We start from the raw sequence: 53,448 nt of genomic DNA on the forward strand, positions 1-53,448 counted from the left end.
CGTCTACCGCTCGCTCCACAGGCAATTGTTCTGGCCGCAGGGCAACCTGCACCTCTCCTTTCGCAACAGCCTCGAACGCAATTTGATTGCCGTTAACCGGTCGCTGTCTTGTTCCTGTCTAATATTGTCTCCATGCTTTGATGAAAGCACGCAGACGGGAATGGACCATGAGCGAAATGTGGCGGTTCGGGCGCCAGTATGATTTTCACGAGATTGTCGCCGATGGCATCGTCCATGGCGTCGGCATCGTGTTCGCGCTGGTCGGCGCCACGGCGCTGATTTTTTACGCGACCGTCTGGGGGACGCTGAGCGCGATTGCCGCGGCGTGGATCTACGGTCTCGGCCTCGTCGCCTGTCTCTCCGTGTCCTTCACCTATAATATCTGGCCGCATTCCAGGGTGAAATGGTTCCTGCGCCGGCTGGATCATTCGGCGATCTTCATCCTCATCGCCGCCACCTATACGCCCTTCCTGATGCGCGGTATCCACGATCCGCTGATCGCCGTCATGCTGGGGCTGATCTGGCTTGCGGCGCTCTGCGGCATTCTGCTCAAATGCCTGTTTCCCGGCCGTTACGACCGGGTCGCCATCGGCCTTTATCTTGCCATGGGCTGGAGCGGCGTCATGGTGGTCGGGCCGCTGTCGACGCATCTCGCACCCGTCACGCTCTGGCTCATCATCGCCGGCGGCGTCATCTATTCGCTCGGCGTCATCTTCCATGTCTGGGAAAAGCTGCGGTTCCAGAACGCCATCTGGCACGGTTTCGTGGTCGCCGCCGCCGCCGTTCATTATTTCGCCGTGGTCACCTCCTTCAGCCTTATGCCGCTGGCATCCTAAAGAATGTGCCCCGATGCCGCATCGGGACTGGACAGCCATTCGCATCATCGCCTAATCCTCGTTTGGATAGCGGCCGCAAATGCCGCCGCTGCAGGCAGGAAAAGGGTGAACGAGAATGAGCGTGGAACTGCGCGACGCGACCGTGGACGATCTCTCCGGCATCATGGAGATTTACAACGACGCGGTGGTGAACACGACGGCGATCTGGAACGAGGTGCTGGTCGATCTGGAGAACCGCAAGGAATGGTTCGCCGCCCGCAAATCACGCGGTTTTCCCGTCATCGTCGCAATCCTCGACGGCAGGGTCGCAGGCTATGCTTCCTATGGCGACTGGCGCGCTTTCGACGGTTATCGCCACACCCGCGAACATTCGGTCTATGTGCATAAGGACGCGCGCGGCCACGGCATCGGCAAAAAGCTGATGCAGGCGTTGATCGATCATGCCTCCGGCAACGACGTACATGTGCTGATCGCCGCCATCGAGGCGGAAAACACCGCCTCCATCCGCCTGCATGAGAGCCTCGGCTTCAGGGTCGTCGGCCGGTTTTCGGAAGTCGGCACCAAGTTCGGCCGCTGGCTGGACCTGACCTGCATGGAGCTGAAACTGGGCTAGCAGGCTTACCGGTTTCCCTTCAGGCCGGACGCCGAGCGAAGGCGAGCATGACGCCGAAGGCCATCATCATCGAGCCGCTGATCCGGTTGACGCGCTTCAAGGCTCGCGCATTGCGCATGAGACCGGACAATCGTGAGCCGACAAAGGCGTAAACGGCAATCGCCACCACTTCGAGCAGCAGGAAAATCGCTCCAAGCGTGGCGAAACTCTGCCAATAGGCGTCCTGCTGGATGAATTGCGGGAAAAAGGCCGTGAAGATCAGGATAGCCTTGGGATTGCCGGAGGCGACAAAAAACTCCTGCCGCAGATAGGTCTTGAGAATATTGCCGTCGCCCGAGGATACATCAGGGGCGGCGACCTCGGCCTTCGAGCGGATGAGCTTGAAGCCGATCCACAGCAGATAAGCAACACCGATCCATTTGATCAGCGAGAACATCATCTCGGACGCCATCAAAAGCGCCCCGAGCCCGAGTGCTGCAATCGCGATCATGCCCGCGAAAGCGACCAGCCTGCCGCTTGCCGCCATAACCGCCGTCGCCATGCCGTAACGCGCGCCCACCGTCATCGACAGAAGATTGTTCGGCCCGAAGGCCATGTTCAGGGCAAAGCAGGCGGGAATGAAAATGAGGATGGTTTCGAGCGTCATGGCGATGATCCGGAAGGAGTGGGACGGCGATGATCTCACTCTCCGGTCCGGCTGTCGAGACAGCCTTTTCAGCGATGAAGGCCGGCAAGCGCCGCCGGCCGTCCACCCTGAACTTTATCAGACCGGCTCGAACACCATCGAATGGCCGTTGATGCAATAACGCAGGCCGGTCGGCTTCGGGCCGTCCGGGAAGACGTGGCCGAGATGGCCGCCGCAATTGGCGCAGCGGATTTCCGTGCGCACCATACCGTGGCTGGCGTCGCGATGTTCCGTTACCGCGCCCGGTTTTACCGGCTCGAAATAGCTTGGCCAGCCGCAGCCGGCGTCGAATTTCGTATCGGAGAGGAACAGCGGTTCGTCACAGGCCGCACAGCGGTAGAGGCCTTTCTGGAATGTATCCCAATAGGGTCCGGTAAAGGCGCGCTCGGTGCCGTGTTCGCGCAGGATGCGATATTGCTCCGGCGTCAGCTGTTCACGCCACTCGGCATCGCTCTTTTTGACTTTGGGGGATGTCAGATCGCTCATGGAATGATCCTTTCTGTTCCCGTCTCAAATAGTCATCGCCGCCGCCGATTGAAAGGGGCGGGCGCCTCATAACGCGTTCGTTATGAGCCGCGAGTGTCGATTTGGGTTGAGATGGCTCTGTCTATGCCTTAACTGGAAAAATCGATTTGAAAGAACGCCATTTATTGGCGCGCAGGGGTGGGGGACACCCTGGGAGATGTGAATGACATCCGATGTCACGCCGCTGACATTCCTGTCGCTGTTTCTGCCGTTTCTGGCAGCGCTTGCCGCACCGGCCCTTGTGAAAAGGTTCGGCCATAATGCTGCGTGGATTCTGGCCATCGCGCCGGCTCTCGCCTTTGTGCATTTTGCGCTGATGCTGCCGGAGATCGCGGCAGGCGGCGTGGTGACGGGCGGTTATGCCTGGGTGCCGAGCTTCAATCTCAGCTTCTCCTGGTTCATCGACGGACTGTCGCTCACCTTTGCGCTGCTGATCACCGGCATCGGCCTGCTGATCGTGCTTTATGCCGGCGGTTATATGAAAGGCCACCCGCAGCAGGGCCGGTTCCTGTCCTTCCTGCTTCTGTTCATGGGGGCGATGCTGGGCGTTGTCGTTTCCGACAGCCTGCTGATGCTGTTCGTCTTCTGGGAACTCACCTCCATCACCTCCTTCCTGCTGATCGGCTTCGACCATGAGCGCGCCGCTTCGCGCCGCGCCGCATTGCAGGCGCTGGTGGTGACGGGCGGCGGCGGTCTCCTGCTGCTCGCCGGGCTGATCTTCATCTGGGATATTACCGGCATGACGCAGCTGTCGATGCTGGTGCGCGGCGGCGACATATTGCGCGACAGCCCGTTTTATCTGGCCGCCCTGCTTCTGGTTCTCGGCGGCGCCTTCACCAAATCGGCGCAGTTTCCCTTCCATTTCTGGCTGCCCAACGCCATGGAAGCGCCGACACCGGTATCCGCCTATCTGCATTCGGCAACCATGGTGAAGGCCGGCGTCTATCTTCTGATGCGGCTCAATCCCGTGCTTGGCGACACCGCCGCCTGGCAGATCCTGCTGCCCTTCTTCGGCGGCTTGACCATGCTGACCGGGGCGCTGCTGGCCGTGCGCCAGACCGATCTCAAGCTGATGCTCGCCTATACCACGGTGTCGTCGCTCGGCCTGCTGGTCATGCTGACCGGTTTCGGCTCCGACCGCGCCATCGAGGCGGCGGTGCTTTATTTGGTGGCGCATTCGCTGTTCAAGGGCGCGCTGTTCATGGTCGCCGGCATCATCGACCATGAGACCGGCACCCGCGACGTGACGAAGCTCGGCGGCCTGCGCAAGGCCATGCCGATCACCTTCGCGGCGGCGCTGGCGGCTGCGATTTCCATGGCCGGTCTGCCGCCCTTCTTCGGTTTTCTCGCCAAGGAGGAGATTTATTACGCGCTGGCGCACGGCAATCCGCGCGCCGTGCTGTTCACCGGCATCGCCATTCTCGGCAACGGGCTGATGTTCGCCATCGCCTTTGCCGTGGCGCTGAAACCCTTTCTCGGCAAGCCGGTGAAGACCCCGAAACATGCGCATGAAGGGCCGCTGCTGCTCTGGCTCGGCCCGGCGCTTCTGGCGCTGAAGGGGCTAACGATCGCTCTCTTCTCGGGCATGGCGCATTTCTACATCTCCACCCCGATGGCAAGCGCCATCGCCGGTGAGGCGCGCCCGGTGGAAATCTCGCTCATACCCCATATCGGCGTGCCGCTCGGCCTGTCGCTGCTGACGATTGCGCTCGGTATCGTCCTTTATACGCAGCTTTCCGCCGTTCGCGGACTGATTGAACGCACCTTCAAGGCGCTCGGAGCCGGACCGGACCGGGGCTTCGACGTCTTCATCGAAATGCTGGTGAGGATTTCGTTCCACGTCACCCGGCTCATCCAGCCCGGCCGGCTGGAATTTTATGTCACCGCCACCTTTGCGGTCATCGCCGCCGTGCTGCTCGTGCCGCTGTTCCTCTATGGCGAACTGCCGTCCATACCGGCATGGCCGGAGGATGTTCAGATCCATGAGCTGACCTTCGTCGCCATAGCCGTGGCGGGCCTTGTCGCGGTGCTGACGGCGTCAAGCCGGCTCACCGCCATCATCGCGCTCGGCATCCAGGGCTTTGCGGTGGCGGTCATCTTCCTGCTGTTCGGCGCGCCTGATCTCTCCTTTACGCAATTCATGGTCGAGACGCTTTCGGTGGTCATTCTGACGCTGGTGATGACGCGGCTTCGCCTGTCACCGTCAGACCATCGCGGCCTTGGCCAGAAGCTGCTGGACAGCACCATCGCCATTGCCTGCGGAACCGGCTTCGCTTTGTTCCTGATGCGCGCGACGCAGGCGAGCTTCGACAACCGCCTGACGGACTTCTACAACACCTATTCCAAGGTCATCGCCCACGGCGCCAATGTGGTCAACGTCATCATCGTCGACTTCCGCGGCACGGATACGCTCGGTGAAATCGCCGTCGTGATGATAACGGGCCTCGCCATTCTCGCGCTGATCCGCATCCGCCCGGAGGCCGCCGTCAAGGGGCCGGCCAAAACTGCGAAGAAGAAAGGAGCGCGGGCATGAACACGCTCATTCTGCGCACCGTCGCCCCTGTCGTCACCAGCCTCATGGTGCTGTTTTCCATCTTCGTGCTGCTGCGCGGCCATAACGAGCCGGGCGGCGGTTTCATCGGCGGCCTGATCGCGGTCTCGGCGCTGGCGATATATGGCATCGCTTATGGCGTCACGGCGGTGCGGCGCGCCATCCTGTTTCACCCGCTGTCGATTGCCGGTGCGGGTCTGCTGATGGCGATGCTCTCCGGCCTCGTTTCCATCGCCGCCGGCGTGCCCTTCATGACCGGCCTGTGGATCTATCCGAGCCTGTTCGGTGTCGAAATACCGCTCTCCACCGTCATGTCCTTCGATATCGGGGTCTATCTCGTCGTAGTCGGCGCCATCACCTCCATAGCGCTGGCGCTGGAAGAAAGGGAAAGCGACTGATGGAAGCGATCTTCTCCATTCTCGTCGGCATCTTCTTTTCGGTGGCGATCTATCTCATGCTGTCGCGCCACAGCGTCCGTGTGCTGCTCGGCATCGCCATTCTCGGCAATGCCGTCAATCTTCTGCTATTTACCGCAGGCAGGCTGACACGGGAAGTTCCGCCGATCATTCCGCCCGGTATGGACACATTGCCCGCCGGCGCCGCCAATCCGCTGCCGCAGGCGCTGATCCTCACCGCAATCGTCATTTCCTTTTCGTTCTTCTGTTTCCTTCTGGTGCTGACCTGGCGCGCCTTTCAGGAATTGCAGACCGACGATACGGATGAAATGCGCACCGCAGAACCCGCCGGCGAGCCGATGCCGCCGCTCGGTTATTGAGCGGGGCGAGGCATAGACAGACATGGCTTCATCCACCACATCAGTAGTTACCGATCTTTCCGCAGCGCTCGTCATGGCCCCCGTGCCTTTGTCCGAATGGCTGATCATCCTTCCCGTCGCGCTCTGCATCGGCGTCGGCGCGGTGCTGATGATGCTGCGCTACAACGTTCGTCTGCACGCCCGCATCGCCATAACCGCGCTCGGCGTGCTGGTGTTTCTCGATTTGGCCCTTCTGCGGAAGGTCATGACGGACGGGCCGTTCACCATGGTCATGGGCCGCTGGCTGCCGCCGTTCGGCATCGCGTTTACGGCGGACCTGACCGGGGCGTTGCTGTCGCTCGCGGCCGCCGTCGTGGCGCTGGCCGGCGCCATCCATGCCAGGGCCGATATCGACGCCAGCGGCAGGCGATACGGTTTTTACCCCTTCCTGATGCTCTTGATGGCCGGCGTCAACGGTGCTTTCCTGACCGGCGATCTCTTCAACCTCTATGTCTGGTTCGAGGTGCTGCTGATCTCGTCCTTCGGCCTGATCGTGCTCGGATCGACGCGCGAGCAGATCGATGGCGCGCTGAAATACGCCATTCTGAACCTTATCGGCACGACGCTGTTTTTGATCACGGTCGGTTATCTCTACGCCATCTTCGGCACGCTCAACATGGCCGATATCGCCCGGAAGGCGACAGCCCTGCGGGAGACCGCGCCGCTGATGACGCTTGCGAGCCTCTTTACGCTCGCCTTCGCCATGAAGGCCGCGGCCTTCCCGGTGAATTTCTGGCTGCCCGCCTCCTATCATACGCCGCGCATCGTCGTTTCCGCGCTGTTCGGCGGCCTGCTCACCAAGGTCGGCATCTATTCGCTGCTGCGCGTCATGGTCATGCTGTTCCCGGTTGAGCGGGAGGAGCTCAGCATCGTCATCGCCGTCTCCGCGGCGCTCACCATGGTGCTCGGGGCCATGGGCGCGCTTGCCCAGAACGATATCCGCCGCATGCTCGGCTACATCGTCATATCGGGCATCGGCTACATGATGGCCGGCATCGCCATCGGCACGCCCTCCGGTGTGTCAGGCGCGATTTTCTATGCCCTGCATTCCATGGTGCTGATGACGGCGCTTTATCTCGCTGCCGGCCACGCCGCCCGTCTCGGCGGCAGCTTCTGCATCACGGGTCTCAGCGGCCTTTACCGGCAGGCCCCGTGGTTTTCGGCGCTGGCGCTGGCGCTGTTCTTCGCCGGCTCCGGCCTGCCGCCCTTTTCCGGTTTCTGGCCGAAGGCGGTGCTGGTCAAGTCGGCGATCGATATCGGCGCCTGGTGGCTTGCCGGCGCGATCCTCGCTTCGGGCTTCATCGCCACCATCGCCTTCGGGCGGATATTCCTGCTGTGTTTCTGGCGTCCCGCGCCGGCATCCGCCGGCCAGCCCGCCTCGCAGCCCGCGGCGTCCATGGCGGCTCCATCCTTTGCGCCGCTGGTGGGGCTGACGCTGCTGGTGGTGTTTTTCGGCCTGTTTCCGGAGAGCCTGCTCAATCTCAGCCAGCAGGCCGCCGCAGGCCTCGGCAATCCCCAGGCCTATATCCAGTCGGTCTTTTCCGAAGGGGGTAAACCATGAGCCTCTATGTCGTGCAACTGCTCTTCGTCGCCGTATGGCTGGCCGTAACGGGTAGCATCACGCTGGCGAACGTCATCTTCGCCCTGATCGTTTCGACGCTGGCGCTCGGCCTTATCCGCCACCAGCTTCCGGGCGGGCGCAATCACTGGCTCAGGCTTGCCCGCGTGCTCTCGCTGGTGCTGCTGTTCTTCAAGGAGCTGGCGCTCTCCGCCTGGAAGGTGGCGGTGCTGGTGACGCGGCCGAAGCTCGACGTGCAGCCCGGCATCTTCGCCTATCCGCTGACGGTGACGACGGATTTCGAGATCACGCTGCTCGCCAATCTCATCACCCTCACTCCCGGCACGCTCTCGGTCGACGTTTCCGCGGACAGGAAGACGCTCTACGTGCACGCCATCGACTGCAGCGATATCGAAGCCACGAAAAACGACATCCGCAACGGCTTCGAAAGAAAGATCATGGAGGCGTTCCAGATATGACGCCAGAACAGACAGTTTCATTTGCAACTATACTTGCGTCGGTTGTTCTCTCCGCCGCCTTTTTGCTGACGGTCTATCGTGTCGTCGTCGGTCCCACCTTGCCGGACCGCATCGTCGCGCTCGACATGCTGGTGGGCATCGCCATCGGCTTCATCGCTGTCATCGCCATCCGCACCGGCTTCAATCTTTACGTCGATATCGCCATTGCGCTCGGTCTGGTCGGTTTTCTCGCAACGGTGGCCTTTGCCCGCTTCGTGCTGTCGCGCGGCCCGGACGGACGGCGCAGGCCGGCGGCGGTTCTAGACGGTGAGAGGGAATCTGAACTAATTGAAAAACCTGCACAAAAAGGTGCAGGCGGCGGAAAGGGAAAGGGCAGGCGATGATGGGCTGGATCGTGGCAATCCTCGTTGCGGCGCTGACGATTTCGGGCGCCATCTTCTCGCTGGTCGCGGCAATCGGGCTCAATCGGCTGCCGGATGTCTATACCCGCATGCATGCGGCTTCCAAGGCGGGAACGGTCGGGTCCGGTCTGCTGCTGCTGGCGGTGGGCATCCATTCCATGGAAATATCGACGCTGGCGCGGGCGCTGGCCGGCTTTTTCTTCTTTGTCCTGACCGCGCCGGTCTCGGCGCATCTTCTTGCCATGGCGGCGCATAAGGCAGGTTATCCGCTGGCCGTAAAATCGGTAGTTGATGACATCAAGAAAATTTGAAGTTGAAAATCCCCCCAATAATTGGGGGTATTCATTTTCAATTACTACTTGGCATAGTATTTTATTACCCGTAATTTTTTGTATTCAAATTAGACTGTTTTGAACTGAAAAATCCACAATAGGAATTTGACTTTTGCTGTTTTGCTGTTATCCAAATTAAGTGTAAAGTTGCTAATCGCGATTTGCATCTAGCCTCTTCATAGTCGGCATAGGCATTTTATTAATGTCTAATCTATGGCCTATCGGACCATTGCTGCCCATGTCGCGGGCCATAAGTTGAATCTCGGACCAATTCGTTTCCGGTTTTCGCTCGAAATCTAGGGGTAGGTTTCACGTTGGTTTCAACAAGGCGAAGGTGGGGCACCGGGTAACTTCACATCGCTCGATGCGGCATTTGCCCGCTTCAGGGGATTAATAAACAGGAGATACTTAAATGACGGAAACTGCATACGGTAACGCCCAGGATCTGCTGGTCGAACTGACTGCGGATATTGTGGCTGCCTATGTTAGCAACCACGTCGTTCCGGTAACTGAGCTTCCCGGCCTTATTTCGGATGTTCACACGGCACTCAGCGGAACATCGGCACCGGCGTCGGTGGCGGTCAATGTCGAAAAGCAGAAGCCTGCCGTCTCTGTCCGCAAGTCGGTTCAGGATGACCACATCGTCTGTTTGGAATGCGGCGGCTCGTTCAAGTCGCTGAAGCGGCATCTCACGACGCATCACAGCATGACGCCGGAAGAATACCGCGAAAAATGGGACCTGCCGGTCGACTATCCGATGGTTGCGCCCGCCTATGCCGAAGCCCGCTCGCGGCTCGCCAAGGAAATGGGTCTCGGCCAGCGCCGCAAGGCCAGCCGCTGATTTTAACGACGGTCCGGCTGTTGTCTTGGCAGCGACAGCCGGAAGTGACAGCGCAATACGGCCGGTCCTTTGACCGGCCGATTTTGTTTCCGGGATCCGCAAGCCTCCCTTTCGTCATATCGGATCCAGCTATGGTGCGTCTGCGCCGTGAGAAGACTCTCTCGCGCCGAAGAAGCTGAACGCGCCGGGTCGCAGATCGGGTCCGGGCGACGCAGTGCAGATTTCGTCTTCAGCAAATCCAACCTTCTGGGAACATCGTCATCGCTTCAGGCCGGTCCCTCGACTGGCTTTTATGCCGTGCGGAATTCCGATTGAGGAAAAAAATCCTTTATCGTGCCTGTGCTTTCTGTAAATATAGAGCAATATCAATCGTATATTTCTCTCAGTCAAATTTGCGCTTCCCCGTGACTGCTCTCAGGTGTATGAATTAATTCCTATTCGTAGAGGAGTTGCATATGCCGTCGGATACTGTGTTTCTGCCTACCGCCGCGCGGCCCCGCGTGCAGGTCGGCGATCGTCCCTTTCGCCATTGGCCGTCCGCGACCGGGCGGGAGGAGATTTCCCGTCTTTGCCGTCTGGTGCGACAGCTCACCGGCGAGATGGTGTTATTGACCGGTGACCGAACGCTGGTGCGCCGCGACGTCAGGCGCATGGAATGCCATATCCGCCAGATCGCCATGTATGTGTGTCATGTGCAGCTCGGCATCCCCATGTCGGATATCGGCCCCTGTTTCGGCCGGGACAGGACGACGGTGGGCCATGCCTGCCAGGTGGTGGAGGACCGCCGCGACGAACCGGCATTCGATGAGTTCGTCGCCGCGCTTGAGCGGCTTACCGGTAGTATCTTCAACGCGATGAAGGGCGCCCGGGATGAGTGAGGTGAAACGCGCCCCGGCTGCCTCCTCAAATCCTCACCTGCTGCGGTTGTTGCGTTGCATCGCCGCGGGCGCGGCCGAGTTTGCGCAGGTGGGCGGCGACATCGTCCTGCGCCGGGCGCGGGCAGGGCATAACGCGCTGCGGTTTCCGGCCGATACGGTGCGGTTTGCCGTTTCTTCCGGGCTGGTCGAGCAGCGGGAAAACACCCTTTCCGCCGCGCCGCCGCTCGCCTCTTATCTGAAACGGGTAATGGCAAAAGATCGCGACGAGGTTTTTCAGGAGCAGCATCGGGATATGCGGAATGTTGTCGTTGTTGTCGACGACACCAAGCACCCGGCTCGGCGCAATCTCAACACCTCGCCCCTGACCAGTCTGGCAAGGCTGAAGGAACGGGACGGTGCGGCGTTTTTCCCGGCGGATGCTCTCGAAGCAGGCGAGCGCCTCGCCGCCGATTTTCACCGCGGCCATCTCAACCCGAAGGTAACGGCGACATGGGAGCCGAGAGCAGCCAGCCGCACGAAAGGGGCGGCGGGGGGCGCACTCGATCTTACCGAGGCGGCGATGGCCGCGAGGGCGCGGTTTTCCCGCGCGGCGGATGCGATGGGCCCGGAACTATCAGGCGTCGCCATCGATATCTGCTGCTTCGAAAAGGGGCTGGAGACGGTGGAGCGGGAAAGGCAATGGCCGGCGCGCTCTGCAAAACTGCTGCTGCGCGCCGCATTGCTGGCGCTTGCCCGCCATTATGCGCCGCCTGCGGCCCGCACCGGCAGGACGGAACATCATTGGGGCGATGCAGATTATCGCCCGTCGATGACGCGATGAGGGCTCAGGCGGCCAGCAGCCGGGCTTCCTCGCGGATACGCCTGATCATCGAGCGCAGGCCATTGGCGCGCTGTGACGACAGATGTTCCACCAGTCCGATCCTGTCGAATACCTCGATGGCATCCAGATCGGCAATCTCGGAGGCTTTCTTGCCGGAATAAACGGCGAGAACGATGGCGACGAGGCCGCGCACGATATGCGCATCCGAATCGCCTTCGAAGGTCAGGAGCGGGTCTTCCGCACCGTCGCTATGGCTGACGAGCCAGACCTGGCTGGCGCAGCCCTGCACCTTGTTCTCCGCCGTGCGTTTGTCTTCCGGCAGATCGGGCAGCGCCTTGCCGAGTTCGATGACATAACGATAACGATCCTCCCAGTCGTCGAGGAAGGCGAAGTCGTCAAGGATCGTTTCGAGAGAGGCCATTTGCGCGCCGTATCATCCGTTATTGCAGGTCTTTGTTAGGATATAGGGGAAGTGCGGCCGGTTTTGAACCATGGGCCACGAAAAAGCCCACGGAAAACAGGTTTCCGTGGGCAAGTTTGGCAGGCAGTCGGCGGGCGGAAATCTCCGCTCGCAAAAAAGTGCGGCGCATTGGCCGGCAGGATCAGGGGGCAGGGCGCTTCTGCGGCAGGGGAATGACGGTGCCGGTCTTCAGCATGTCGGTATTGCCGGGAAATTCGACGCTGACGACGGGAGCTGCGGTGAGCTTTTCGGTCTCGGCCGCGACATCGGCAGGCTTTTCACCGGAGGCAAGCTGCTTGTCCAGCAGTTCATAGGCGACCTTCGCGCCTTCCTTTGCCCGCTCGCCGAGCGCATGGAAGGTTTCGGCGCCCTTGACGCAGACATCGGGTTTTTCGATGCAGATGGCGCTGACATAACGATAGGCCTCACCGGCGGCCGAAACGGCGCTGGGAAGATCGAATGCCGAAGGTTCCTTGGCCGGATCGTTGCTGCTGCCGAAATAGGACAGCGCCACCAGTACCAGCGAAAACCAGAATGTTCCTTTGATCAGAAACCACATTGTCAGACACCATGCCAGATGATCTTTGTTTTCTAAAGCCCCGCCCGGTTTCGGGTCATCGGCCTTTGTCCCGTTTTTCGGGCTTGGGAAGAAGCTACAGGCGACCGGCGAACAGCCGATTGCAAAAAGCGAGGCAATTTAATTCAAATTGTATCTATTCTCCCCGTATCGAGACGCGCGCCATCAATTCCTTCGCATTTTAACAGTCCATGTTAAGCATAATTGCGACAGAGGCCGCGCGTTCCGGGCGAAAGCTGCGGCCCGCCTTGCCACAAAAGTTAACATGATGGCAAAAATGAAGCGAAATCCGTCGCTTACCCGTCATTAACCATGATTGGCAAAGCTTCGAATAAATGCCTCGTAATGGGACTGCGACGCATTTGACGGGCCTTTGGCGCCATTCTTTTTATCCATTCCTTAAGCCGCCGCCTTCTATTGTCGGAGCCGTTAGAACCGCCTCAGGGATTCGGTGTTGGTATTGCGTAATATGAGAGAAAAAGCGGTCGCATTGGTCGACCATGCCGCAGGCAGATGGCTTGCGCGCATGGAAGAGGACGCCGAAAGGCGCGCCGGAACCGTTGCGCGCCTGCGCCGGCTGATCGCTTTCAGCGCCGTCGGTCTTCTGGTCGTACCAGCCCTCTTCAGCCTTGTTTTCAGCCCCGCCATCGCGCTGCCCATCGGCGCGGCGCTGGTGCTGGCGCTGTTTCTGGCCTCCGCCGCGCTGCTGATTGCCTTCTCTCGCCCCGCGCGCGGTCTCTCTTCCTTTTCCGTGACCACGGGCGATGACGACATGATTGCCGCCACGCAGGTGCCGGGTCTCGTTCTCACCATCAATGAAGGCGGCGTCGTCGAACGCGTCTCCGGTCGCGACCGCGACAGTTTCCCGGTCGATCTCCAGGCGAGCAGTGGCCACGTCCTTGTCGAATATGTCTATGTCTCCGACCGTATCGAACTGATGCAGGCCTTCGACCTGTTGCGTCAGGGCGAGGACAGGGCGACAGCCGAGCTTCGCTTCGAAACGGGCGCGAAATCGCGCCAGGCGCAGTTCATGCACGCCCGTATCGAAATGACGGCGATCCGCAGTTCCGCCGGCCGCCTGCGCCGCATCGTCGCCCAGCTGTCCGATATCACGGAGATGGAGCGACTGCGCCGCGATGTCGCCCGCAAGGCGGCCGAGGCGGAATCGGCCAATGATGCGAAATCGCGTTTCCTTGCCGCCGTCAGCCACGAGCTTCGTACGCCGCTCAACGCGGTCCTCGGTTTTTCCGATATTCTCGCCGGCGAATATTTCGGCCGGCTGGAGAATGACCGCCAGCGGGAATATGTCGGCCTCATCCGCCAGTCCGGCGCCCATCTTCTCTCTGTCGTCAACACCATGCTCGATATGAGCAAGCTGGAAGCCGGTCGTTACGAGCTGATGATGGAAAGCTTCCCGATTGCCGAGACCATTGCGTCCTGCGAGGCCATGCTTGGCCTGCAGGCGAAGGAAAAAGGCCTGACTCTGACCAGCCGCATCCAGCGCGGCATCGGCGAAATCTCGGCCGATCAGCGCGCCATCCGGCAGGTTCTGATCAATCTTGCCGGCAACGCCATAAAATTCACCGATGCCGGTGGTGTTGTGTCGATCGACGCCGCGCGCGAGGGCGCGATGCTGAAGCTGACGGTGAGCGATACCGGCATCGGCATCGCTTCCGACAAGATCGAGCTCCTGGGCCAGCCCTTCATGCAGGTTCAGAATGAATATACCCGTCGCTATGAGGGCACGGGTCTGGGATTGTCCCTGGTCAAGGGGCTTGTGGCACTGCATGGCGGCGCTTTCGCCATCGCCAGCAAGCCCGGCGAGGGAACAGTCGTAACGATCACCCTGCCTGCCGACGGTTCCGGCATGGCGGGTGGCGGCGAAAGCGCCGAAGCCGAAAGCATGGTGGAATTTCCGCCGCGCATCCGGCAGCTTGGCGATATGGCCGCAATGATGAAAAAGGATGGTGACGATGGCCCCGCGAAAGCGAAAATCGCCTAAGAAAACAACGGCCCAGATTGGCGCCGGGCTTGTTTCCTTGGTGGTTTCGGCCATCGGGCGCGAAATCCTGCGCCGTCCGAAACTGGTCGGCGGCTCAGGCGCCTTTGCGGTCGTCTTCGGTTTTGTCGCCGCCAATGCGCTCTGGTATCAGCCTGGCGTTCACCCGTCTCCCTTCCTGCGCACGCGCGATGCGGAAAACCCGAACGGCATTGCCGGTTATCGCCCGGCCGAAACGCTTGGCACACAGGGCAACGTCACCACCTTCCGCATAGAGCGCCCCGCGGAAACGGAGACGGCGCAGCAGCCGCCGGCTGAAACGCCGACGCAACCCGTTGCCGAAAGCCAGAAGCCGCAGCAGATCGTTGCCGATATTCAGGCCGAACTGAAGAAACGCGGGCTTTACGAAGGCGACGCGGATGGCCGCATGGGCCCACGCACCGCAGCCGCCATCATGTTCTTCGAAGAAACGCTTGGCATGGAACAGACCGGCGAGCCGACGACCCGCGTGCTGGCGGCGCTCAGGATCGACGGCGCGACGGTTGCCGCAATCCCCAGGGATCGGCCTGCCGATACCAGCGGCGGCGTCGAGATCGACCCCGTGGCTGCCGCTATCCGCAAGGCGGAAGCGCCGCGCCCGAAGGCCGAACCGGCCTCGCTCAACAGCGCGGCCAAACCGGCAAGCCGCGATTTGATCGCCAAGATCCAGCAGGGGCTGATCAATATCGCCTATGCCGATGTGAAGGTGGACGGCGTGGCCGGTCAGCAGACCCGCAATGCCATCCGTGCCTTTGAGAAACACTATCGTCTGCCGGAAACCGGCGAGCCGAGCGAGGCCGTGCTGAAGAAGCTGAAGTCGATCGGGGCGCTTTGAGGCTTCAGCTTCATGAGTGTCGATTGACAGCGGACCGAAGGTGCGGGGGGCTTTACCCCCCTCTGCCCTGCCGGGCATCTCCCCCACAAGGGGGGAGATCGACTTGCAGCAAAGTCTCGCCTATCTCAATGGTTGAGAATGAAGTGGTGAGAATGCGTCTTGCTGATCTCCCCCCTTGTGGGGGAGATGCCCGGCAGGGCAGAGGGGGGTGAGCTACGTCCACCCAAGCCTCCCGCCATCAGCGAAAAACCTCCTGAAAATCAGCACTGACAGCACGCCCACCGTTTCCATCGAAAGCACCCCATGCGCCTCAAATCCGAAATGTTCGTCTCAGCCCTCATCCGCCGCGTCTTTGCCGCCGGCGGCTTTGCGGCTGTCGAAAAGAAGGGGGCAGAGGAGGCGGGGGCAATCTTTGTTCGCCAGCGCCTGCGCGATGGCCGCGAGAACGTCTACGGACCCGCACCGCAGAGCTTTGCCGATGACGAGGACATCCGCGCCGAGCGCCGCTTCGAAACGCGCCTTGCCGGTGCGGATGGCGAGGAAAGCGTCGCTCTTCTTGAGAGGGAACGACGCTTCGACAGCGATCTGTGGGTGGTGGAGATCGAAACCGATGAGATCGGGACTCTGCTGACGCTGGTCGACCAGCCCAGGGCCTAGAATCGTCCGGCAATGGCCCGCTTCTTCCACCTGTGAAGATGCAGGCCGGCCGCGCTTATCCTTGCGTCCCGGTTCTCTGCGCAGCCGGTGCGCTGCGACCCGGCCGTTCGCGGCCATGCGTATAGCTGTCGGCCCGCCGCCAGCTTTCCAGCCGCTCTTCGCATTCCACGATGTCGAGACGGTCGAGCAGGGCTTCGGCACGGCTCATATCGCCTTCGGCGGCGGAAAGATGCGGATAGAAGCATTGCAGCACGAAGGCCGCCTCGGAGAATTCCATGCCAAGGCCGGTGAGCGTCGTTGCAAGCTGCGCGCCTGATATATCGAGCATGATGCGCTCCGACAGCCAGTAGCTGGAGGACAGCGAATCCGCCAGCGCCACCGCAAATTGCCGGGCATTGCGCTCGCGGGCGAAACGCACCAGCAGCGCCTCCTGCACCTCGCTCAACCGGCGAAGGCCGAGAACGTCGCTTTGCGGGCGGTTGAGGTGATGCGCCATCTGCTTGATCCGCTGGCGCATTTCCTCTTCGAGTGCGGAAGCGGCGGCGATGTTGTCCGCCTTTTCTTCCGCTTTCGGCTCTTCAATGCCTGCCGCCGCCTGCGGTTCGGCAACCGCCGTCTCTTCATCCGGCCGTTTCAGATCTTCGGCGTGACGCAACCCGACAAGTGCGTCGATGACGGTGGGGGAGAGGTCTTCGCGCCGCACGATGGCGCGCGCATGCGCCGCCCCTTGCGTGCGGGCAATGGTGATGAGCGTATCGTCATCGAGGCATTTGGAGGAAATGAGGAAGGGGGCTGCGAGCGAAATCGGCTGGCAGGCGATGAAGAAGGCGACCGCCGAAGGTACGCTCGGATGCTGCGACAATGCGGCAATCGCTTCCCGCTTGGCTTCCTCGGTGGAGGCGGTGAAAAGCGGCATGAAAAGTTCGGCGAACTGCCTGAGGTCCGTTTTCGACGGATGGGAAATAGTCTCGAAATTCGTCACGGTGGCCATCAGCACCACATCTTTCTTCCTCACGGCTCTTGGCCTCTCAAGTTCTCGAAACCGGTCGGTCAACGCACTACCCAACAAACGCAAACACAATATCGGCTCAAATTAGAGCAAATGCGTTGACGTCCTGTTAACTATGGGGGGTGGCAAGAGAGAAACCGGCTCTATCAACAAGGAAATTTTAAAACCTTGATGACGGAGAAAATGCCTTGGAACTTTACCGCATCGCCATGGTTTTCAGCGGGTGTGGCGCGAAGAGGAATAAGTGGAGGCCCGGCAGTTAGGGTTAACGGATCATTAACCTCTGTCTGTTTGTAATTTCATGGGCAGTATTAGGATTTCATGTTATTCTGATCCACGGAATAAATGCAAAAATGGCATGCGAAGCCTGAATCTGCGCACGATCCCCGTATAAGAATCGCTTTGGATTTTTGGATCGTGCGAAAACCAGTCTGTGGACTGGCCTATGCGCAATGTGATGGTGATGACATTCCCGACGCAAGACGAGGCTTGTGCGGTTCCCATGGGCAACATTGACAATCATGTCCCGAAGAGGAGATGAGCATGGCAGAGATTATTCCAATCGGCGACGCCCGACGAAGCCTGCGCCCGGCCGGCGCGGTCGGACAGGTGATGGGCCCGGCGAAGGTCGTGCTGTTTACCGGCGTGCGTTATGAAAAACGCGATACTGAGCCGACCGGCAAGGTCGTGCGCAAGGGCAAATCCGCAGCGGAAACCGCCCTCAAATCCTGATGAGAATGAACCGGCGTTATTTCCATGGCGTCGGCTGGCATTTTGCCTCGTTCAGGAAACGCTCCGCTTCTTCCCCGAAGCTTGGCTGCGGCACCAGGGTCCGCAACACCACATATCCTTCCGTCTGATCCGATTCCGCCAGAATGGCCTGCGAGAGCGAAGGCGGCTGCGCCTTGCGAATGGCGGCGATCTGCACCGCATCGGCCACGAGAATGTCCATCACCCCGGCGGCCGACGTCCGGTCGTTCATGCTGAAAACTTCGTTCGAGGCCTTGTCGTAAACCGCGACCGACCAGAAGGGAACGGCGCCGACGGCCGTCAGCCTGACCGGCTGTTCCTCGATATTGAAAGTGCAGACCGCAACCCGCATGAAGGGATCGCCGCTGCCAAGCGTCTTTTTTTCCGTCGTCTCTTCGAGCAGGTGAAACAGATGCGGTTTTCCTTCCGCCACAGCACGCGTATAGGCGTCGCGATTGCTGAAATGCGGTATCGCCAGCAGAATGATGACGTGCAGCACGGCGGCGGCGACGAGGCCGGTGAGGATGGCGAGCAGGATCCTAAGCATTGCCACACCCCAGCTTGCGGATTTGCGGCATGGCGATGTCGATCAGGCCGGAGCTGCCGGCAACCGGCGTGTCGAGCAGCGTCATGACCAGCTTGAACATCTGGCCCTGCGGCACGGCCAGCCAATTGTAGGTCTGGGCATCGGCGGCGATGATGATGTCGATGCCGCCATCGGCGCTGCGCAGAAGCGTGCGGGAGTTCAGCGCGAAGGGTCGCCCGGCATCTTCGGCCAGCACATTGCCCTGCTGGTCGGCAGTGTAAATCGTCCAGAAGCGGGCGGGCGGCACGGCGCCGGCCAGCCGGTAGCGGCATTGTCCGCTCAGGCGTTGTCCGTCGCTGTCGACGGAGGCGGTGAAAGCCAGCCCCTCGGCCGTTCCGTAGAGCAGCTTGCCGGCATCGGCGCGGTGCGATTTGGCGTAGGGGTCGGCCTCGATCGTCTGCGCTTCGGGAAAGGCGTCCCAAGAGCCGATGCGGATCGAGCCAAAGCCGGATGTCGCTTCAAGCGCCGCCATCGTCGCGGCAATGCCGCCGCCAAAGGCGATCAGAAGGGCGATGCCGACAAGGAATGGAACTCGGAACACGCTGTTTTCCCGTTTATGAACAGGTCGAGGACTATCACTGATTCCCCGTTTGGAAAATGGCGTGGCTTGTTTAGTCCTCGTGAAAGTGACCGGAGCGCGAAATTCCTGTCCTCATGCACCCATGACCAGCTTGAAGGCGATGGCCCACATGGTGATGGCGATGACGCCTTCGAGAATGCGCCAGGCGGAGGGTTTTTCGAAGATCGGCCGCAGCCAGCGCGCGCCATAACCCAGCGAAAAGAAGAACAGCAGCGAGCCGGTCGCCGCGCCCGCCGCAAAGGTCTTTTCGAAACCGGGAAACTGTGTGGAAATCGTGCCGAGCAGCACCACGGTATCGAGATAAACATGCGGATTGAGGAAAGTCAGCGCCAGGCAGATGGCGAGCGTCTGCCACAGGCTCGCCTCCTGCCGCTCGGCCACCGACAGCGCCTCCGATGAACGCAACGCCGAATGCAGGCTTTTCGCGCCATACCAGATGAGGAAGGCGGCGCCGGCATAACGCATGATGGGATCGAGCGCCGGCATGATGGCGCTGATCCGCTGAAAACCGAACACGCCGACGGTAATCAGCAGCGCGTCGGAAATCGCACAGGTGGCGCAGACGGCAAACACATGCGAGCGCGCCAGCCCCTGTTTCAGAACGAAGGCATTCTGCGCGCCGATGGCGACGATGAGGCTGAGGCCCATCGTCAGGCCGGTAAAGAAGATCTGTGTGTCCATGCGCGTCGCGGCCCCTGCCTCTGTCCATATGTGGAGTGGCCGAAGGCGTTGCTTCCGGACCGAGTGCTTGGATATTTCCGTTAGATAGTTTAATCCAGTTAAATAAACTCAATCCAGATAAGCTGAGCTAATGGCGCACTTCTCTCTTCAACCTCTCGGTTTTCCACAACGTTGCCATCTCTCCACCCTCATTCCTGTGCTCGTCACAGGAATCCACCCAGCCCAAGTCCTTGGGCTGAAAAGACTCTTCCGCCGCGTGCGTCGACTGGATTCCTGTGACAAGCACAGGAATGAGGGAAGGAGAGGCCGTCGCCTATGGCTTCCAGGGCCCCCACGCCACCTCCAAACCCTGCATGAGGTGCCGTAATGCTCGATTATCCCTCCATGCGGGCCGTGGCGCTCGTTGCCCAGACCGGCAGTTTCGAAAAGGCGGCGCAGGTGCTGTGTGTCACGCCATCGGCCGTTTCCCAGCGCATCAAGCAGCTGGAGGAGCGGCTCGGCGTGGTGCTGATCGTGCGCGGCAACCCGTGTGTGGCGACGGAGAAGGGCGAATGGCTCTGCCGGCACATGGATCATGTCGGCATGCTGGAAAACGAACTGTTCCGAGAGCTTCCGGCGCTGGCGGAGGCGGGATCGACGCAGGAGCGGGTCACGCTCAACATCGCCACAAACGCCGACAGTCTCGGCACCTGGTTTCTGGATGCAGTGTCAAAATTCACCGGCGGCAGCGATTATCTCGTCAATATCGCGGTGGACGATCAGGATCACACGGTGGAATGGCTGCGCGGCGGCAGGGTGCTTGCAGCCGTCACCGCCCATGCCAAGCCCGTGCAGGGCTGCCGGGTCCTGGCCCTCGGTGTGCTGCGTTATCACGCCACCGCCAGCCCGGATTTCATGGCCCGTCATTTCGCCGGGGGTGTGACGCCTGCGGCCCTTGCCCGCGCGCCGGGGCTTACCTTCAACCAGAAGGACAGGCTGCAGGCGAGCTGGGTCAGGCAGGTGCTGGGTGAGGATATCGCCTATCCCACCCACTGGCTGCCCTCGACCGACGGTTTCGTGAAGGCGAGCCTTGCCGGCATGGGTTGGGGGCTCAACCCGGTGCAGCTTGTGGGGGAGCATCTCAAGGCGGGGCGGCTGGTGGAGGTCGTTCCCGGCACGCCGCTCGATATTCCGCTTTACTGGCAGGTCAACCGGCTCGCGGCGGAACGCCTCGGGGTGTTGACGTCGCATGTGGTGGAGACGGCAAGGGGGGTGTTGTTGCGCTAAGTTGCGGTTTGGAGAAACGGCGGCGAGGGAGTGCTTGGCTTACCCCCCTCTGCCCTGCCGGGCATCTCCCCCTCAAGGGGGGAGATCGACCTGTGGCGAAGTTTCGCCCCTCTCAAGGTTAGAGAATGAAGTGGCGGGAGGGCCACCAGCCGATCTCCCCCCTTGAGGGGGAGATGCCCGGCAGGGCAGAGGGGGGTAAGCCCCGAACTCCGAAAGCACCCTTTATCCGCCGCAACCTCACCGCCGCGCCGCATCCTCCGCGCCCTCGCGCAACGATGCATCCGCCACCTTCTGCGCCGTCACGCTCAGCGCCGAAGCGTCCTTCATCTTCTTGGCGATGGAGCGGATCACACGCGTCGCCTCGGCGGAAAGCGAGCGCGGGCGGGTGAGCGCCGGCATGGCGGGTGTGCTGGTGGCTGCGGCGGCGACCTGTGCCGAAGGCTGCGGGCGCGCGCCGGTCGGCAGCGGGTTCTGGATGCCGGGGATCGGGCGCAGTTCCATGCCCTGATGGGCGTAATCCATCAGCCGCTTGAAGGCCATGGCCGGAAGCGCGCCGCCGGTCATGTTGTTCATCGGCGTGAAATCGTCGTTACCGAACCAGACCGCCGTGGTGTAATTGCCGGTGAAACCCACATACCAGGCGTCGCGATAGGCCTGCGAGGTGCCGGTCTTGCCGCCGGAAACGATGCCGTTATCCAGCGCGCCGCGCCGCGCCGTGCCCATGACCGGGATGGTCACCAGCATCTGGTTCATCTTCGAATTGGCGTCTTCGGAAAGCACCCGTTTGGCGGGCGCTTCGTTGTGGCTGAAATCGTAGAGAACATTGCCCTCGTAATCCAGCACCTGCTCGATGCCGTGGCGGCGCGACTGCATGCCGTCGGCCGGAAAAACCGCGTAGGCGGTGGCCTGATCCAGAACCGTCACTTCGGAGGTGCCGAGCGGAATGGTCTTGTCGCTGCGCAGCGGTGTGGCGACACCCATGGCCTTGGCGGTATCGACGATGACCTGCGTGCCGAGCACGTCCTTGGCAAGACGCACCGGCACGGTGTTGTAGGATTTGGCGAGCGCCATCTGCAGCGTCACCCTGCCGGCATAGGAACGGCCGTAATTCTGCGGCGACCAGCCGCGCCAGGTCACCGGCGCGTCGGAGATCAGCGTCTCCGGCTTCATGCCCTTTTCCATGGCGGCCGAATAGGTATAGACCTTGAAGGAGGAGCCCGGCTGGCGCAGCGCCGCCGTGGCGCGGTTGAACTGGCTTTCGCCATAGTCGCGGCCGCCGACCATGGCGCGCACGCCGCCGCCATTCTCGATCATCACCATCGCGCCCTGCTTGACGCGGTAACCTTCGCCGAATTCGCGCAGGCCCATTTCCATCGCCTGTTCGGCCGCCTGCTGCAGGCCGGTATCGATGGTGGTGCGCACGACGACGGTGTGGTCCTTGAACTTGCCCTCGGCGGCCAGCCGCTGCACCTCGTCGAAAGCCCAGTCGAGGAAATAATCCGGCGCCTTCACATCGGCGCGGTCGATGACGGTGGCGGGGTTGCGCCGCGCGCCGATCACCTGGCCCTCGGTCATCAACCCGCTCTGCACCAGGTTGGAAAGCACCGTGTTGGCGCGGGCACGGGCGGCCGGCAGGTTGACATGCGGCGCATATTTGGCCGGCGCCTTGAACAGTCCGGCCAGAATGGCGGATTCCGCCAGCGTCACATCGGTCAGGTTCTTGCCGAAATAAAACTGCGCCGCCGCCGCCGCGCCGAAGGTGCCGCCGCCCATATAGGCGCGGTCGAGATAAAGGCTTAAGATTTCCTTCTTCGACATGTTGGCCTCAAGCCACAAGGCGAGGAAGGCTTCCTTGATCTTGCGCTCCAGCGAGCGCTCATTGGTGAGGAACAGGTTCTTGGCAAGCTGCTGTGTCAGCGTCGAGCCGCCCTGGACAACGCCGCCGGCGCGGGCGTTTTCGCTCATGGCGCGGGCAAGGCCGATGAAATCGATGCCGAAATGGTCGAAGAAGCGCCGGTCCTCGGTCGCCAGCACCGCCTTGATGAAATGGTCAGGCATCTGGTCGATCGGGACGGAGTCTTCGTGGATGATGCCGCGATGGCCGATGGTGTTGCCGTAGCGATCAAGGAAGGTCACGGCGAAATCGCCGCGATAACGCCAGTCCTTCTTGGTTTCCTCGAAGGCGGGCATGGCGAGCGCCAGAAGCACGACGGAACCCGCCGTTCCGAAGGTCAGCGCGTCGCAGGTGAGGTTGACGAGAAGCTTCTTCCAGCCGCGCACATGCAGCTTGCGCGAGGCGATGGTGACGTCTTCCCAGAAATCCACCAGCCTTGCCGCAGCCGTCCACAGGCCGGAGTCGATGAAGCTATCGATCCGGAGCAGGATGTGCCGTTTTTTACGGCCTTTTTTTTCGTCTTTTTCTTCCTGCACGTGCCGATGTGTTCCTGTTCAACGCAACGCGGTCGCCGATATTCTGCGCTTCAACCCATTCCCGACGCAAAACCGTGGCATGGTTATGTCGGAATTGCTTGACGCGGCGGCCTTTCGCGGGCCAATGACCCTCTGCCGCCTGCCAATATGCTAAAATATCGTACAAACCAGTCCTTGGCGATACGATATAAAGGATTAGGGACCGGTTAAACACTCCCGTCCAAGTAATCAAAATGAAACGGAAATGTTAACGATGAATGACGCGCCGTTCTGGAAAACCAAATCGCTCACCGAGATGACCGGTGAGGAATGGGAAAGCCTGTGCGACGGCTGCGGCCTGTGCTGTCTGAACAAGCTGGAGGACTGGGACACCGGCGAGGTGGTGTTCACCTCGGTCCGCTGCGTGCTGCTCGACGGTGAGAGCTGTCGATGCTCCGACTATGAAAACCGCCGCGCCACCGTGCCTGATTGTATCCAGCTCGACCTGAAGAAGGTGCATGAGATCGGCTGGCTGCCGCCCACCTGCGCCTATGCGCTGGTGCGCGACGGCAAGGATCTCTACTGGTGGCATTATCTCGTTTCCGGCGATACGGAAACGGTGCATCAGGCCGGCATTTCCGCGCGTGGGCGCACCGTCAGCGAGGCCGATGTGGATGTTGACGACTTCGAGGATTATGTGGTCGACTGGCCCCTGACAGTGGGTGAGACGGTCGGCGAGAGGGCGGGCGAAAAGCAGCGGACTTGATGGAAAGAGTCAATTTTCGTTTTGGTCCTATTCCTGCCCCATCATTCTCTTAAGGCATGTCATCCGAAAGCGTGTCACGGTTTCGGGATACGACTTGTCTGAAATCAAAGACAGCTTCCGGCCATTCCGGCAAATGATCCGCAAAATGCGGACGAGGGACATCAAAACGCATGCGCTACCGGCTGCCCGCCATCGTTCTTTCATGCCTTGCCCTTCCGGGGCTCCTGTCGTTTTCCGCCCATGCCCAGCAACAGCCCCAGGCCTTCGAATGCACGCTGGTCACGTCAATCGAGACGGGTGCGGTCATCAACCAGCAGGGCGCCTGCGACCAGCGTGTGGCGCCGGCCTCCACCTTCAAGGTGCCGCTGGCGCTGATCGGCTTCGATGCTGGCATCCTTCAGGACGAGAAGACGCCCGCCTGGGACTGGAAACCGGGCACGGAAGCCCGCGCCTCGGACCGCAAGACGGTCGATCCCACCATATGGGAGCAGGATTCGGTGCTGTGGTATTCGCGTGAAATCACCCGTCGCCTCGGGCCTAAAAAATTCGCCGCCTATGTGAAGCGCCTCGGTTACGGCAATGCCGATGTCTCCGGTGAGCCGGGCAAGAACAACGGCCTGACCCATTCCTGGCTCGGCTCGTCGCTCACGGTCTCGCCGGTGGAACAGGTCGGCTTTCTCCGCCGCCTTCTGGCCGGCAATCTGCCGGTCTCGCGCGATGCGCAGGCGAAGACAAGGGCAATCCTGCCGGTCTTCGATGCCCCGGAAAGCTGGGCCGTGCACGGCAAGACCGGCACCGGCTATATGCGCGACGAAAAGGGCAACCCCGACCGCAACCGCCCCTTCGGCTGGTTCGTCGGCTGGGCGGAGCGCGAAGGCCAGCATATCGTCTTTGCGAGACTGCGCGTTTCCGACAAACCGTCCAACGAACCGCTCGGCCCCGCCGTGCGCGACTCCTTCCTGCGCGATATTCCACGGCTGGCCGTGCATCGCTAAAGAGCGGTGTGGTCGGGATGCCTTGAACCCGGGAAAGGATATCGGGACATGTCGAATGCCTCCTGCGATGTCATCGGGCTCTATACCGAACACGGGGCCGATTTCGACAGGGAGCGCGGCCGCTCCCTCGCCGAAAAACCCTGGCTGGACAGGTTCATCTCGCTTTTGCCCGACGGCGGTTCCATTCTCGATATCGGCTGCGGTTCAGGCGAACCGATTGCCGGCTATTTCATCGCCAGCGGTTATGACCTCACGGGCATCGACGCGTCCCTGCCGCTGATCGAACTTTGCCGCAACCGGTTTCCGGAAAACCTCTGGGCGGTCGCCGATATGCGCGAGCTGGCTCTCGGTCGCCGTTTTGACGGTTTGATCGCTTGGCACAGTTTTTTCCACCTGAAGCCTGAAGATCAGCGTCTGATGTTCGGCACTTTCCGCCAGCACGCCAATGACGGTGCGGCCCTGATGTTCACGGCCGGGCCGGGGCATGGGGAAGCGATGGGTACGTTTCAGGGCAGGCCGCTTTATCACGCCAGCCTTGCGCGCGAAGATTATGAAAGCCTGCTCGCCGCACACGGGTTCCGGCTTCTCGATCACATCGTCAACGATCCGCAATGCGGTGGGGCGACGGTTTATCTCGCCAGACGGGTCGTGGCCTGAGAGGCGACCGTGCGGCCGTTCGATCGCAGCGGCAAACGGTGTAAATTCCTGCTTTTACGGCCGGTGCCCGTACTCACGATTGTGTGTTCAACAAAAAACTCGCCCATACCTTGACCTTCCCATCATGGGAAGCCCTACATAGGGTCTCGAAAGGGGATTTCCCATGAACGAGACAGTCAGACACGCCCATCCAAATCAACCGGTTTCCATTCCCGTCGAAGGCATGACCTGCGCGTCCTGCGTGCGGCGTGTGGAGACGGCCGCGGCCAAGGTGCCGGGTGTCGCATCGAGCTCGGTGAACTTCGCCACGAAGAAGCTCACCGTCGAACCGGCCGAAGGATTTTCGGCGAAAACGCTCGGAGCCGCCATCAAGAAGGTCGGTTACGATATCACACCCGACCGGCAGGAATTTGCGGTAGAAGGCTTGCGAGGCGAGGCGGATGCGGAACGGCTGACGGCCATTCTGGAAGCCGTCGCCACCACGGTCGACGTGAAGGTGGACGCCGCGGCCGGCAAGGTTGCGGTTAAAACCATCGGCGGCCGCCGCGAGCGGGATGCGCTGGTGGAAACGGCAAAGCTCGCCGGCTTCGCGCTGACGACACCCAAACCGCACGATCATTCCGCCCACCCGGACCACAGCCAGCACCACGGGCATCATCAGGGCCACGGCCAGATGGCGGCGGCCGGCGAAAGCGGCGGCCATGACCATATGCAACATGCCGGTGAGGAGGGCGCGCTGAAACGCGACCTGACGATCGCCGCGATCCTGACGGCGCCGCTTTTCGTGCTGGAAATGGGCGGCCATCTCTATGAGCCGATGCATCACTGGCTGATGGGCATCATCGACACGCAGAACCTCTATTACATCTATTTCGCGCTGGCGACGGCGGTGATCTTCGGACCGGGCCTGCGCTTCCTCAAGACCGGTTTCCCGGCCCTGCTGCGCGGCGCGCCGGAAATGAACTCGCTGGTGGCGCTGGGCGTCACCGCCGCCTATCTCTATTCGGTGGTGGCGACCTTCGCGCCCGACCTGCTGCCGGAAGAGGCGCAGTTCGTCTATTATGAAGCGGCAACCGTCATCGTGACGCTGATCCTGACCGGGCGGCTTCTGGAGGCCCGCGCCAGCGGCCGCACGGGAGACGCCATCCGCAAGCTGATGAGCCTGCAGGCGAAGACCGCCCGGGTGGAGCGCGACGGCGCTACCATCGATATTTCCCCCGAGGACCTGGTGGCCGGCGATATCGTCGTCATCCGCCCCGGCGAAAGGCTGGCGGTGGATGGCGAAGTTGTCGAAGGCTCGTCCTATGTCGATGAATCCATGATATCGGGCGAACCGGTGCCGGTGGAAAAGACGGTCGGCGCAACGGTCGTCGGCGGCACCATCAACAAGACGGGCGCTTTCAAGTTCAAGGCGACCAAGGTGGGCGCCGACACCATGCTGTCGCAGATCATCCGCATGGTGGAGGAGGCTCAAGGGTCCAAGCTGCCGATCCAGCTGCTGGTGGACCGCGTCACCGCGCTATTCGTGCCCGTTGTCATAGCAATCGCTGTCCTGACCTTTATCGTCTGGGCGATCTTCGGCCCCGAGCCTGCCTATACTTTCGCGCTGGTCAATGCGGTGGCGGTGCTGATCATCGCCTGCCCCTGCGCCATGGGTCTCGCCACGCCCACCTCAATCATGGTCGGCACCGGAAGGGCGGCTGAACTCGGCGTGCTGTTCCGCAAGGGACAGGCCTTGCAGGAACTGCGTTCGGCGCAGATCGTTGTGGTCGACAAGACCGGCACGGTCACCAAGGGCCGCCCGGAACTGACCGATCTGGTGGTTGCGGAAGGATTTGCCGACAATGAAGTGCTGGCGCTGGTCGCCGCCGTCGAGGGCCGCTCGGAACATCCGATTGCCGAGGCCATCGTCCGCGCTGCGGAAGATCGGGGGTTGGCAGCGGGAGAGGGACTTGAACCCCCGACCGTCGAAAACTTCGAAAGCGTGACGGGTTACGGCATCGCCGCGAACGTCAACGGCCGCAGGGTTGAAGTCGGCGCGGATCGTTACATGGCCAAACTCGGCCATTCCGTGGATATCTTCGCTGAAGCCGCCGCAAGGCTGGGCGACGAGGGCAAGACGCCGCTTTATGCCGCCATCGACGGCAGGCTGGCGGCTGCGATTGCCGTCGCCGATCCGCTGAAACCGTCAAGTGTTGCCGCCATCCGGGCGCTGCAGGCGATGGGCATCGAAGTGGCGATGGTGACGGGCGACAATGAACGCACGGCGAATGCCATCGCCCGGCAGGTCGGCATTTCCCGCGTGGTGGCCGAAGTGCTGCCCGAGGGCAAGGTGAAGGCGATCCACGAGATGCGCGCCGGCGGCAAGGTGCTGGCCTTTGTGGGGGACGGCATCAACGATGCGCCGGCGCTGGCCGAGGCCGATATCGGCATCGCCGTCGGCACCGGCACGGATGTCGCCATCGAAAGCGCCGATGTGGTGCTGGTCGGCGGCGATCTTCTGGGGGCGGTCAACGCCATCGAGATGAGCCGTGCGACCATGCGCAACATCAAGGAAAACCTGTTCTGGGCTTTTGGTTACAATGTGGCGCTGATACCGGTTGCGGCGGGCGTGCTTTATCCGGCCTTCGGCATCACGCTGTCGCCGATGATCGGTGCGGGCGCCATGGCGCTCTCCAGCGTCTTCGTTCTTGCCAATGCGCTGCGGTTGAAACGAGCGAAGGTGGCCCATCGGGAGGTGACGTCATGAATATCGGCCAGGCATCGGAAGCATCGGGCGTTTCCGCCAAGATGATCCGTTATTACGAGCAGATCGGCCTCATCACGCCGGCCGCCCGCACCGGCAATAATTACCGGGTCTATGGCGAGCAGGACGTGCATAATCTGCGCTTCATCAAGCGGGCGCGCACGCTCGGTTTCTCGCTGGAAGAAACCGAGACGCTGCTGAAACTCTGGCAGGACAAGACCCGCGAGAGTTCGGCGGTGAAGGAAATCGCGCTCGTCCACATCGCCGATCTCGAGCAGAAGATCGCCGAGATGAAGAGCATGGTGAAGACGCTCTCCCATCTCGCCCATTGCTGCGGCGGCGACCACCGGCCCGACTGCCCCATCCTCGACGATCTCGCGGGCGCCGATAAGACCGACGCCCGGCCCACGAGAACCCACTGAGCTTTAATGACAGCCGGCGCGAGAGTATTGCCACCGGCCAGAAGGAGAAAACCATGAGTGCAACCACCTTCCTCATTCCTGACATGACCTGCGGCCATTGCGAAAAGACGCTGCGCGGCGCTCTCACGGAGGTACTGCCCGGCGCATCCGTCAGCATCGACCTCGATGCCCACAAGCTGACGGTTACGGGCGACGCCGCAACTGCGGAAGCGGCGATCCGCGAAGCCGGTTATTCGCCGGAGCGGGCGGGTTGAGAGACGGCTTCCGTTTGCACAGGTCCCAAAATGTGCTACATATGTTGCACAAAACGGAGCGTAGACGGATGACCGTAACGACGAGAATAAGACGTCAGGGCGGTGCGGCGGTGATGACCATCCCGCCCGCTCTTTTGAAGATGCTGGGGCTGGAAATCGGTGAGCAACTGACGCTCGAGGTCGATAACGGCGCGCTGGTCGCCAGCCCGGTTCGGCAGGAAAAGAAGCGCTTCACGCTTGCCGAACTGCTGGAGGGTGCGGATGAAGTCGCCGCCCTCAATGCCAGCGCGCGGGAGTGGGACGAAGCGCCGCCAGTTGGCAAAGAAGCCCTTTGATGGTTCGCAGCCAGGTTCCAAAACGTGGCGACGTTTATCTGGTCGACCTCAATCCTGTCATCGGCAGCGAAATCAGGGACGAGCATCGTTGTATCGTCATTACGCCCAGAGAAATCAATGCGGTTGGACTGTGCCTTGTCGTTCCCGTGACCACGGGCGGAGTATTCACACGCAGGGCAGGGCTTGCCGTGAACATATCGGGCCACAGGACAACGGGTGTCGCACTATGCAATCAGGTGAGAAGCATGGACATTGTTGCCCGTGTCGCCCAGAAAAAAGCGAAATATATCGAAACCCTTGACGATGCGACGATCGACGAAATCGCCGGTCGTGTCATCAGCATGATCGATCCCGCCTGAGAACGCCCATTGGAATAATGGGCGAAATATGCTACTGAGTAGCATCTCTTTTGGACCGGGATAGCCACAATGTCCGTCAAGGCGTCAGTTTCCATCTCCGATCAACAGGACAGCTTCGCTCGAAGGCTAGTGGAGGAAGGGCGTTATGCCAGTCTCAGTGCCGTCGTCCAGCGTGGGCTGGAACTGCTCCGGCAGGAAACGGAACTGAAGGACGCCGAACTTGCCGCGCTTCGCGATTTGCTGGTCGAGCGCGGGCAGGGCGACTTCATCTCCTTGGAAGACGGCAAGGAAAGAACGGCGGCGATGATAGCAGCCCGGAAGGCAAGCCGTGGCCTTTAAGGTCCTGCGTTCAACGCAGACGGATCAGGACCTCGGCCTCATTCTCGACCATCTCATCCAGTCCTATCTCGACCTCGGTGACGCCTTGCCGGGGGCTTTCGCGCGCGCTGCGCGACGCGTGGGGTCAATTGAAACGGATATGGAAGCGCTTCACAAAGCGCCTTTTCAGGGCACATTATTGCCCGAAATATTGCCCGGCCTTCGCCGGGTAACGAAAAATCAGGCTGTCTTTTATTTCGATGTCGATGAGGGTGAAAAGACCGTGCGTATTCTCGCGGTCTTTTTCGGCGGGCAGGATCATCTACGCCATATGCTCACGCGCCTCGTGTCCCACCGCGTCGCGGGTCCTCCCTGAACCGCATCGAAAGCCCGTCTTCCCGCGAGGAATTGCGGTTCCTGCCGCGATGAATTCCGTCAAACCGAATTGCGTGAAAAAGCCGTCTTGACCTCAATGGCGCTTGAGGTTCTAGTTTGCCCGCCGTATCGCAAAAATGGAAAGGATACGGCTTTGTCGAGTATGGAAATGGCGGAGAAAAACGGCTGGGGCGAATTGTTGAGCGGGGCGAATCTCTCGCTCCTCACCGTCATCTCCGCCGGTATCGGCCTGCACGCTTTTAATCAGTTCGCTATCGTCGCGGCCTTGCCTGTCGCCGTCAAAGAAATCGGCGGCGCTGCCTTTTATAGCTGGGCCTATAGTCTTTATTTCGTCGGTTCGGTGGCGGGCGGCGTCACCGCCGTGCTGTTCCGCGAACGGTTCGGCGCGCGCCCCGTCCTGCTTCTGTGCTGCCTGATCTTTTCTTTCGGGTCGGTCCTTTCGGCAGTCGCCGGCGACTTTTTGTGGGTCGTTGTCGGCCGGGCCTTGCAGGGATTGGCTGACGGGCTGATCGTGGCCGTGTGCTACAGTCTCATTCCCGCCGGCTTCCGCTCCGGCCTGCTGCCGAAGGTCTTCGCCATCGAGGCGGCGATCTGGGCGGTCGCCTCCTTCATCGGCCCGCTGACCGGCGGTTTCGCCACCGAGCACATCTCCTGGCGCGCCACCTTCCTGCTGTCGGCGCCGCTGATCCTGCTGCTTCTGGCCTATACCACCATTGCCGTCTCCGCCGAGCGGCCGGTGGCGGCGACGCGCAAACCGCTGGTGCCGCTTGTTCTCTGCCTTGTCGGCGCATTGGCCTTTTCCGCCCCCTCCGCCTTCGAGGATGCCAGCCTGCGGGCGATTTCCCTGCTGGCAGGGGCGGCGCTGCTGTGGGCCTCGCTGCGTGCGGGCACCCGGCCTTCCGTAGGCCTCTTCCCGAAGGATTCCTTCCGGCTGAAAACCGTGCTCGGCAGCGGCTTCTGGGTGCTGTTCCTGATGTCCTATGCCCAGGCGCTGGACAGCGTCTATCTCGCTTATGTCGCCATCAATCTCTGGCAGCATGAGCCGACCTTTGCCGGTTTTATCGTGGTGACCATGCCGCTTGCCTGGAGCCTCGTCGCGATGTTCATCGGCAGCCTGCGCTCCGACCGCCTGCGGGAACTGTGCCTGCATTACGGCCCCTATCAGATGGTGCCGGGCTGCGTCCTGCTCGGGCTGGGGCTGGCGACGGGGAACTGGGGTGAGATGCTGTTCGGGCAGATCCTGATCGGCTCCGCTTTCGGCATGTCCTGGGCCGGCATCAGCCAGGCCGCCATGGAGGCCGCGCCGGAAGAGGAACGCAAGATGACTGGCGCGCTGCTGCCGACGGTCGCAACGCTGGGCGCCGCAGCCGGTGCGGGCGCCAGCGGCACTGTCGCCGCCGCAACCGATCTCGTCGCGCAGATCGAACGCGCGGATGTGACGATGCCGATGGTTTATCTCTATGGTCTGGGTGTCGTCGTGTCGCTGCTGGCGATCATCACCGCCACCGGCTTGCGGGGTGAAAGGCGCTAGGGCATTTCCAGGAAAATTGGGACCCGGTTTTCCGTTCGAAAATGTGGAGCGGCGGCTCACAGCCGCCGTCAGGACTGGGTGGCGGCGATGGTGATCGCCGCCAGATAAACGACGAAGGACATGATCGCGATTGCGCCGATAATGATGATGATGCCCTTGCCGGCGCGTTTTTTCTCGGCCTTGTTTTCATTGGCCTCGGTCGGAAACAGGATGGGATCGCTGGTATCGCGGATTTTGGTCATGCCGGTTCTCCTTTCGGCGGATGTATCGGGCGGTTTCGATCTATCAACCGCCCGATCCGCCAAAAGGTTCCTCAGGGTTTCAGCGCCCAGCTGGTGGCATGCACCACCACGCCGGGGGCGGCCTTCAGCAGCGCCGAGCGCACCGGTTCAAAACCCTCGATGCGCTTGGTGCCCACATATCGGCCCCGATTGGCGAAGACTTCGATGGAGCCGTAATCCAGAAAGATGCGGACGCGCGAGGCTCTTGCCCCCTTGGCGATATAATGCGGCGAAGGACCTTCCCACCCGTCCTCGTGACGGATCCACAGGCCCGTTTCATCGGAAACGACGCCCAGCCTCACCGCCGGATGATCGAGCACCAGTTCGAAGGGTGCACCGGGTGAGGCAAGCTCGAACAATATCTCCACCGCCCCATTGATGAAGGTAACGCGTTCCCCGGCGGCCAGCCGCGTGCGGTCGAGAATATGGCTGCGCAGGCTTTCCGCCGCACCGATGGGCGGGGTCAGGAGTTCGCCGTTTGCATAATGAATCCGGCGCGGCAGCGTCATGGAAGTGGGGAAATCGATCTCCGGATTGGCATCCGCCCAATTGGCCAGCCAGCCGATGCCGATGATGCTGTCGCCATCCAGAAAGGCCTGGAAGGCGTAATTATCAGTGCCGAAATCCAGTTCCTGCCCGGATTCCTTGGTGAAGACCTTGCCGTCGAACCAGCCGACATCGGCCATGGTCAGGTTCTTGCGGCCGGTTTCCGGGTCTTCCGAATGCATCAGCCCATAGACCAGCACCCAGCGTGTGGAGCGGGCATTGGCAGGTCCATCGAGCGGCAGCAGACAGGGGCATTCGATGGCCGTGGTTTTATAACGCGTTTCCACCCACAGCTTGCCCACATAGGTCCAGCCCGATGCGGCGGTGGGGTCCAGCGTCTCGTAAAGCAGGATCACACCGCCGCCGTCGCTCTGGCTGCCGAGCAGCATTTTCCACAACCCGTCGGGGCCGCGAAAGACGTAAGGATCGCGGAAATCCGGCGTCAGCCCCTGTCCGTCCGGGCGGCGGCCGAGAACGACCTCGGCCTGTCCGGCCATGATGAGATCGGAGGAGGTGGCGGTGAGCTGTATCTGCTGTTCGGGAATGCGGTCCTGCACCTGCTCGGTGAAGAAGACGCGGATGCCCGTGCCTTCCACCAGCGGAATGGTGGAGCCGGAATAGGCGCCGCCGCGCTTGTCGGGCCGCGTCGTCAGATCCTCGGAAGGGAAAAGGAAGATCGGCAGGTGCCGCCAGCGCAGATAATCCGACGAGACGGCATGGCCCCAATGCATGGTGTTCCAGCGAAGCCCGTGCGAATAATGCTGATAGAACAGATGCGGGCGCCCCTCGAAGCGGCCGAAACCGTTCGGGTCGTTCATCCAGCCGAAGGGCGGGCGGAAGTGATAGCTGCCGGGAAGTTCGGGTGCGGCATTATCCGGCTTGGTATGGACGACGGTGATGCCGGTTTCCAGCACATCCGACGCCGTGAACCAGTAGATGACGGAAACGGCTGTTGTGACTGTGTCGTAACTCAGCTCCACATGGCCGCCGCCGAAAACCTGATAGATTCGAAAACCGAACTCTTCCGTGTTGACGCTTGAAACCTCAGCGAATTTTCCATTCTGATTGGAAAAGGAGACGGCGCCCGGCTCGGCATCTTTCTTCGCCTTCAGCCAGACATGGAAGGTGGCGTTGACGGGCAGATCGGTATGAATGGTGCGGATGGCGCTTTCCGGCTCGGCTACGGCTTCAACGACGGTCATTGCTTTTCCTTTCGTTCGGCATTCTGCGGGTCAAGCATAGGAACGATGATGGCGCGGGAAAGTTCATTGCGCAAAATTGAATGAGGCGATGGAGGAGGTTGGGCATTTATCGCTCGCATCCGCCGCCTTCCGGCCCCATATAGGGGCAAAGCAGGGAGTTTATCCGTGATGAAATTCGACAATTCCTATGCCCGTCTGCCGGAACGGTTCAGCGCCGCCGTGCTGCCGACGCCGGTGAAGGCGCCGCGGCTCATCGCCTTCAATCGCGGGCTGGCCGATGAACTTCTTCTCGATGTGGCCGGCCTTGACGATGAAAGGCTGGCGGCGATCTTTTCCGGCAATGTCGTGCCGCAGGGGGCCGAGCCGCTGGCCATGGCCTATGCCGGCCACCAGTTCGGCGGTTTCGTGCCGCAGCTGGGTGATGGCCGCGCCATTCTGCTCGGTGAAGTGATCGACAGGAACGGCAAGCGCCGCGATATCCAGCTGAAAGGTTCCGGCCCGACGCCGTTTTCGCGCCGGGGCGACGGGCGCGCGGCCCTTGGCCCGGTGCTGCGCGAATATATCGTGTCGGAAGCGATGTTTGCGCTCGGCATTCCCGCCACGCGGGCACTGGCGGCTGTCCTCTCCGGCGAAAGGGTGCAGCGTGAAGTCGGCCTGCCGGGCGGTGTTTTCACCCGCGTTGCGGCAAGCCATATCCGTGTCGGCACGTTCCAGTTCTTCGCGGCGCGCGAGGATGACGAGGCGATCAGGAACCTCGCGGACTATGTGATCGACCGTCATTATCCCGAGGCGAAAGAGGCAGACAATCCTTACCTCGCCTTGCTGCGCGGCATCGCCGAGAGGCAATGCGACCTTATTGCCCGCTGGATGATGGTGGGTTTCATCCATGGCGTGATGAATACCGACAATATGGCGGTGTCAGGCGAAACCATCGATTTCGGCCCCTGCGCTTTCCTCGATGAATATCATCCGAACAAGGTCTTTTCCTCCATCGATGCACAGGGCCGTTATGCCTTCAACAACCAGCCTGGCATTGCGCAATGGAACATCGCAAGGCTGGCGGAATGCCTGTTGCCGCTGCTCGATCCGCAGGTGGAAAAAGCCGCCGAACTCGCCAATGCCGTTCTCGCCGATTTCGCCGCCGCCTTTCCCAGACGCTGGCTTGCCGGCATGCGCGAAAAGCTTGGCCTGACGGTGGAGGAAGAGGGCGACATCGATCTGGTGCAGGCGCTGTTGGCGCTGATGCAGGCATCGGAGGCGGATTATACGCTGACCTTCCGGCGTCTTTCCCATGCGGCCAATGGCGATGCCGAACCGTTTCGCGGCATGTTCGTCGATATTGCCGGGGCGGACGAATTTCTGGCGCGCTGGCGGCAAAGAGCCGGGCGTGAGGAGATTTCCGACAGGGACAGGTCAGCGGCGATGTTGGCCGCCAATCCGGCCATCATCCCGCGCAACCACCGTAACGAGGAGCTGATCGAGGCAGCGGTGGAGGAGGGGGATTTCGAGCCCTTCCACGCCATGCTGAAAGCAATCGCCACGCCTTTCGAGGAGCGGCCGGACAATTTCGTCTATATGCAGCCGCCGATGAGCCATGAGCGGGTGTTCAGGACCTTTTGCGGGACGTGAGCGGAGCGCTGACCCGCAGCGCCGGAGCGAGCGGGTGCCTGTTTCGCCTTCTCCCCGCCGGGGAGAAGGTCGCGGCAGCGGGATGAGGGGGCAAGGGTGCGATCCATCGCTGGCGTTGCCCCCTCATCCGACCCTTCGGGCCACCTTCTCCCCGGCGGGGAGAAGAAATCGGCGGCGATGCTGTGCCTTTAAATCACCCAACCCGCGCCAGCGGCTCATGCGCGCCATAATAGTGGCCGAACCGGTTTTCGAGGAACTTCGGCAGCGCCACTTCCTCCTGGCGCACGAATCCCTTCTGCGGCAGGACGCCTTCGGCGAGCAGATCGAGAACCGTGCAGATGCCGGCGGCGGTGGTGATCTGGATGGCGCTCATCATCCGGCCGGAAACCGGGCCGGCATAGACCTTGTTGGCGTAGGTTTCCTGCAGGAAACGGCCGTTGCGGGTGCCGCAGACGGTGACGAAGACGATGACCACATCCTGCATGGTGCCGGGCAGGGCGTTTTCGAACAGGTCCTTCAGCACATCGCGGCGATTGCGCAGGTTGAGGTCGTTCAGAAGCGCCTTCATGATCGCCACATGGCCGGGATAACGGATGGTGCGGTAATTCATCGTCCGCACCTTGCCTTCCAGCGTGGCGCAGAGCGTGCCGAGACCGCCCGAGGTGTTGAACGCCTCGTAGGTAACGCCGTCGAGCGAGAATTCCTCGCGCTCCTCCAGCGCCGGAACGGCGGTAAGGCGGCCTTCGACGATCGCTTCGCAGGGCTCGATATATTCGTTGATCAGCCCGTCCGTGCTCCAGGTGAGGTTGTAGTTGAGCGCATTGGACGGATATTGCGGCAGAGCGCCGACGCGCATCCTCACGCTGTCCAGTTTGTCGAACTTGGCGGCAAGATCGGCGGCGACGATGGAGATGAAGCCGGGCGCGAGGCCGCATTGCGGGATGAGCGCCATCCCGGCCGTTTCTGCCAAAGCCTTGACCTTGCGGGTGGATTCGACGTCTTCGGTGAGATCGAGATAATGCGTGCCGACGGTAACGGCCGCTTCGGCAATGCCTGCTGTCAGGTGGAAGGGGGCGGCGGATAGAACGGCGAATTTGCCTTTCAGCAGTGCTTCAAGAGCGGGACGGTCGGTGATGTCGACGATTTCGGTATCGACCCGTTCATGCGCCGGCACATTGGCCAGCTGATCGGCCGAACGGTCGGCGACGGTGATGCGATAATCGCCTGATGCGGCCAGCATCCAGGCAATGGCCGACCCGATATTGCCCGCGCCGATGACGACAATGTTTTTCATGTTTTTGTTCCCCGCAGTGAATGCAAATGTGTCAGCGCGGATGCGCTTCAAGAACAGAATGCCAGTTTTTATTGACGATTCGCAGCTTCACTATGTGCGGATAGCGGGTTAATATTAGACAATAAGACGACAGGATTGGTCACTATGACGATTGCCGACAAGGACCGGGCGCTGCTCGCCCTGCTTTCCGAAAATGCCCGCATGCCGGTGGCGGAACTGGCGCGCAAACTCGGCCTTTCGCGCACCACGGTGCAGGCCCGTATCGAGCGGCTGGAGGCGGACGGGGTGATTGCGGGTTATGGCCTCAGGCTTTCGGAAAGCTATCTTTCCGGGCTGGTGCGCGCCCATGTGCTGATTACCATCGGGCCGAAGGCGCTGCCCGGTGTGACGGCGGCGCTCGCCGCCATCAAGGAGGTGACGACGCTGCATTCGGTGAGCGGCACCTTCGACCTCATCGCCATTCTGGCCGCACCTTCGATCCTCGATCTCGACCGGTTGATCGACCGCATCGGCGCGCTTGACGGCGTGGAGCGCACGCTGTCGTCGATCATTCTGTCGACGCGGATTTCGCGGTAGGAGCGTTTGAGGGAGTGGAAGATACGCAAAACCCGCTTCCGTCATGCCGGACTTGATCCGGCATCCAGCCGACGCACGTCTGCGCGGCGAATAGAGTCTTTTCAGCCCAAGGACTTGGGCTGGCTGGATACCGGATCAAGTCCGGCATGACGGAAGCGATGGTCTGCAAAACGAAACAGCAAAGGAGTTTGCCGCTCCCATGCTTCCGTCGCTACGCGAGAGCGAAGACCCTCTAAACCACCGCCCGCTCATCATAAGCCCTCTGCGCCGCCATCACCGCGTCGATATTCCCCTCCGCCCAATGGGCAAGCGCCGCCACCGTGTCAGTCAGCGTCCGCCCCAGCGGCGTCAGCGAATATTCGACCGTCACCGGCACGGTCGGGAACACCTGCCTCGAAATCAGCCCGTCGCGCTCAAGCTTCTTCAGCGTCTGCGACAGGACCTTCTGCGAAATGCCCTTGATCTCCCGCCGCAGCAGGTTGAAGCGCACCGCTTCCACCCGCAGCCGGTCGAGGATCAGCAGCGCCCATTTGTCGGCAATCCTGTCCAGCACCATGCGGGTGGGGCAGCGGTCTTCATAGACGTCATAGATACGTTCCATGGGTTTGTTCCGTCGTTTCAGGGCCATGCCGGTTTCCGAAAGGAAACCAGATAACCGAAAAGTGCTCTCTTTTTATGATTTCGCAAACGCAGTACCTGTCTTTTCGAAACATGGTTTCCATTAGATACTACGGAGATTTGAGATGACAGGCAAGATACTCGTAATCGGTTCCACCGGCACCATCGGCACGCCGCTGGTGAAAGCGCTCCTTTCGAAGGGCGAAAGTGTGAAGGCCGCCTCGCGCAGCGGCAAGGCCACGGACGGCGCGGAAGGCGTGCGTTTCGATTATACCGACGCATCGACTTATGCGGATGCCTTCGACGGTGTTGACCGTCTCTTCCTCATCCTGGCGGGCGGGCGTCTGGATGCCATCGACGCGCTGACGCCTGTGGTCGAGGAGGCGGCGCGCCGCAAGGTGAAGATCGTGTTCCTGAGCGTCCTCGGCGTCGATGCCGATGATTCCATTCCCTATCGCCAGATCGAGCTGAAGATCATCGCTTCGGGCACGCCTTACGTCATTCTGCGACCCAACTGGTTTGCCGATAATTTCCACAGCTACTGGAAGGCCGGTATCGACCACGGCCAGATCGCCGTGCCGGCCGGCGAGGGCAAGTCGAGCTTCATCGACGTGCGCGATATCGCCGCCAGCGCTGCCGCAGCCCTGACTTCTGACGCCTTTAATGGCAAGGCTTTCAACCTGACGGGTCCGAAAGCCCTAGGTTACGGCGAAGCGGCTGCGCTGATATCGCAGGCGATCGGCAAGCCGGTTTCTTACGCCGCCGTTTCGGATGAGGTCTTCATCGGCATCCTCACCGGTGCGGGCGTGCCGCAGGACTATGCCTCGTTCCTCGCTTCGATCTTTTATCCCGTGCGCGAAGGCTGGACAGCACTGGTGACCGGCGATGTCGAAACGCTGACCGGCCATGCGCCGCGTTCACTGGAGACCTATATCGCCGACAATCTGGACCGGCTGAAGGGCTAAGGCTCCAGGCGAGCCTGCCGCGCTCACGCCGGATCGGTGGAGCCGCGGCGGGCCTTGAAGAACATCTTCAGCCGCTGGATCTCCTCCGGGTTCCAGCCGCTTGGCGCAGTTACTTCCGTCCATGCATCGATATAATGTTCCGGCGCATAGACATGGCCATAACCGATGGGCGCGGTGGTGGCTGCTGCGACATCGAGACCGAGCTGCAGCAGGGTCACCACCGGGAACCAGCGGAAGGATGTGGAAACGTCAGGCCCGTGATGCGCCATCCATTGCGGCCGCCGGTAAAGCGAGGCGGCCTCGAAGAAGGTGATTGGGTCGCTGGCATATTGCAGATAGACGATCCGCATCGGCCCCCATGCCGCATCGGGCATATGCGCGGTCGTATATTGGTTGGCGAAGCGGATGACGGAGGAATCGCGGAAACGCGGCAGCCATTCCGGCGTGCTCTTCACCCGGCCATTGGTGGCCATGCGCCATGTCGGGCTGGAAAAGGGCGGGCCGCTCCACAACGCGCCCTGGAACGGGTCGGAGAGCACATCGTAGAGATCCGAGGATTTCTGCGAGTTGAGCGAACCGAGGCTGAGGCCATGCAGGTAAAGCTTCGGTCGCGTTTCCTTCGGCAGCGTGGTCCAGTAGCCATAGACGGCCTCGAACAGGGCGCGTGCCGTCTCGACACCGTAATCCGGCTCCGTCAGCAGCGCGATCCAGCTCGAGAGATAGGAATATTGCACGGCGACGCTGGCGATATCGCCGTCATGCAGATATTCGACCGTATCGAGCGCTTCCGGGTCGATCCAGCCGGTGCCGGTGGGAATGACCACCAGAAGCACCTTGCGCTCGAAACCGCCGACCCGTTTCAGCTCCTCCAGCGCCAAGGCCGCTCTTTCTTCCGGCGTTGACGCCGAGTTGAGGCCCGCATAGACCCTGAGCGGCTCCTTTGCCGGGCGATGGGTGAAGGCGGATATCTCCGCGCCGTCAGGGCCTTCGGCGACGAATTCACGCCCGCGTCGGCCGAGCGATTCCCATGTCATCAGCGAGGCGCTGCTGCCGGTCTTGAGTGCGTCTGACGGGCGCGGCACATCCGGTTCGATCAGCGCATCCACCTGTTTCAGCGAGGAATCGGCAAATCTGAGGCCGATATCGAAGATCAGCCCATTAAGCAGCATCCATGAGAGGATGATCGCCACCGCGATGCCGAGAACATTGGCAAGGCGGCGCGGTAGGAAATGGCGGCTGCGCGCGGCAAAGAACCGACGGATAAGCTGGAACAGCCGGCCGGCGCCGATGAGGATGGCGGCGACCAGCACGGCAAGGCCGCCGGTCTTGGTGGGGTGGGCGCTGGGCAGCGGATCGAGCTCCATCAACACGCGGATGGAATTCTGCCAGTCCTTCGCCTGCCATAAAAAGGCGATGGCCATGATGGCGGCGGCGAGCGCGATGAGAAAACGAATGCCGCGCGCATTGTGGCGCGAGGGTTCCGGCAGCTCCAGATAGGCCCAGATGGCGTGCAAAGCGACACCGATCAGATAGCCGATGGCGAAGGAAAAACCGCACAGCACCCCCTGCATCAGCCAGGTACGCGGCAGGAGCGAGGGCGTGAGCGAAGCGCAGAACAGGATAGTGCCGAAGACGATGCCGGTTGCCGAAAGACCTGCGAACAACCGCTCAACCCATTGTTTCACCAACTTGACTTGCCCCTTGTGCTCACCGCCTGGCGCTTAGTGTAATATGTGACGGGCGAGGGTGCAAATCCTGTGGGCAGGATAAAAATCATGGAAATAGGAAAATAATCCTTTACAGCGTGACGGTGGTTTGATAGTGTTTGGCTACGGTCGGAGATTTGCGGCTGAAGACGGCGCACGGTCCAAAGGGTTGTCTCCGGTTTGATGGCAAGCTTCCCTTATCGTCGGTGCCATATTGTTGCCCATCCAGCCGCCTTCCAGTTTTGTTCTCTGGGCCAGAGCCCTTCTCCTCGTCATGCCGGGCTTGACCCGGCATCCAGCCAGCGCGCGTCTGCGCGGCGAAAAGACCTTTTCAGCCCAATGACTTGGGCTGGCTGGATTCCGGCTCAGGGCCGGAATGACGGGGAAAAGATGTTCCGTCGCATAACCGCAATCGCTGCCATTTCTCTCGCAGGCCAATCCCATGACAATGTCCAGCAATTGCGATCCGGCGCTCTACGGCGTCTGGCCGGAAATACCCGCCTATGCGGCTGAGGACATGCCGGAAGCCGCGCCGGAGACGAAGTCGCGGGCCGATAGGCTGGCCGCCGAGGATGCGGCGCGCAACGGCAGCCTGCGGCAATTGCTGAACGAGCTGACGGAGGAGATGCGCGAGCAGTTCTGCCTGTACCGCAATCTCCGCCAAGTCAGCGAAGCGGCCTTTCTGGCGACGGCGGAGGACGCTTCGGGCAAGCTGGCGCGCGCCGATGTGAAGGCTGCGACGGACCAGCTTTCGCTGATCGTCCGCACGCTGGAGCGGATCGACGCTTTGCAACGGGTGCTGGCGGAAGAGAGGGAAGCTCTTTTCAGCGAAGACGAAACCGGGGCCGGGGATTACGAAGCGGCGGTGGCGCATTTCCTCAACCGCATCGACGAACTGGCTGAACAGAAATGCCGCGCGAAGATGGCGGCCGATCCCACCCGCAGCCTCTCCGCAGAAGCCGACACATGACGGATATGCCGACCGGACCCCATCTGCCGGCGCAGGTCTTCAACCTCCTGCGCGACTGGCGTTTCATCGGCAACCTGCCGCAGCAGCCGCCGGAGGGCGACTGGCGGACATGGCTTCTGATCGGCGGGCGCGGTTCCGGCAAGACCCGCGCCGGGGCGGAATGGGTGCATGGCATCGCCTCCGCCGGCAAGCAGTCGGATTTGCGCATCGCGCTCGTGGCCGAAACGCTGGGTGACGCCCGTGAGGTGATGATCGACGGCATTTCCGGCATCTGCCGCATCGCCCGCCGCCATCGCCCCGCCTTCGAGGTGTCGCGCCGACGGCTCCTCTGGCCGAATGGCGCGATGGCGCAGGTGTTTTCCTCGGAAGACCCGGAAAGCCTGCGCGGTCCGCAATTCCACATGGCCTGGGCGGATGAGCTGGGCAAATGGAAATATCCGCAGGAAACCTGGGACATGCTGCAATTCGGCCTGCGTCTGGGTGAAACGCCCCGGCAATTGGTGACCACCACGCCACGGCCCATTCCTTTGCTGAAGGCGCTTCTCGCCGATCCCTCGACACGGGTGGCGCGGATGCCGACCGCGATGAATGCGCGCAATCTCTCGCCCGGTTTTCTCAAAGCCATGCAGGACCGTTATGGCGGCACCCGGCTGGGGCGTCAGGAAATCGGCGGGGAATTGATCGACGAGCGCGAAGGCGCGCTGTGGAAACGCTCCGATCTGGAAGCGATCGTCGAAGCGGCGCATGAGCCGCTCATGCGGATCGTGGTGGCGGTAGACCCGCCCGCCGGCGTTGGTGAACATTCCTGCTGCGGCATTGTCGTGGCGGGGCTCGGAATGTCCGGGCGGCTTAACGTGCTGGCGGATTGTTCGGTGGAGGGCGAAACGCCGGCCGGCTGGGCCCGCGCCGTGGTCGCCGCCTTTCGTCGCCACGAGGCCGACCGGGTGGTGGCGGAGGTCAATCAGGGCGGCGAGATGGTGCGCGCCATGCTGCAGAGCATCGACGCCAACCTGCCGTTAATCCTGGTGCGGGCGAGCCGCGGCAAGTTCACCCGCGCCGAGCCGGTCGCCGCACTCTACGAACAGGGCAGGGTGCGCCATGTCGCGCGGTTTGAAAAGCTGGAAGACCAGATGACGGATTTCGGTCCTGATGGCCTCTCGTCGGGACGCTCACCGGACAGGCTGGATGCGCTCGTCTGGGCGATCACCGCGCTGACGACGATGGTGGTGAGTGAACCGAAGGTGCGGGGGATGTGAGGGCGGTGATTATTGGCTCCCGTGAAGGAGAGCCAATTACCGGTTGAGCGGATGCCCCGTTTCTTCTCCCCGCCGGGGAGAAGGTGGCGCGTAGCGCCGGATGAGGGGGCCACGGTCAAGATGTGCTGAGAGAGCAGGGAGATGCGGAGAATTTGCCCCCTCATCTGACCCTTCGGGCCATCTTCTCCCCGTCGGGGAGAAGAAAAGTGAGGCACCGTCACCGCCCGAATTCGGGCGTCTGGCGGATATTATTTCTTCGGGGATTGCGCCGGTTTCGGCTGGGAGCCGGTCTCGCGCATCTGGCGCCACTCGTTTTCGAGACGGTCATAAACGGTCTGGGGGATTGTCGCTGTCATGGTGGCATTCCTCCTTGAATGGTTAACGCTGCAGGATTGCGCGGTGAATGGAGTTAGCGCGCTAAGGTTCCGGAATTCAAGGAATTTTTTACCCCAAAACCCCGGCGTGCGGATTAAAATCGATTAAGGTTTTTTCAAATCGATTTAGTCACGACCGCTGTCATGTGGAAAAACCGGGTGTCATATCGCCCATCATTTTCAGGAGCCAGCTATGGCTTATGACGAGGCGCGATTCTTCGCGTCGGCGCGGAGTTCCATCTTCGGCGGTCGCCTGCGCGTGGCCCAGCTTGCCGGCACGAAAACGATGCTGGCAGGGTTCGAAAAGGCGATGCCGGGCGGCGATCCGCGCTGGCTCGCCTATATGCTGGCGACGGCTTTTCACGAAACGGCGACGACCATGCAGCCGGTGCGCGAGACATTGGCGGCAAGCGATACCGAAGCGATGGCAAGGCTCGACCGCGCTTTTGCGGCGGGCAGGCTGCCCATGGTGCGCAAACCCTATTGGCGGCCGGACACCGAAGGTAAAAGCTGGCTGGGGCGCGGTTTCGTGCAGCTGACGCATCGGCGCAATTACGAGGCCATGTCGGCGCTGACCGGCGTCGATCTCCTGGAACGGCCGGAACGGGCCATGGAGGCGGAGGTGGCCACCGCGATCCTGATCCACGGCATGGCGGGCGGCAGTTTCACCGGCCGCAGGCTCGCCGATTTCTTCAGCGACGGGCGCGAGGATTGGGACGGCGCCCGCGCCATCATCAATGGCAGCGACAGGGCGCGGCTGGTGGGCGGTTACGGGCGTGCATTTCATCAAGCGCTTGTCGCGGCGCGGATTGAACCCGGGCGGGCCAGATGATAACCCGTTACCCGGTGCCGAGAAGGCCGCCTTTTAAGTTTGCATGACAGGTGACACCGTGATCCGCCATATCGTCTTTTTCACCGTTCCCGAGGAAAACCGCGACGCCGTGCGCAGGGGGCTTTCCGGCCTGACCGCGATACCGCATTCGCTGAAGCTTGAAATCGGCGAGAACGTGAAGAAGGACCAATGGGGCAATTCAGTCGATTTCATCGTCTATGGCGAGTTCGAAAACGAGGCGGCGCTGGCGGCTTACAAGGCCGACCCCGCTTATGATCTTTCGACCCGCACGGTAAAGCCGCTGCGCGAAACCCGCATTGCCGCCGATTTCGACAGCGATACGGCGGTGAAAGCGCCGATCCGGTAGACCCGTTTCGGCTGCGAAAGTGACCTGGATCCGCAAGTAGTCTGCTGAGAGCGGAAGAAAACCTTTCCTCCGTCGCGGGGCTGAGGCCCCTGTACCCTCATTCCTGTGCTCGTCACAGGAATCCAGTCGACGCGCGTCTGCGCGGCGAGAAGAGTCTTTTCAGCCCAAGGACTTGGGCTGGCTGGATCCCTGTGACAGGCACAGGGATGAGGGCACCGGGGCCTGAGCCGCCATCAAAACAAGGACAACTCCATGCGATTTCCCTTTTCCCTGCCGTGGCTGCGCCCGGCGGATGGCAGAGCCGTGCCTGAAAGCCGGAAAATGGCCGATGGCTTCATGGCGGTTGCGGTGCAGGGCGGGCAGGCCTTCTGGTCGGGCCGGTCCTATGCCGCACTTGCCCGCGAGGGCTTCATGAAGAACCCGGTGGCGCACCGGGCCGCCCGCATGGTGGCGGAGACGTCCGCTTCGGTCAGCTGGCTGCTTTATGATGGCGAAGAGGAACTCGCCGATCATCCGCTCCTGGCGCTGCTTTTAAAACCGGGCGCCCATATGGGCGGGCCGGATTTCTTCGAGGCGCTTTATGGCCACCTCATGCTGGCCGGAAATGCCTATATCGAGCCGCTGACGGTGGGCGGGCGGTTGCGCGAACTGCATCTGCTGCGACCCGACCGGGTCAGCATCGTCGAAGGGCCGGATGGCTGGCCGGTGGCCTATGATTACCGCGCCGAGGGCCGGGCATCCCGGCGCATCGCCGTCGAGCACGACGGGCTGGGGCTGCTGCATCTGAAACTTTTCCATCCGCTGGATGACCGGGCGGGTTTTGCACCGCTCGCCTCCGCAGGGGCCGCGCTCGATCTGCACAATGCCGCAAGCCAGTGGAACAAGCGCCTGCTCGACAATTCCGCCCGGCCATCCGGCGCGCTGGTCTACCAGCCGAAGGAGGGCGGCAATCTCTCCACCGAACAATATGAGCGGCTGAAGCGTGAGCTGGAGGAAGGCTATCAGGGCGCGATGAATGCCGGCCGCCCGCTGCTTCTGGAAGGCGGGCTGGACTGGAAGGCCATGGGTCTTTCGCCGCGCGACATGGATTTTCTGGAGGCCCGCAACGGGGCGGCGCGCGATATCGCGCTTTCGCTCGGCGTGCCGCCGATGCTGATCGGCATTCCCGGCGACAATACCTATGCCAATTACCAGGAGGCGAACCGCGCCTTTTATCGCCTGACCGTCCTGCCGCTCGTTTATCGCACGGCGGCGAGGCTCTGCGGCTGGCTTTCTCCGGTCTTCGGCTCTGGGCTGAGGCTCGAACCCGATCTCGACCGGATTGCCGGGCTTGCCGGCGAGCGGGATGCGCTCTGGGCACGCATCGGCGCGGCCTCATTCCTGAGCGACGAGGAAAAGCGCGAAGCCGTCGGTTATTGATCGCCGCCCCGGCGGGATCGAAACCCCGGTTTCTTGTTCAATCATTTTCTGAAGAAGCGGACTCTCTCTGTGAGCTCTTCCGCCCAAGCGATTCCGAAGATTCGCAAAATCACCCCGCGCAGGCGCGCAGGAAGCGCCCGCGTGCGACGCGGCGCGTCCGCCCGATAACCACATCCTAGAACGGAATGATTACCCATGTCTGAATTCGCCAATGAGGCCGGCATCTGGGCCGCCCGCATCACCGGCGCCGTGGCGGGCGCGGGTGTATCGCTCGTTTATCTCCTGCCGAAGAGCAAACGCGAGGCCGCGAGCCGTTTCATCACCGGCGTTTCCTGCGGCATGATCTTCGGCGGGCCTATCGGCCTGTGGATCGTGCAGCAGCTCGATATCGCCGGCGCGCTTTCGGGCCGGGAAATCATGGTGGCGGGTTCCGCCGCCGCCAGCATGGGCGCGTGGTGGGGGCTGGGCGTGCTGGTGCGCATCGCCGACCGTTACGGTGCGCGCCCGCGCGCCTGACACTTCCTTCCCATCGCAGGAGTTTTCCATGCACGTTTATCGCGGGCCGCGTCCCGCCACGCGCAAATTCGCCAATCTGGAACTGCGCGGCATTGCCAGCGATGGCACCTTTTCCGGTTATGCCAGCGTCTTCGGCGAGGTCGATCTCGGTCAGGATGTCATCGAGCGCGGCGCTTTCCGCCGCTCCATCGAGGAGCGGGGCGCAGCCGGCATCCGCATGCTCTACCAGCACGATCCGGCCGAGCCCATCGGCGCCTGGCGCACCATCCGCGAGGACGAGCGCGGCCTTTATGTCGAGGGCGTTCTCGCCCCCGGCGTCGCCCGCTCCCGCGAGGTGCATTCGCTGATGAAGACCGGGGCGCTGGACGGGCTGTCCATCGGCTTTCGCACCGTACGTTCCGGCAAGGCGGCCAGCCAGGGTGTCCGGCGCATCCTGGAAGCCGATCTGTGGGAGATCTCGGTCGTGACCTTCCCGATGCTGCCCTCGGCGCGCGTTTCCGACGTCAAGCATGCCCGCTTCTTCCGCGACCGCGAGACCGAGCTGGTCCGCACCATGCGCCGCGCCGCCCGCTCGCTGTTCGACACGACATTCAAACGCTGACCCCAGGACAATCACCAACAAGGAAACGACATGACAGATCAGATGACGAAACCGGCCCCGATGCCCGTCGCGCCGCAGGTGAAGGCTGTGCCCGATACGGTGGCGGCCGCCTTCGACGAGTTCATGGAGGCCTTCGAGGCCTTTCGCGAGACCAACGACCAGCGGCTTGCCGATATCGAGCGCAAGATGGGCTCTGATGTCGTGACCCGCGACAAGCTCGACCGCATCGACAGGGCGCTCGACGACAACCGCCGGATCATGGACGATCTGGCGCTGAAAAAGGCGCGTCCCGCACTTGGCCGCAAGGACGCGCTTTCCCACGATGCCGAAGAGCACAAGGCCGCTTTCGAGGCCTATATCCGTCGCGGCGAGGAGGGTGCGCTGCGCGATCTGGAGGCCAAGGCCTTTGCCGGTTCGACCGGGGCCGATGGCGGCTTCCTGCTGCCGAACGAGACGGATGGAGAGATCGGCCGGCGCATGACGGCGATTTCGCCGATCCGCGCGCTGGCCACCGTGCGGCAGGTTTCCGCCGCCGTGCTGAAGAAACCCTTCTCGCCCGGCGGCATGACGACCGGCTGGGTTTCCGAGACGGCGGCACGTCCGCAAACGGCAACGCCGCAGCTCGTCGAGCTTTCCTTCCCGACCATGGAGCTTTACGCCATGCCGGCGGCGACACAGGGCCTGCTGGATGATGCGGCAGTCGATATCGAAGCATGGATCGCTTCCGAAGTGGACATTGCTTTCGCCGAACAGGAGGCCGCCGCCTTCATCGCCGGCGATGGCGTTAACAAGCCCAGGGGTTTCCTCTCCTATGCCGCCGTCGCCAATGATGGCTGGAGCTGGGGCAATATCGGTTATGTCGCGACCGGCGTTTCGGCCGGTTTCGCCTCGGCCGGGCCGATGGATGTGCTGCTCGATGCCGTTTATGCGCTGAAGGCCGGCCACCGCCAGAACGGCACCTTCCTGATGAACCGCAAGACGCAAGGGGCGCTACGGCGCTTCAAGGATACCAGCGGCGCCTATCTATGGCACCCGCCCGCCGCCGCCGGCCAGCCGGCCTCGCTGATGGGCTTTCCGGTGACCGAGGCGGAGGACATGCCGAATGTGGCGGCCAACAGCTTCGCCATCGCCTTTGGCGATTTCCGCGCCGGTTACCTCGTCGTCGACCGTACCGGGGTGCGCATCCTGCGCGATCCCTATTCGGCCAAACCCTATGTGCTGTTCTACACCACCAAACGCGTGGGCGGCGGTTTACAGAATTTCGAGGCGATCAAGCTGGTGAAATTCGGGGTGAATTGACCGCAGACCTTGCGGCCTTTTCTTCTCCCCGCCGGGGAGAAGATGCCCCGAAGGGGCAGATGAGGGGGCAACGTTGCCGAGTATCTCTACCCTTGCCCCCTCATCCCGCTGCCGCGGACTTCTCCCCCTCGGGGAGAAGAAACAAGCGGTGCCCGCTCGCTAATGCGACTACCTTTCTTCCGGAGACCCCATGACCTATGCCCTCATTCATCCGCCGCAGGCGGAGCCGCTGACGCTTGCCGAGGTGAAGGCGCATCTGCGTCTCGACAGCGGCGATGAGGACGCGCTTCTTGCCGCGCTCATCCGCGCCGCCCGCGAGCATCTGGAACGCACGACCGGGCTTTGCCTCATCCGCCAGACCTGGCGGCTTTATCTCGACCGGTGGCCTGAGAACGGCGTGATTCCGATTGGCAGGACACCGGTGCAAACCATCGAAACGATTCTGGTTTTTGACGGTGACGGGCGCTCGACGGACATCACCGCCGGGGAAAAATTGCTCGATGGCGCGGCGCGTCCGGCAAGGCTGTGGCTGCGCGATCCGCCGGCCCCCGGACGGGCGATGAACGGCATCGAGATCGATTTCATTGCCGGTTACGGCGAAGCGGGAACGGATGTGCCCGACACGCTGAAACGCGCCATGCTGATGCATGTGGCGCAGATGTTCGCCTTTCGCGGCGCGGTCGCCCCGGAAAACCAGCCCGCCGCCATTCCCGCCGGTTACGAGCGGCTGGTGGCGCCCTTCTGCCGTCTGGGGCTTTGAGACATGAACCTTGTTTTTCTCGATCCCGGCAAGCTGACGGCGCGGCTGGAACTGGACGTGCGGACCGAAACGCCGGACGGGCAGGGCGGCGCTGCCGAAAGCTGGAATTTCCTGCGGTCGCTCTGGGCTGCGATCGAACCCGTTTCGGAGGCGTCGCATGAACGGGCCTCGGCCGAGGGCGTGACGATCACCCACCGCGTCTGGCTGGCTTACCGCGGCGATATCGCCGCCGGCATGCGCTTTCGCAAGGGCCGCCGCATTCTGGCGATCCGGGCGGTGATGGACCCCGATGAGACGCGACGTTTCATCGTCTGCCGCTGCGAGGAGGAAAGCCGATGAGCGCCGCAAACCTGTTTCTTCAGGCGATTTTCGCACGGCTGACGGGCGATGCGGTGCTGATTGCGCTCATTCCCGGCGGCATTGTCGATCGGCTTTTGCCGCGCGTGCTTCTGCCGTGCGTCGTTATCGATGATCTCGAAAGCCGGGACTATTCGACCGCGACGGAAAAGGCCGAGGAGCATTTTTTATCGCTGCAGATATGGAGCGATGCCAACGGCCGCAAGGGTGCGGGGGAGATCGCCGCTCGTGTGACGAGCCTTCTCGATGATGCGGCGCTGCCGCTTGCCGGGGTGTCTCTCGTCAATCTCAGTCTTCTCTCCAGCCGCTCGCGGCGAGAGGCGAAGCCCCGGAATTTCGTCGTCGAGATGCGTTTCAGGGCGGTGACGGAATAGTGCCGTTTCAGGCACCCTGTCGGCGCACGGTTTTCCACAGGGCAACAAGCAGCACAAACGAAATCGCGATCAGCACGGCGGCGATGCCAAGCATGGTCGCCACCCCGCCGCGGTCGAGCGCCAGGGTGAAGATCACGGGTGCAACGGCAATGGCGAGGTTCTGCGGCAGGGAGATGCGTGCGGCCTGGAGACCATATTCTTCCGGGGAAAATACGGCGAGAGGCAACACGGCCCGGCTGACGGTGAGCACGCCCGCACCGAAACCGAAGAAAATGATGAAACCGACGAGAGCCGGCATGGCCGGGGCAAAGCCAAGCAACAGCAGCAGTGACAGGAGCAGAAGAGAGAAACCGATTATGGCGGTGACAAAGGGGTTGCCATGTTTCCCAAGCAGGAAATCCAGCCCGCGCGCCGTAATTGCCAGCAGACTGCGCGCCGCCGCCAGCTGCACGGCAAGCGATTGTGTCGCACCTGCCTGAACGAGCAGCAGCGGCAGCAACGGCGACAGGCCGAAGGTGGTAAACGCGCTGATCGTCGTCATGGCCGCCAGAAGCAGAAAAGCCCGGCGTGTATCGACCGGCGAGGACGAAAGCGCGTCGGTTTTCTGCCATTTTGCGTCCTCGCGGGCCGGACGGCCGGGAAGGACGAAGAGATAGAGCGGCAGAAGCACGAAGAGCTGCAGACAGGCATAGAGCAGAAGTGTGCCGCGCCAGCCGAGATGCTGTTCCACAAGCGCGGTGACGGGCAGGAAAACCGCCCCCGAAAGCCCGGTGAACAGCATCAGAAGCGTCAGCAACCGGCCGCTTTGCGCACCCACGCGTTCCACCACGGCGGTATGGGCAGCGGTCGTTAACCCGCAGGTGGCGGCCAAACCCATGACGCCCCAGCCGAAAAGATAGCTTGCGACACCGCCCGAAAAGGCGAGCACGGCAAAACCGGCGGCAAAGAGTACCGAGCCTGTCACCAGCACGGGGGCCGCGCCGCGACGGACGAGCATTCTTCCGAGCAGCGGGCCGCAAAGCGCGCTGATCAGCATCATGATGGTGAGGCCGGCAAAAACGATCTCGTTGCCGATCGCCAGTTCGCCGCCGATCCGTGGCGCGAGAATGGCCAGCATGTCGAAACCGCTGCCCCAGCTGACGATCTGCCCAAGCGCCAGCACGCCGATAAGGCGCGCACGAGACGTCAGGGAGGCGGCGTCGGACATGGTGAGATCGCAGGGGTGCGAGGTGCAGGAAGCCATTTGGTAGCAGGCCCGCCGCACCCCCGCAACAGCAATTGAAACGAAAGGAAACATCATGGTGGCGCAGAAGGGCAAGGACCTGCTGCTGAAGATCGACAATGCCGGTTCCTACGTAACCGTCGCGGGGCTGAGAACGAAGCGGCTGGCCTTCAATGCCCAGGCGGTCGATGTGACGGATGCCGAAAGCGCGGGGCGCTGGCGGGAGCTTCTTGCCGGCGCCGGTGTGCAGCGGGCATCGCTCACGGCCTCCGGCATCTTCAAGGATCAGGTAAGCGATGCGCTGGTGCGCGGCGCATTTTTTGCGGGCAGCATTCCCGGCTGGCAGATCGTCATTCCCGGTTTCGGCATCGTTACCGGGCCGTTCCAGATCGTCGCGCTCGAATATTCCGGCCGCCACGACGGTGAGGTGCAATTCGAGATCGCGCTGGAATCGGCCGGTCTTCTCAATTTCGGAGCTTTGTGATGGCTGAGCGTTTGCGTTACGGGCGGGCGAACCGCCATCGCGGCGAGATCGAAGCGCTGATCGACGGCGAAAGGCGCATTCTCTGCCTGACGCTCGGGGCTCTCGCCGAACTCGAAACCGCCTTTGCAGCCGACGACCTCACCGCGCTCGCCGAACGTTTTGCGAGCGGCCGCATGAAGGCGGTCGACATGATAAGGGTGATCGGCGCGGGCCTGCGCGGCGCGGGCAACGTCTTTTCCGACGAGGATGTGGCCGCTGCAACGGTGGAAGGCGGCATTGCCGGCCACGCCGCCATCGTCGCCGATCTTCTGACCGCCACCTTCGGCGGCCTGAAAGGCGAGACGCCGCCGGACCCTTGAGCGCCGCAGCAGACGAAGCGACGCCGCGCCCGTTCCCCTGGGAGGCGGTGATCCATGCCGGCTTCTGCCTGCTGCGGCTCTCCTCCGAAACCTTCTGGCTGATGACCCCGAGGGAATTCTTCGCGATGACGGGCGGCAACGCCGTCTCGCGCGGTCCTGATCGTCGGTTGATGGAAGCGATGATGCGGCGGTTTCCGGATGGGTGAGTCGTCAGGGCATTTTTCGTGGACGGCCGCCCTTGGCACCGTTCGCCCGACTGGCTGCCGCCTTGGCCGGAGAGCGGGATTGCCCGCCCTTGCGCTGCGTTTCCATGAATGTGCGGCTGCCGAAAATACCGTTCATCAGGCCGCTGATCGTATAGTCGACGTCGAGGGTTTCCCAATGCAGACCCGTCTCGCCGAGCAGCTCGACATCGGAAAGCTGTTCGGCGGTCGCGTCTTGCAAGCCTTCGAGCGCTCGCGCGGGAAACATGAAGCAGGCGCCGTTGGCGAAATCGACGATGACACGGGCCGAGGCCGTTTCGAAACGCACGGAAACCGGAATGGGACGCTCGGCGCGCTCTTTTTGCCAGCGTTCCTTGGCGGCGGCGAGTTCGGCATCGCTGACCTCAACCATGATATCGTCTCCAGGTTTCCATAAACAGCTTCCGGTTTTCCTCGATGACGGCGACGGCGCGCCGCACATCCCGGTCCGACATGCCGCCCTGCGCGAGAACGACGAGGCCGACGATGTCGATACGGGCTTCACCCTCTCCATAGACATGCGCATGCGGCGGGTTCGTGATCGGCCGTGTAGGTGACAAAACGCATGCCATGCTGGCGGAGAACCGTGACCATGAGAACCATAACCCAAGAAGTTGGGTTTTAAAAGAGTGTGGGTTGAAGCAGCGGTTTTTGAGAGCTGTTTCAGCACCATGCATTCCCCAGTTGAATCAGAAAGGCAAGCGCGATGGCGGGCGAAGGATCGATGGCGGAGAACCGGGAAGAGGCGGAGGCGCTGTCCGAGGTGATGGGCGATCTCGAACGCCGGTCCGAGCGGTTTGGTGCGGCCCTGACCTCGGCCCTGCAGGCGGCGACGGCGGGCGGCAAAGGGCTGGACGATGTGTTGCGCGGGTTGGGGCAGCGGCTGTCCGGCATCGCGCTCTCGGCCGGTCTGAAACCGCTGGAGGGCATGATCGGCAATGCCGTCAGCGGGCTTTTGAACGGCGGCGGTTCGCTCTTCGCTTTTGCCGATGGCGGTGTGCCGGGACGCGGCATCACGCCCTTTGCCGATGGCGGCGTCGTTTCCAGCCCCGCCTTTTTTCCGATGGGCGGCGGGCTTGGCCTGATGGGCGAGGCGGGGGCGGAAGCGATCCTGCCGCTGAAGCGCGGTTCGGATGGCGCTCTCGGCGTTGCCGCGCCGTCCGGCGGAGGCGGGGCGCAGATCGTTTTTAACGTGACGGCGACGGATGCTGCGAGCTTTCGCAAAAGCGAAGGCCAGAT

At 62.0% G+C, this 53,448-nt stretch carries 63 protein-coding genes (1 of these 63 only partly in view); 46 read left to right on the forward strand and 17 right to left on the reverse strand.

The genetic code is table 11. The features are described from left to right. The first annotated feature begins 167 nt into the window (after nucleotides 1–167). A complete protein-coding gene (locus tag N5D22_RS17545; RefSeq protein WP_279658489.1) occupies nucleotides 168–836 on the forward strand; it encodes a hemolysin III family protein in 669 nt (222 codons plus the stop codon). Between the two features lie 115 nt (nucleotides 837–951). Next, nucleotides 952–1,449: a GNAT family N-acetyltransferase gene (locus tag N5D22_RS17550; protein ID WP_279658488.1), complete on the forward strand. Its 498-nt coding sequence runs from the start codon at nucleotides 952–954 to the stop codon at nucleotides 1,447–1,449. Nucleotides 1,450–1,468: 19 nt separating this feature from the next. Here the strand turns inward: N5D22_RS17550 and N5D22_RS17555 are convergent, their stop codons facing one another. Next, nucleotides 1,469–2,095, reverse strand: coding sequence for a LysE family translocator (locus tag N5D22_RS17555; protein WP_279658497.1), 627 nt, complete (start codon nucleotides 2,093–2,095; stop codon nucleotides 1,469–1,471). Between the two features lie 117 nt (nucleotides 2,096–2,212). Further along, nucleotides 2,213–2,620 carry a peptide-methionine (R)-S-oxide reductase MsrB gene (msrB, locus tag N5D22_RS17560; protein WP_279658487.1) on the reverse strand — a complete coding sequence of 136 codons (408 nt, stop codon included), beginning with the start codon at nucleotides 2,618–2,620 and terminating at the stop codon, nucleotides 2,213–2,215. Between the two features lie 202 nt (nucleotides 2,621–2,822). Here msrB and N5D22_RS17565 point away from each other — a divergent pair, with 202 nt between their 5' ends. The 10 genes from N5D22_RS17565 (at nucleotide 2,823) to N5D22_RS17610 (ending at nucleotide 11,333) form a co-directional block, all read left to right on the forward strand. Continuing rightward, nucleotides 2,823–5,192 (forward strand): putative monovalent cation/H+ antiporter subunit A, encoded by a 2,370-nt coding sequence (locus tag N5D22_RS17565; protein ID WP_279658486.1) that lies wholly within the window; start codon nucleotides 2,823–2,825, stop codon nucleotides 5,190–5,192. Then, on the forward strand, nucleotides 5,189–5,608 hold the full coding sequence (locus N5D22_RS17570; RefSeq protein ID WP_279658485.1) for a Na+/H+ antiporter subunit B: 420 nt from the start codon (nucleotides 5,189–5,191) through the stop codon (nucleotides 5,606–5,608). The genes N5D22_RS17565 and N5D22_RS17570 overlap by 4 nt, the downstream gene beginning before the upstream one ends. Then, on the forward strand, nucleotides 5,608–5,985 hold the full coding sequence (locus N5D22_RS17575) for a Na+/H+ antiporter subunit C (protein WP_279658484.1): 378 nt from the start codon (nucleotides 5,608–5,610) through the stop codon (nucleotides 5,983–5,985). The genes N5D22_RS17570 and N5D22_RS17575 overlap by 1 nt, the downstream gene beginning before the upstream one ends. Nucleotides 5,986–6,007: 22 nt before the next feature. Next, nucleotides 6,008–7,585, forward strand: a complete 1,578-nt coding sequence (locus N5D22_RS17580) for a Na+/H+ antiporter subunit D (RefSeq protein WP_279658483.1) — start codon at nucleotides 6,008–6,010, stop codon at nucleotides 7,583–7,585. Further along, entirely contained in the window at nucleotides 7,582–8,061 is a 480-nt protein-coding gene (locus N5D22_RS17585) for a Na+/H+ antiporter subunit E (RefSeq protein WP_279658482.1), read from the forward strand. Before N5D22_RS17580 ends, N5D22_RS17585 begins: the two co-directional genes overlap by 4 nt. After that, the gene (locus N5D22_RS17590) at nucleotides 8,058–8,444 is read left to right on the forward strand and encodes a cation:proton antiporter (protein WP_279658481.1); all 387 of its coding nucleotides are present in this window, start codon (nucleotides 8,058–8,060) and stop codon (nucleotides 8,442–8,444) included. Before N5D22_RS17585 ends, N5D22_RS17590 begins: the two co-directional genes overlap by 4 nt. Continuing rightward, a complete protein-coding gene (gene mnhG, locus N5D22_RS17595; protein ID WP_279658480.1) occupies nucleotides 8,441–8,773 on the forward strand; it encodes a monovalent cation/H(+) antiporter subunit G in 333 nt (110 codons plus the stop codon). Before N5D22_RS17590 ends, mnhG begins: the two co-directional genes overlap by 4 nt. Before the next feature lie 433 nt (nucleotides 8,774–9,206). After that, nucleotides 9,207–9,635 (forward strand): MucR family transcriptional regulator Ros, encoded by a 429-nt coding sequence (gene ros / locus N5D22_RS17600; protein WP_003509257.1) that lies wholly within the window; start codon nucleotides 9,207–9,209, stop codon nucleotides 9,633–9,635. 455 nt (nucleotides 9,636–10,090) lie between these two features. Next, nucleotides 10,091–10,513, forward strand: coding sequence for a helix-turn-helix domain-containing protein (locus tag N5D22_RS17605; protein ID WP_279658479.1), 423 nt, complete (start codon nucleotides 10,091–10,093; stop codon nucleotides 10,511–10,513). Beyond that, entirely contained in the window at nucleotides 10,506–11,333 is an 828-nt protein-coding gene (locus tag N5D22_RS17610; RefSeq protein ID WP_279658478.1) for a DUF6456 domain-containing protein, read from the forward strand. Before N5D22_RS17605 ends, N5D22_RS17610 begins: the two co-directional genes overlap by 8 nt. Before the next feature lie 4 nt (nucleotides 11,334–11,337). Here N5D22_RS17610 and N5D22_RS17615 read toward each other — a convergent pair whose 3' ends face one another. Together N5D22_RS17615 and N5D22_RS17620 are read right to left on the reverse strand one after the other, a co-directional pair. Further along, nucleotides 11,338–11,754, reverse strand: coding sequence for a SufE family protein (locus N5D22_RS17615; RefSeq protein WP_279658477.1), 417 nt, complete (start codon nucleotides 11,752–11,754; stop codon nucleotides 11,338–11,340). A 181-nt stretch (nucleotides 11,755–11,935) separates the two neighbouring features. Continuing rightward, a complete protein-coding gene (locus N5D22_RS17620) occupies nucleotides 11,936–12,352 on the reverse strand; it encodes a DUF5330 domain-containing protein (protein WP_279658476.1) in 417 nt (138 codons plus the stop codon). Nucleotides 12,353–12,839: 487 nt separating this feature from the next. Between N5D22_RS17620 and N5D22_RS17625 the strand changes: the two genes are divergently transcribed. The 3 genes from N5D22_RS17625 to N5D22_RS17635 all read left to right on the forward strand — a co-directional run bounded on the left by N5D22_RS17625 (nucleotide 12,840) and on the right by N5D22_RS17635 (nucleotide 15,900). Then, the gene (locus tag N5D22_RS17625; RefSeq protein WP_279658475.1) at nucleotides 12,840–14,372 is read left to right on the forward strand and encodes a HAMP domain-containing sensor histidine kinase; all 1,533 of its coding nucleotides are present in this window, start codon (nucleotides 12,840–12,842) and stop codon (nucleotides 14,370–14,372) included. After that, on the forward strand, nucleotides 14,344–15,243 hold the full coding sequence (locus tag N5D22_RS17630; protein ID WP_279658474.1) for a peptidoglycan-binding domain-containing protein: 900 nt from the start codon (nucleotides 14,344–14,346) through the stop codon (nucleotides 15,241–15,243). Before N5D22_RS17625 ends, N5D22_RS17630 begins: the two co-directional genes overlap by 29 nt. 303 nt (nucleotides 15,244–15,546) lie before the next feature. After that, on the forward strand, nucleotides 15,547–15,900 hold the full coding sequence (locus N5D22_RS17635; RefSeq protein WP_279658473.1) for a DUF1491 family protein: 354 nt from the start codon (nucleotides 15,547–15,549) through the stop codon (nucleotides 15,898–15,900). Nucleotides 15,901–15,955: 55 nt separating this feature from the next. On the opposite strand, the gene N5D22_RS17640 is transcribed toward N5D22_RS17635, so the two are convergent. After that, the gene (locus N5D22_RS17640) at nucleotides 15,956–16,891 is read right to left on the reverse strand and encodes a DUF2336 domain-containing protein (protein WP_279658496.1); all 936 of its coding nucleotides are present in this window, start codon (nucleotides 16,889–16,891) and stop codon (nucleotides 15,956–15,958) included. A gap of 561 nt (nucleotides 16,892–17,452) precedes the next feature. Here N5D22_RS17640 and N5D22_RS17645 point away from each other — a divergent pair. Then, the gene (locus N5D22_RS17645; RefSeq protein WP_279658472.1) at nucleotides 17,453–17,641 is read left to right on the forward strand and encodes a hypothetical protein; all 189 of its coding nucleotides are present in this window, start codon (nucleotides 17,453–17,455) and stop codon (nucleotides 17,639–17,641) included. 16 nt (nucleotides 17,642–17,657) lie between these two features. Here the strand turns inward: N5D22_RS17645 and N5D22_RS17650 are convergent, their stop codons facing one another. The 3 genes from N5D22_RS17650 to N5D22_RS17660 all read right to left on the reverse strand — a co-directional run bounded on the left by N5D22_RS17650 (nucleotide 17,658) and on the right by N5D22_RS17660 (nucleotide 19,506). Continuing rightward, nucleotides 17,658–18,206, reverse strand: a complete 549-nt coding sequence (locus tag N5D22_RS17650) for a DUF1254 domain-containing protein (protein WP_279658471.1) — start codon at nucleotides 18,204–18,206, stop codon at nucleotides 17,658–17,660. Then, a complete protein-coding gene (locus N5D22_RS17655; protein WP_279658470.1) occupies nucleotides 18,199–18,786 on the reverse strand; it encodes a DUF1214 domain-containing protein in 588 nt (195 codons plus the stop codon). The genes N5D22_RS17650 and N5D22_RS17655 overlap by 8 nt, the downstream gene beginning before the upstream one ends. A 111-nt stretch (nucleotides 18,787–18,897) precedes the next feature. Then, entirely contained in the window at nucleotides 18,898–19,506 is a 609-nt protein-coding gene (locus tag N5D22_RS17660; protein ID WP_279658469.1) for a LysE/ArgO family amino acid transporter, read from the reverse strand. 366 nt (nucleotides 19,507–19,872) lie between these two features. Here N5D22_RS17660 and N5D22_RS17665 point away from each other — a divergent pair, with 366 nt between their 5' ends. Then, entirely contained in the window at nucleotides 19,873–20,772 is a 900-nt protein-coding gene (locus N5D22_RS17665; protein ID WP_279658468.1) for a LysR family transcriptional regulator ArgP, read from the forward strand. A 237-nt stretch (nucleotides 20,773–21,009) separates the two neighbouring features. On the opposite strand, the gene N5D22_RS17670 is transcribed toward N5D22_RS17665, so the two are convergent. After that, nucleotides 21,010–23,202 (reverse strand): transglycosylase domain-containing protein, encoded by a 2,193-nt coding sequence (locus N5D22_RS17670; RefSeq protein WP_279658467.1) that lies wholly within the window; start codon nucleotides 23,200–23,202, stop codon nucleotides 21,010–21,012. Between the two features lie 253 nt (nucleotides 23,203–23,455). Between N5D22_RS17670 and N5D22_RS17675 the strand changes: the two genes are divergently transcribed. From N5D22_RS17675 to N5D22_RS17725, 11 genes are all read left to right on the forward strand, one after another. Further along, entirely contained in the window at nucleotides 23,456–23,947 is a 492-nt protein-coding gene (locus N5D22_RS17675) for a YcgN family cysteine cluster protein (protein ID WP_279658466.1), read from the forward strand. Nucleotides 23,948–24,117: 170 nt separating this feature from the next. Next, a complete protein-coding gene (gene blaOXA, locus N5D22_RS17680; protein ID WP_279658465.1) occupies nucleotides 24,118–24,942 on the forward strand; it encodes a class D beta-lactamase in 825 nt (274 codons plus the stop codon). Nucleotides 24,943–24,990: 48 nt separating this feature from the next. Beyond that, entirely contained in the window at nucleotides 24,991–25,599 is a 609-nt protein-coding gene (locus N5D22_RS17685; protein WP_279658464.1) for a class I SAM-dependent methyltransferase, read from the forward strand. Nucleotides 25,600–25,762: 163 nt separating this feature from the next. Then, nucleotides 25,763–28,348 carry a heavy metal translocating P-type ATPase gene (locus N5D22_RS17690; RefSeq protein ID WP_279658463.1) on the forward strand — a complete coding sequence of 862 codons (2,586 nt, stop codon included), beginning with the start codon at nucleotides 25,763–25,765 and terminating at the stop codon, nucleotides 28,346–28,348. After that, nucleotides 28,345–28,767, forward strand: coding sequence for a Cu(I)-responsive transcriptional regulator (gene cueR / locus N5D22_RS17695; RefSeq protein WP_279658462.1), 423 nt, complete (start codon nucleotides 28,345–28,347; stop codon nucleotides 28,765–28,767). The genes N5D22_RS17690 and cueR overlap by 4 nt, the downstream gene beginning before the upstream one ends. A gap of 53 nt (nucleotides 28,768–28,820) precedes the next feature. Then, nucleotides 28,821–29,021: a heavy-metal-associated domain-containing protein gene (locus N5D22_RS17700; RefSeq protein ID WP_269827965.1), complete on the forward strand. Its 201-nt coding sequence runs from the start codon at nucleotides 28,821–28,823 to the stop codon at nucleotides 29,019–29,021. 68 nt (nucleotides 29,022–29,089) lie between these two features. Then, a complete protein-coding gene (locus N5D22_RS17705) occupies nucleotides 29,090–29,356 on the forward strand; it encodes an AbrB/MazE/SpoVT family DNA-binding domain-containing protein (protein WP_059753836.1) in 267 nt (88 codons plus the stop codon). Further along, entirely contained in the window at nucleotides 29,356–29,715 is a 360-nt protein-coding gene (locus N5D22_RS17710) for a type II toxin-antitoxin system PemK/MazF family toxin (protein ID WP_080817384.1), read from the forward strand. Before N5D22_RS17705 ends, N5D22_RS17710 begins: the two co-directional genes overlap by 1 nt. A gap of 69 nt (nucleotides 29,716–29,784) precedes the next feature. Next, the gene (locus N5D22_RS17715; RefSeq protein ID WP_279658461.1) at nucleotides 29,785–30,054 is read left to right on the forward strand and encodes a type II toxin-antitoxin system ParD family antitoxin; all 270 of its coding nucleotides are present in this window, start codon (nucleotides 29,785–29,787) and stop codon (nucleotides 30,052–30,054) included. After that, nucleotides 30,044–30,409 carry a type II toxin-antitoxin system RelE/ParE family toxin gene (locus N5D22_RS17720; protein WP_279658460.1) on the forward strand — a complete coding sequence of 122 codons (366 nt, stop codon included), beginning with the start codon at nucleotides 30,044–30,046 and terminating at the stop codon, nucleotides 30,407–30,409. The genes N5D22_RS17715 and N5D22_RS17720 overlap by 11 nt, the downstream gene beginning before the upstream one ends. Nucleotides 30,410–30,571: 162 nt before the next feature. Beyond that, nucleotides 30,572–31,960 (forward strand): MFS transporter, encoded by a 1,389-nt coding sequence (locus N5D22_RS17725; RefSeq protein ID WP_279658495.1) that lies wholly within the window; start codon nucleotides 30,572–30,574, stop codon nucleotides 31,958–31,960. A gap of 68 nt (nucleotides 31,961–32,028) precedes the next feature. On the opposite strand, the gene N5D22_RS17730 is transcribed toward N5D22_RS17725, so the two are convergent. Together N5D22_RS17730 and N5D22_RS17735 are read right to left on the reverse strand one after the other, a co-directional pair. Continuing rightward, nucleotides 32,029–32,202: a hypothetical protein gene (locus N5D22_RS17730; protein WP_020009686.1), complete on the reverse strand. Its 174-nt coding sequence runs from the start codon at nucleotides 32,200–32,202 to the stop codon at nucleotides 32,029–32,031. Nucleotides 32,203–32,273: 71 nt separating this feature from the next. Beyond that, entirely contained in the window at nucleotides 32,274–33,989 is a 1,716-nt protein-coding gene (locus N5D22_RS17735; protein ID WP_279658459.1) for a glycoside hydrolase family 32 protein, read from the reverse strand. A 168-nt stretch (nucleotides 33,990–34,157) separates the two neighbouring features. Between N5D22_RS17735 and N5D22_RS17740 the strand changes: the two genes are divergently transcribed. Next, on the forward strand, nucleotides 34,158–35,618 hold the full coding sequence (locus N5D22_RS17740; RefSeq protein WP_279658494.1) for a protein adenylyltransferase SelO family protein: 1,461 nt from the start codon (nucleotides 34,158–34,160) through the stop codon (nucleotides 35,616–35,618). Between the two features lie 193 nt (nucleotides 35,619–35,811). Here N5D22_RS17740 and N5D22_RS17745 read toward each other — a convergent pair whose 3' ends face one another. Further along, nucleotides 35,812–36,912, reverse strand: a complete 1,101-nt coding sequence (locus tag N5D22_RS17745) for a saccharopine dehydrogenase family protein (RefSeq protein WP_279658458.1) — start codon at nucleotides 36,910–36,912, stop codon at nucleotides 35,812–35,814. A 144-nt stretch (nucleotides 36,913–37,056) separates the two neighbouring features. Between N5D22_RS17745 and N5D22_RS17750 the strand changes: the two genes are divergently transcribed. Then, on the forward strand, nucleotides 37,057–37,488 hold the full coding sequence (locus N5D22_RS17750) for an Lrp/AsnC family transcriptional regulator (RefSeq protein WP_003522324.1): 432 nt from the start codon (nucleotides 37,057–37,059) through the stop codon (nucleotides 37,486–37,488). A gap of 232 nt (nucleotides 37,489–37,720) precedes the next feature. On the opposite strand, the gene N5D22_RS17755 is transcribed toward N5D22_RS17750, so the two are convergent. Next, nucleotides 37,721–38,089, reverse strand: a complete 369-nt coding sequence (locus N5D22_RS17755) for a helix-turn-helix domain-containing protein (protein WP_003509204.1) — start codon at nucleotides 38,087–38,089, stop codon at nucleotides 37,721–37,723. 142 nt (nucleotides 38,090–38,231) lie between these two features. Between N5D22_RS17755 and N5D22_RS17760 the strand changes: the two genes are divergently transcribed. After that, nucleotides 38,232–39,071: an SDR family oxidoreductase gene (locus N5D22_RS17760; RefSeq protein WP_279658457.1), complete on the forward strand. Its 840-nt coding sequence runs from the start codon at nucleotides 38,232–38,234 to the stop codon at nucleotides 39,069–39,071. 23 nt (nucleotides 39,072–39,094) lie between these two features. On the opposite strand, the gene N5D22_RS17765 is transcribed toward N5D22_RS17760, so the two are convergent. After that, nucleotides 39,095–40,735 carry an alpha/beta-hydrolase family protein gene (locus tag N5D22_RS17765; RefSeq protein WP_279658493.1) on the reverse strand — a complete coding sequence of 547 codons (1,641 nt, stop codon included), beginning with the start codon at nucleotides 40,733–40,735 and terminating at the stop codon, nucleotides 39,095–39,097. Nucleotides 40,736–41,219: 484 nt separating this feature from the next. Between N5D22_RS17765 and N5D22_RS17770 the strand changes: the two genes are divergently transcribed. The 11 genes from N5D22_RS17770 (at nucleotide 41,220) to N5D22_RS17820 (ending at nucleotide 49,902) form a co-directional block, all read left to right on the forward strand. Then, complete coding sequence (locus N5D22_RS17770; RefSeq protein ID WP_279658456.1) at nucleotides 41,220–41,747, forward strand: hypothetical protein; 528 nt, start codon at nucleotides 41,220–41,222, stop codon at nucleotides 41,745–41,747. Continuing rightward, nucleotides 41,744–43,003: a DNA-packaging protein gene (locus tag N5D22_RS17775; protein WP_279658455.1), complete on the forward strand. Its 1,260-nt coding sequence runs from the start codon at nucleotides 41,744–41,746 to the stop codon at nucleotides 43,001–43,003. The genes N5D22_RS17770 and N5D22_RS17775 overlap by 4 nt, the downstream gene beginning before the upstream one ends. Before the next feature lie 567 nt (nucleotides 43,004–43,570). After that, entirely contained in the window at nucleotides 43,571–44,209 is a 639-nt protein-coding gene (locus N5D22_RS17780; protein WP_279658454.1) for a hypothetical protein, read from the forward strand. Between the two features lie 58 nt (nucleotides 44,210–44,267). Next, the gene (locus N5D22_RS17785; RefSeq protein WP_279658492.1) at nucleotides 44,268–44,576 is read left to right on the forward strand and encodes a Dabb family protein; all 309 of its coding nucleotides are present in this window, start codon (nucleotides 44,268–44,270) and stop codon (nucleotides 44,574–44,576) included. Nucleotides 44,577–44,828: 252 nt separating this feature from the next. Beyond that, nucleotides 44,829–45,995, forward strand: a complete 1,167-nt coding sequence (locus N5D22_RS17790) for a phage portal protein (protein ID WP_279658453.1) — start codon at nucleotides 44,829–44,831, stop codon at nucleotides 45,993–45,995. Between the two features lie 195 nt (nucleotides 45,996–46,190). Then, on the forward strand, nucleotides 46,191–46,511 hold the full coding sequence (locus N5D22_RS17795) for a DUF6107 family protein (protein WP_020808622.1): 321 nt from the start codon (nucleotides 46,191–46,193) through the stop codon (nucleotides 46,509–46,511). Nucleotides 46,512–46,539: 28 nt separating this feature from the next. Continuing rightward, the gene (locus tag N5D22_RS17800; protein ID WP_137452174.1) at nucleotides 46,540–47,112 is read left to right on the forward strand and encodes an HK97 family phage prohead protease; all 573 of its coding nucleotides are present in this window, start codon (nucleotides 46,540–46,542) and stop codon (nucleotides 47,110–47,112) included. 30 nt (nucleotides 47,113–47,142) lie between these two features. Beyond that, a complete protein-coding gene (locus N5D22_RS17805; protein WP_279658452.1) occupies nucleotides 47,143–48,411 on the forward strand; it encodes a phage major capsid protein in 1,269 nt (422 codons plus the stop codon). Between the two features lie 190 nt (nucleotides 48,412–48,601). Beyond that, on the forward strand, nucleotides 48,602–49,171 hold the full coding sequence (locus tag N5D22_RS17810; RefSeq protein ID WP_279658451.1) for a head-tail connector protein: 570 nt from the start codon (nucleotides 48,602–48,604) through the stop codon (nucleotides 49,169–49,171). A 3-nt stretch (nucleotides 49,172–49,174) separates the two neighbouring features. After that, nucleotides 49,175–49,510 carry a phage head closure protein gene (locus N5D22_RS17815; RefSeq protein WP_020808625.1) on the forward strand — a complete coding sequence of 112 codons (336 nt, stop codon included), beginning with the start codon at nucleotides 49,175–49,177 and terminating at the stop codon, nucleotides 49,508–49,510. Then, a complete protein-coding gene (locus N5D22_RS17820; protein ID WP_279658450.1) occupies nucleotides 49,507–49,902 on the forward strand; it encodes a DUF3168 domain-containing protein in 396 nt (131 codons plus the stop codon). The genes N5D22_RS17815 and N5D22_RS17820 overlap by 4 nt, the downstream gene beginning before the upstream one ends. A 7-nt stretch (nucleotides 49,903–49,909) precedes the next feature. Here the strand turns inward: N5D22_RS17820 and N5D22_RS17825 are convergent, their stop codons facing one another. Beyond that, nucleotides 49,910–51,109: an MFS transporter gene (locus N5D22_RS17825; protein ID WP_279658449.1), complete on the reverse strand. Its 1,200-nt coding sequence runs from the start codon at nucleotides 51,107–51,109 to the stop codon at nucleotides 49,910–49,912. 91 nt (nucleotides 51,110–51,200) lie between these two features. On the opposite strand from N5D22_RS17825, the gene N5D22_RS17830 reads away from it, so the two are divergent. The 3 genes from N5D22_RS17830 to N5D22_RS17840 are packed head-to-tail and all read left to right on the forward strand — an operon-like array spanning nucleotide 51,201 to nucleotide 52,173. Then, on the forward strand, nucleotides 51,201–51,608 hold the full coding sequence (locus N5D22_RS17830) for a phage major tail protein, TP901-1 family (RefSeq protein WP_279658448.1): 408 nt from the start codon (nucleotides 51,201–51,203) through the stop codon (nucleotides 51,606–51,608). After that, on the forward strand, nucleotides 51,608–51,967 hold the full coding sequence (locus N5D22_RS17835; protein WP_279658447.1) for a gene transfer agent family protein: 360 nt from the start codon (nucleotides 51,608–51,610) through the stop codon (nucleotides 51,965–51,967). Before N5D22_RS17830 ends, N5D22_RS17835 begins: the two co-directional genes overlap by 1 nt. Then, nucleotides 51,964–52,173 (forward strand): rcc01693 family protein, encoded by a 210-nt coding sequence (locus N5D22_RS17840; protein ID WP_279658446.1) that lies wholly within the window; start codon nucleotides 51,964–51,966, stop codon nucleotides 52,171–52,173. Before N5D22_RS17835 ends, N5D22_RS17840 begins: the two co-directional genes overlap by 4 nt. A 4-nt stretch (nucleotides 52,174–52,177) precedes the next feature. Here N5D22_RS17840 and N5D22_RS17845 read toward each other — a convergent pair whose 3' ends face one another. Both N5D22_RS17845 and N5D22_RS17850 read right to left on the reverse strand, forming a co-directional pair. Beyond that, a complete protein-coding gene (locus N5D22_RS17845; RefSeq protein ID WP_279658445.1) occupies nucleotides 52,178–52,582 on the reverse strand; it encodes a DUF2442 domain-containing protein in 405 nt (134 codons plus the stop codon). Beyond that, nucleotides 52,575–52,781 carry a DUF4160 domain-containing protein gene (locus N5D22_RS17850; protein WP_279658444.1) on the reverse strand — a complete coding sequence of 69 codons (207 nt, stop codon included), beginning with the start codon at nucleotides 52,779–52,781 and terminating at the stop codon, nucleotides 52,575–52,577. Before N5D22_RS17850 ends, N5D22_RS17845 begins: the two co-directional genes overlap by 8 nt. A 134-nt stretch (nucleotides 52,782–52,915) precedes the next feature. Between N5D22_RS17850 and N5D22_RS17855 the strand changes: the two genes are divergently transcribed. Beyond that, nucleotides 52,916–53,448, forward strand: the 5' portion of a protein-coding gene (locus N5D22_RS17855) for a phage tail tape measure protein (RefSeq protein WP_020808632.1). Its footprint extends 49 nt past the window's final position; 533 of the gene's 582 nt are visible here — the first part of the coding sequence; its start codon is at nucleotides 52,916–52,918; the stop codon falls past the right edge of the window.

Source organism: Agrobacterium sp. GD03872 (assembly GCF_029840625.1).
In the GTDB taxonomy this organism is placed as follows: Bacteria; Pseudomonadota; Alphaproteobacteria; order Rhizobiales; family Rhizobiaceae; genus Agrobacterium; species Agrobacterium fabrum_A.

Bases quoted from the DNA above. Each gene is read 5' to 3' on its own strand.
- N5D22_RS17545 (WP_279658489.1), top strand. From the start codon at position 168: ATGAGCGAAATGTGGCGGTTCGGGCGCCAGTATGATTTTCACGAGATT.
- N5D22_RS17550 (WP_279658488.1), top strand. From the start codon at position 952: ATGAGCGTGGAACTGCGCGACGCGACCGTGGACGATCTCTCCGGCATC.
- N5D22_RS17555 (WP_279658497.1), bottom strand. From the start codon at position 2,095: ATGACGCTCGAAACCATCCTCATTTTCATTCCCGCCTGCTTTGCCCTG.
- msrB (WP_279658487.1), bottom strand. From the start codon at position 2,620: ATGAGCGATCTGACATCCCCCAAAGTCAAAAAGAGCGATGCCGAGTGG.
- N5D22_RS17565 (WP_279658486.1), top strand. From the start codon at position 2,823: ATGACATCCGATGTCACGCCGCTGACATTCCTGTCGCTGTTTCTGCCG.
- N5D22_RS17570 (WP_279658485.1), top strand. From the start codon at position 5,189: ATGAACACGCTCATTCTGCGCACCGTCGCCCCTGTCGTCACCAGCCTC.
- N5D22_RS17575 (WP_279658484.1), top strand. From the start codon at position 5,608: ATGGAAGCGATCTTCTCCATTCTCGTCGGCATCTTCTTTTCGGTGGCG.
- N5D22_RS17580 (WP_279658483.1), top strand. From the start codon at position 6,008: ATGGCTTCATCCACCACATCAGTAGTTACCGATCTTTCCGCAGCGCTC.
- N5D22_RS17585 (WP_279658482.1), top strand. From the start codon at position 7,582: ATGAGCCTCTATGTCGTGCAACTGCTCTTCGTCGCCGTATGGCTGGCC.
- N5D22_RS17590 (WP_279658481.1), top strand. From the start codon at position 8,058: ATGACGCCAGAACAGACAGTTTCATTTGCAACTATACTTGCGTCGGTT.
- mnhG (WP_279658480.1), top strand. From the start codon at position 8,441: ATGATGGGCTGGATCGTGGCAATCCTCGTTGCGGCGCTGACGATTTCG.
- ros (WP_003509257.1), top strand. From the start codon at position 9,207: ATGACGGAAACTGCATACGGTAACGCCCAGGATCTGCTGGTCGAACTG.
- N5D22_RS17605 (WP_279658479.1), top strand. From the start codon at position 10,091: ATGCCGTCGGATACTGTGTTTCTGCCTACCGCCGCGCGGCCCCGCGTG.
- N5D22_RS17610 (WP_279658478.1), top strand. From the start codon at position 10,506: ATGAGTGAGGTGAAACGCGCCCCGGCTGCCTCCTCAAATCCTCACCTG.
- N5D22_RS17615 (WP_279658477.1), bottom strand. From the start codon at position 11,754: ATGGCCTCTCTCGAAACGATCCTTGACGACTTCGCCTTCCTCGACGAC.
- N5D22_RS17620 (WP_279658476.1), bottom strand. From the start codon at position 12,352: ATGTGGTTTCTGATCAAAGGAACATTCTGGTTTTCGCTGGTACTGGTG.
- N5D22_RS17625 (WP_279658475.1), top strand. From the start codon at position 12,840: ATGAGAGAAAAAGCGGTCGCATTGGTCGACCATGCCGCAGGCAGATGG.
- N5D22_RS17630 (WP_279658474.1), top strand. From the start codon at position 14,344: ATGGCCCCGCGAAAGCGAAAATCGCCTAAGAAAACAACGGCCCAGATT.
- N5D22_RS17635 (WP_279658473.1), top strand. From the start codon at position 15,547: ATGCGCCTCAAATCCGAAATGTTCGTCTCAGCCCTCATCCGCCGCGTC.
- N5D22_RS17640 (WP_279658496.1), bottom strand. From the start codon at position 16,891: ATGGCCACCGTGACGAATTTCGAGACTATTTCCCATCCGTCGAAAACG.
- N5D22_RS17645 (WP_279658472.1), top strand. From the start codon at position 17,453: ATGGCAGAGATTATTCCAATCGGCGACGCCCGACGAAGCCTGCGCCCG.
- N5D22_RS17650 (WP_279658471.1), bottom strand. From the start codon at position 18,206: ATGCTTAGGATCCTGCTCGCCATCCTCACCGGCCTCGTCGCCGCCGCC.
- N5D22_RS17660 (WP_279658469.1), bottom strand. From the start codon at position 19,506: ATGGACACACAGATCTTCTTTACCGGCCTGACGATGGGCCTCAGCCTC.
- N5D22_RS17665 (WP_279658468.1), top strand. From the start codon at position 19,873: ATGCTCGATTATCCCTCCATGCGGGCCGTGGCGCTCGTTGCCCAGACC.
- N5D22_RS17675 (WP_279658466.1), top strand. From the start codon at position 23,456: ATGAATGACGCGCCGTTCTGGAAAACCAAATCGCTCACCGAGATGACC.
- blaOXA (WP_279658465.1), top strand. From the start codon at position 24,118: ATGCGCTACCGGCTGCCCGCCATCGTTCTTTCATGCCTTGCCCTTCCG.
- N5D22_RS17685 (WP_279658464.1), top strand. From the start codon at position 24,991: ATGTCGAATGCCTCCTGCGATGTCATCGGGCTCTATACCGAACACGGG.
- N5D22_RS17690 (WP_279658463.1), top strand. From the start codon at position 25,763: ATGAACGAGACAGTCAGACACGCCCATCCAAATCAACCGGTTTCCATT.
- cueR (WP_279658462.1), top strand. From the start codon at position 28,345: ATGAATATCGGCCAGGCATCGGAAGCATCGGGCGTTTCCGCCAAGATG.
- N5D22_RS17700 (WP_269827965.1), top strand. From the start codon at position 28,821: ATGAGTGCAACCACCTTCCTCATTCCTGACATGACCTGCGGCCATTGC.
- N5D22_RS17705 (WP_059753836.1), top strand. From the start codon at position 29,090: ATGACCGTAACGACGAGAATAAGACGTCAGGGCGGTGCGGCGGTGATG.
- N5D22_RS17710 (WP_080817384.1), top strand. From the start codon at position 29,356: ATGGTTCGCAGCCAGGTTCCAAAACGTGGCGACGTTTATCTGGTCGAC.
- N5D22_RS17715 (WP_279658461.1), top strand. From the start codon at position 29,785: ATGTCCGTCAAGGCGTCAGTTTCCATCTCCGATCAACAGGACAGCTTC.
- N5D22_RS17725 (WP_279658495.1), top strand. From the start codon at position 30,572: ATGGAAATGGCGGAGAAAAACGGCTGGGGCGAATTGTTGAGCGGGGCG.
- N5D22_RS17730 (WP_020009686.1), bottom strand. From the start codon at position 32,202: ATGACCAAAATCCGCGATACCAGCGATCCCATCCTGTTTCCGACCGAG.
- N5D22_RS17735 (WP_279658459.1), bottom strand. From the start codon at position 33,989: ATGACCGTCGTTGAAGCCGTAGCCGAGCCGGAAAGCGCCATCCGCACC.
- N5D22_RS17740 (WP_279658494.1), top strand. From the start codon at position 34,158: ATGAAATTCGACAATTCCTATGCCCGTCTGCCGGAACGGTTCAGCGCC.
- N5D22_RS17745 (WP_279658458.1), bottom strand. From the start codon at position 36,912: ATGAAAAACATTGTCGTCATCGGCGCGGGCAATATCGGGTCGGCCATT.
- N5D22_RS17750 (WP_003522324.1), top strand. From the start codon at position 37,057: ATGACGATTGCCGACAAGGACCGGGCGCTGCTCGCCCTGCTTTCCGAA.
- N5D22_RS17755 (WP_003509204.1), bottom strand. From the start codon at position 38,089: ATGGAACGTATCTATGACGTCTATGAAGACCGCTGCCCCACCCGCATG.
- N5D22_RS17760 (WP_279658457.1), top strand. From the start codon at position 38,232: ATGACAGGCAAGATACTCGTAATCGGTTCCACCGGCACCATCGGCACG.
- N5D22_RS17770 (WP_279658456.1), top strand. From the start codon at position 41,220: ATGACAATGTCCAGCAATTGCGATCCGGCGCTCTACGGCGTCTGGCCG.
- N5D22_RS17775 (WP_279658455.1), top strand. From the start codon at position 41,744: ATGACGGATATGCCGACCGGACCCCATCTGCCGGCGCAGGTCTTCAAC.
- N5D22_RS17780 (WP_279658454.1), top strand. From the start codon at position 43,571: ATGGCTTATGACGAGGCGCGATTCTTCGCGTCGGCGCGGAGTTCCATC.
- N5D22_RS17790 (WP_279658453.1), top strand. From the start codon at position 44,829: ATGCGATTTCCCTTTTCCCTGCCGTGGCTGCGCCCGGCGGATGGCAGA.
- N5D22_RS17795 (WP_020808622.1), top strand. From the start codon at position 46,191: ATGTCTGAATTCGCCAATGAGGCCGGCATCTGGGCCGCCCGCATCACC.
- N5D22_RS17800 (WP_137452174.1), top strand. From the start codon at position 46,540: ATGCACGTTTATCGCGGGCCGCGTCCCGCCACGCGCAAATTCGCCAAT.
- N5D22_RS17805 (WP_279658452.1), top strand. From the start codon at position 47,143: ATGACAGATCAGATGACGAAACCGGCCCCGATGCCCGTCGCGCCGCAG.
- N5D22_RS17810 (WP_279658451.1), top strand. From the start codon at position 48,602: ATGACCTATGCCCTCATTCATCCGCCGCAGGCGGAGCCGCTGACGCTT.
- N5D22_RS17815 (WP_020808625.1), top strand. From the start codon at position 49,175: ATGAACCTTGTTTTTCTCGATCCCGGCAAGCTGACGGCGCGGCTGGAA.
- N5D22_RS17820 (WP_279658450.1), top strand. From the start codon at position 49,507: ATGAGCGCCGCAAACCTGTTTCTTCAGGCGATTTTCGCACGGCTGACG.
- N5D22_RS17825 (WP_279658449.1), bottom strand. From the start codon at position 51,109: ATGTCCGACGCCGCCTCCCTGACGTCTCGTGCGCGCCTTATCGGCGTG.
- N5D22_RS17830 (WP_279658448.1), top strand. From the start codon at position 51,201: ATGGTGGCGCAGAAGGGCAAGGACCTGCTGCTGAAGATCGACAATGCC.
- N5D22_RS17835 (WP_279658447.1), top strand. From the start codon at position 51,608: ATGGCTGAGCGTTTGCGTTACGGGCGGGCGAACCGCCATCGCGGCGAG.
- N5D22_RS17845 (WP_279658445.1), bottom strand. From the start codon at position 52,582: ATGGTTGAGGTCAGCGATGCCGAACTCGCCGCCGCCAAGGAACGCTGG.
- N5D22_RS17850 (WP_279658444.1), bottom strand. From the start codon at position 52,781: ATGGCATGCGTTTTGTCACCTACACGGCCGATCACGAACCCGCCGCAT.